Raw genomic sequence first — 54,690 nt, 5'->3', positions numbered from 1 at the left:
GCCGCCGCCGCCGAAGCTCGCCGCCAGCCTGGGATAGCCCGAGTCGTCGGTCAGCCCGGTTTCGCGGATGCGCTTCAGCCGCTCGGCGATCGTGTCGAGCGCCTCGTCCCAGCTGATCGGCACGAAGCCGGGGTCCTCGTCGCGGCCCTTCTTCGGGTTCGTGCGGCGCATCGGGCTGAGCACCCGGTTCGGGTTGTAGGTCTTCTGGACGAGCCCGAAGGCCTTGACGCAGACCTTGCCGCCGCCGGGGTGGATCGCCTCGGCGCAGAAGTTCGGCTCGACCTCGGTGGCCACGCCGTCGACGACCTTGACGGTCAGCAGGTCCGGACCGGCCACGCACTGGTAGCAGTAGGTGGGCACCTTCCGCTCGCCGGCGAGCGCGGCGGCCGCTCCGGCACCCGCAGCCCCGCCGACCGCGGCGGCTTCCTTCACGGCCGGACCTGGCGCGTTCATAGCCCGGCCTTCCTGGCCTTGGCCGCGAGCCGCTCGGCGGTCTTGGCCACGTCCACCACGAAGCGGTGGTGACGGCCTCGGCAGATCGTGTCGATGCCGTCGCTGCCGGTGAACTCGAACGCCACCGACCGGCCATCGATCGAGGCGATCGTCACCGTCAGCTCGACCGTCATGCCGAGCAGCGTGGCCGCCAGGTGATCGAGCTCGACGCGGGTGCCCACCGAGTCCTCGCCCGCGTCGAGGTGCTCGAGGAGCAGTTCGCGGCAGGCCACCTCGAGGTCGAGCACGAGCATCGGCGTGGCGTACACGCGGGCCGCCTCGCCCATGAAGTCGATCGTGCGGCCGCGGTCGACGGTGAGCTTCACCGTGCGGGCTGCGCCTTTCGCCAGCGAGGGTTTCATCGTTCTCTCCTCCGTGGGTCGGTGGGGTGTCCTGGTCGCTCAGAGCCCGAGATAGGCCTGGCGGACCGCGTCGTCGTCGAGCAGCTCGCTGCCGCGGCCGGCCAGCGCCACCCGCCCGACCTCGAGCACGTAGGCGCGGTCGGCGATCGACAGGGCGGCGCGGGCGTTCTGGTCGACCAGCAGGATGGTCGTGGCGGCCTCGCGCAGCGCGCGGATCGTCGCGAAGATCTCGGCGACCAGCCGCGGGGCGAGGCCCATGCTCGGCTCGTCCAGCAGCAGCAGGCGGGGGCGGGCCATCAGCGCGCGGCCGATCGCGAGCATCTGCTGCTGGCCGCCCGACAGCGTGCCGGCCGCCTCGCGCCGCTTCCCGGCCAGGATCGGGAACAGCCCGTAGACCCGCGCCAGGCTCTCCTCGGCCTCGCCCGGCGGGCGCACGAAGGCGCCCAGGCGCAGGTTGTCTTCCACGCTGAGCGGCGTGAACACCTGGCGACCTTCCGGCACCTGCACGATGCCCATCTGCACCCGGGAGCGCGGTGAACGCCGGGTGACGTCGCTGCCCTCGAAGCGGATGCTGCCGCCCGAGACCGGCTGGACCCCGGAGAGTGCGCGCAGCAGCGTGGACTTGCCGGCCCCGTTGGCGCCGACCAGCGCCACCAGCTCGCCGCCGTCCACGCGAAGGCTGACCTCGTGAAGGGCGGTGATCCGCCCGTAGCGGCTGCTCAGGGCCTCAACCTCGAGCATGGGGCGCCTCCGTCGCTTCGACTGAGCCGAGATAGGCCTCGATGACGCGCGGATCGCGCGACACCCGGTCGGCGTCGCCCTCGCTGAGCACGCGGCCATGGTCGAGCACCAGGATGCGGTCGGACACGCCCATCACCAGCTTCATGTTGTGCTCGACGAGGACGATCGTCGTCCCGTTGCGGCACAGGCGGCGTATCAGCCCGGCGATCTCGGCGGACTCGGTCGGATTCAGGCCGGCCGCCGGCTCGTCGAGCAGCAGGATGCGCGGCTCGCCGGCCAGCGCGCGCGCGATCTCGAGCCGCTTCAGCGCGCCGTAGGGCATCGCATCGGCGTTGGCGTCGGCATAGGCCGCGAGCCCGACGAACTCGAGCAGTTCGCGCGCGAGGGCGCGGCACGCCTGCTCGTCGCGGCGCCGGGCGGGCGTGCGCACGAGATTGCCCAGCAGGCCGCAACGTTCGTGCAGGTGGCGCCCGGTCATGACATTCTCGAGCGCGCTCATGTTGAAGAAGACCTGGAGGTTCTGGAAGGTGCGGCCGATGCCCGCCGCCGCGAAGCGATGCGTCGGAAGGCCGGACAGCGTCCGGCCGTCGAGCGCGATCGCGCCGGAACTCGGCCGGTAGATGCCGGTCAGCAGATTGAGCAGGGTGGTCTTGCCGGCCCCGTTCGGACCGATGATCGACTGCACGATCCCGTGAGGGACCGCGAAGCTCAGGTCCTGCACCGCGTGGATGCCGCCGAACACGCGCGACAGCCCGCTCGCCTGCAGCCCGCTCATGGACGCCTCCGTCGAAGCCAGGCCTCGATGGTGGGGACCGCGCCGCGCGGGAAGAAGATCATCGTGGCCATCATCACCGCGCCCAGCACGACCATCTCGTATTCCTTGACCACGGTGAGCGCCTGCGGAAGGATGGTCAGCACCGCGGCGCCCACCACCGCGCCGAAGGTCGACGCCATGCCGCCGAAGACGACCATGGTGACCAGCTCGACCGAGTGCAGGAACGAGGCCTTGGCCGGCGTGACGAAGCCGCTGTAGAAGGCCGTCAGGCCGCCGGCCAGCGCTGCGAACACTGCCGAGAGCACGAAGACCTCGAGCTTGCGCCGCGCGCTGTCGATCCCGACCACCTCGGCCGCGACCTCGGAGCCGTGCAGCGCGCGCAGGGCGCGGCCCGCAGGCGAATCGATCAGGTTCAGGGCGAGCCACACGACGACGATCAGGCATGCGCCGACCAGCCAGTACCAGGCCTGCTCGCCCTGCAGCGCGTGGCCGAACACGGTGAGCGGGGGCACCGGCATGCCGTCGGGCCCACCGGTGACGCGGTCCTCGTTGGCCAGGACGATCGACACGATGACGCCCATCCCCAGCGTGGCCATCGCGAGGTAGTGGCCCTTGAGCCGCAGGATCGGGCGCCCGACCGCGAAGGCGAGCAGGCTGACGGCGGCCGTGGCGAGCGCCAGCGCGGCGAGCGGCGGAACGCCGTAGTGCGCGCACAGCAGGGCGGACCCGTAGGCGCCGAGGCCGAAGAAGCCCGCGTGGCCGAGGCTGATCTGGCCGGCATAGCCGATCAGCAGGTTCAGTCCCACGCAGACGATCGCGTTCAGGCCGACCAGGATCGCGATGTCGTAGAGGTAGTCGTTGACCAACCCCAGCGGCGCCAGCGCGACGACCAGTGCGAGCGCGGCGAGCCCGCGGCTGCGGGGCGACGCCCAGAGGCGCGCGCCGGAGCGCCGGCGATCAGACGCGCTCGCTGCGGATTGCACCAAGGATCCCATCGGGTCTGACGAAGAGGACTGCGAGGATGATCACGAAGGCGATCACGTCCTTGTAGGCCGAGGACAGGTAGCCGGCGCCCAGGCTCTCGAGAAGGCCGAGCAGCAGACCGCCGGCGATCGCCCCGGGAAAGCTGCCCAGCCCGCCCAGGATCGCCGCGGCGAAGCCCTTCAGGCCGAGCATGATCCCGGCGTCGTAGGACGTGAAGGTGATCGGCGCGATGAGGACGCCGGCGATCGCGCCGAGTCCAGCGGCCAGACCGAAGCTGGCGAACAGGACGGCGCGCACGTCGATGCCCACCAGCTGCGCTGCGGTGCGGTTGTGTGCGGTGGCCAGCATCGCCTTGCCGAGCAGGGTCCGGCGGAAGAACCACGAGAGCAGGGCGACGATCGCCACGGTGACGCCGATCACCCAGAGGCCCTGCGGCAGGATCGTGGCGCCGAAGAAGGAGATCGGGACATCGCCGGACAGCGGCGCCAGTGCGTGGATCCGCTTGTCCCAGACCAGCTGGGCCAGGCCGCGAAGGAAGATCGACGCACCGATCGTGATGATGATGAGCGTGACCACGTCGGCATTGCGGGCGCGCCCGACCGCGAGTCGTTCGAGCAGCAGGCCGATGACGGCGGCGACCAGCACCGCCCCGCCGAGGGCGACCGGCATCGGCGCGCCGGCCGCGACCAGCGACACGGCGCTCATGCCGCCGATCATGACGAACTCGCCCTGGGCGAAGTTGATCACCCGGCTCGCGTTGAAGATGATCGAGAAGCCGAGCGCGACCAGGGCGTAGATCGCGCCGGCGGTCAGGCCGCCGGCGACGAACTGGAGCCATTGTCCTCCCACGACCAGCTCCTGCGCGCCCAGCCGTCTCGCGCCTACTGAACCAGCACCCAGTCGCCGTTGCGGATCTCGAGCATCCTGAACGCGGTGAGGTCGAGGCCCATGTGGTCGGTCGGCGACATGTTGACCACCCCGCCGGTGCCGACGTAGCCCTTCGTCTTCTCGATCTCGTCGCGCACCTTGGCGCGGTCGCTGCTGCCGGCGCGCTTGATCGCCTCGATCGCGATCATCAGCCCGTCGTAGGCATGGCCGCCGAAGGTCGAGACGTCGGACTTGAAGCGCTCCTCGTAATCGCGCTTGTAGTCGACCACGACGGACTTCTGCGGATCGTTGTCGGCCAGCAGGTGGCCGACCAGCAGCGCGGCCGCCGGCAGCCGAACGGCCTCGGCGGCGCCGCCGGAGAGCTTCACGTACTCCTTGGACGCCACGCCGTGCGACTGGTAGAGCGGCAGCGTGAGGCCGATCTGGCGGTAGTTCCTGGTGACGATCGCAGGCCCCTGGCCGAACCCGCAGTTCATGACCGCCTGCACGCCGGGCACGCTCTTGATCTTCGTGAGCTGGGCCGTCATGTCGGTGTCCGCGGCGCCGTAGCTCTCGTCGGCGACGATCTCGATGCCGAACTTCGGCGCGACGGCCAGGCACTGCGCGCGCAGCGAGCGGTCGAAGCCGCCCGCGCCGGAGATCAGTGCGAGCTTGCTCAGCTTGCGCGCGTTCATGTCGGTGAAGATCTTCTCGCAGGCCATCCGGTCGGTGTGCGGTGTCTTGAAGACCCACTTCTTGACCGGCTCGATGATGACCACCGCGCCCGCCAGCGAGATGAACGGCACCTGCGCCTGCTCGACCAGCGGCACCGCGGCCATCGTCTCGCCGGTGGTCGAGCCGCCCACGATCACGTCGACCTTGTCCTGCTCGATCAGGCGTTTCGTGAAGGTGCGCGCCTTCTCGGCATCGCCGCCGCTGTCGTAGGCGAACAGCTGAAGCTTGCGTCCCAGCACGCCGCCCGCGGCGTTGAGTCGTTCGACGTACATCTCGAGTGTCTTCTGCTCGGGATCGCCGAGGAACGAGGCGGGGCCGGTCGCGGCCAGGAAGGCGCCGACTCGTATCGGCTCCTGGGCGACGACGGACGCGGGGGCGAGCAGGGTGGCGGACAGGGCGGCGCCCGCGATGCGCAAGGCGATACGGAAGTTCCCAGACGAACGCATGTGTTGTCTCCTGATCGTTCTCGGCGGCTCCGGGTGCGGGGCCGCCGCTGTGGCACAGCTTCGATCCGAATCCAGTCACCGGCCCCGCCGGCCTTCGCGCGCAAGCTCATTCGCATGCGTGTCCGGACGGGGTGGTTCCGGTATCCTCCGCGTCGGTGATCGCCTCCAGGTGGGTCACCGATCGTCCAGTGTCTTTTGGCGCATTCTGGTACGATAATACGATTATTGATTTGATCCTGATCAAGGTCCACGGTGGCGATGTCGGCAGGGGGAACGGATCGAAGGGCCCGCGGGAAGACGGGGGAAGTGTCGGTGCGCAAGGCGCGCCGCACCGATCTCGAGCGGGTGATCGGGATCGATGCGACGGTGACCGGCATCGAGAAGGACGACTACTGGCATTCTGTCTTCCACCGCTACGGCGCCGGCAGCCGCCCGGAGCGGCAGTTCCTGGTGGCCGAGTGCGACGGGCAGGTGGTGGGCTTCGTCATCGGCGAGGTCCGAGACTGGGAGTTCGGCGCGCCGCCCTGCGGATGGGTGTTCGCGATCGACGTGCAGCCCGAGTACCGCCAGCGCGGCGTCGCGTCCCGCATGCTGGACGTGCTTTGCGAGGGCCTGCGTGCCTCGGGCGTGCGCAAGCTGCGCACGATGCTCTCCCGGGACAACGTGCTGATCCTTTCCTTCTTCCGCAGCCAGGGCATGCGGACCGGACCGTTCATCCCGCTCGAGATGGACCTCGATGACTGAGCGCCGGACCGCACGATGAGGCTGCAGAAGAACACCTCGCTGGCGCTCTACAGCGTCATCGAGTTCGCGGCGGCTCCTGATCGCCACATTCCCGCGGCCGAGATCGCCGAGAAGTACGGGGTCTCGCCGCACCACCTGGCCAAGGTGCTGTCCGAACTCGCCCGCTCGGGAATCGTGGAGTCGGTAAGGGGCGTGGGCGGCGGCTACCGCTTCACCGGCAACGCGCGGCGGCTCACCCTGCTCGACGTGATCCAGTTGTTCGAGGACTTCGCGGCGCCGTCCGCCGAGCGTCGCGAGCAGGGCGACCTGACCCCCGTCGGCGCGGCCCTGGGCGGCGTGCTGGCCGAGATCGACGAGCACGCGAAGGCGATCCTGGGATCGATCTCCATCTCGACGATGCTCAGGCTGTCCGCCGCCGCGGCCGCCTCAGACGCCCAGGTGCCGGTTCAGCGTCTCCAGGTCGGCGGCCAGTGAGGCCGATTCGCCGGCGAGCACGACCTGCCCCTTTTCCATGACGAAGGCGCGATCCGTGTTCGCCAGCACCGCGCGGTAATTGCGGTCGACGATCAGCGACGCGATGCCGGTCGAGCGGATCTCGGCGATCGTGCGCCAGATCTCGGCGACGATCTGCGGCGCGAGGCCCTCGGTGGCCTCGTCGAGGATGACCAGGTCGGGATTGGTCATCAGCGCGCGGCCGATGGCCAGCATCTGCTGCTCGCCGCCCGAGAGCTGGCTGCCCAGGTGGGACAGCCGCTCGGCCAACCGGGGGAAGGTCGCCAGCACCCGTTCGAAGGTCCAGTCGTTCTGGCCGCGCACGCCGGGCCGCGCGCCCATGACGAGGTTCTCGCGCACCGACAGATTGGGGAACACGCCGCGGCCCTCGGGAACGTATCCGATCCCGAGGCGCACGATCTGCTCGGTGCGCGCGCCGGTCATGTCGCGACCGTCGACCAGGACGCTGCCGCCGCTGGCCCGCACCAGGCCCAGAAGCGTTCGGATCAGCGTCGTCTTGCCCATGCCGTTGCGCCCGAGCAGGCCGACGGCGGCGCCGCGCGCGATCGACAGCGACAGGCCCTGCAGGATGTGGCTCTGTCCATAGTGCGCGTGCAGCGCGCGCGCCTCGATCAGCATGTCGCTCATTCGTGTCCGAGATAGGCGAGTTGAACCTCCGGATTGGCGCGCACCGCATCCGGCGCGTCGCTGGCGATCACCCGGCCGTTGACCATCACGGTGATCCGGTCGGCGACCCGGAACACCGCATCCATGTCGTGCTCCACGAGCATGATCGCGTGGCCCGGCACGAGCTCGCGCAGGAGCGTGAGCATCCGCTCGGTCTCCTCGGCGCCCATGCCGGCGAGCGGCTCGTCGAGCAGCAGGACCTGCGGGTCGGTGGCCAGGCACATCGCGATCTCGAGCTGCCGTTTCTGGCCGTGCGACAGCGTGCCGGCCGGTCGCCCGGCGACCTCGTCGAGCCCGGCCATGCCGATCGCTCGGGTGGCTGCGCCGCCCGCGAACGGGCAGCTCGCGGCGGGCGTGAGCCAGTCCCACGGACGGGGCCGGCGCGCCTGCGCGCTGAGCCGGCAGTTCTCGAAGACCGTGAACTCCGGGAAGATCGTGTTGCGCTGGTAACTGCGGCCCAGGCCGGCCCGGGCGCGCCGGGGCTGGCTCCAGGCAGTCACGTCCTGGCCGCGCAGGCTCACCCGGCCCGCGCTCGCGCGCAGCTCGCCCGAGAGCAGGTTGATCAGCGTGGACTTGCCCGCGCCGTTCGTGCCGATCACCGCGTGCAGCATGCCGCGCTCGAGCGCGAGCGACACCTCGTCGACCGCGCGCAGGCCCCCGAAGCTGAGCGACACGCGGTCGGCCTCGAGCAGGACCTCGCCGCTCACTGCCGTGCTCCGCGCAAGGTGGCGCCGATCAAGCCGCGCGGCAGCAACGCGACGAAGGCGATGATCGTGAGGCCCAGCGGCAGCTGCCAGTGGCGCGCGAAGTCGCCGAGCAGGGCGTCCGACTGGAAGGCCTCCTGCAGCATCGTGAAGGCCAGCGCGCCGAGCATCGCGCCGCGCAAGTGACCCAGCCCGCCGAGGATGATCATCAGCAGCACCGCGCCGCTGTGGTGCCAGCTGAGCAGTTCGGGGTTCACGTAGCCGTCCTTCAGCGCGTGCAGGAATCCGGCCAGCCCGGCGAGCGTGGCCGACAGCACGAAGGCCGCCAGCTTGTAGCCGTAGGTCGGGAACCCGGTTGCGCGCATCCGCTGCTCGTTCACGCGGATCCCGGCGAGCGCGCGGCCGAAGCGGCTGCGCAGCACGGTGGCGAGCAGGCCGAAGACGCCGACCAGCGATGCCAGCGTCGCGTAGTACAGCGTGTGGCCGGAACCCAGGTCGAAGGGCCGCCAGCCGCCGATCGAGGCATCGGGCGGGAAGTCCAGGTAGATGCCATCGCTGCCGCCGCCGAGCGGCGTGTCGTGGAAGACGAAGTAGGCCATCTGCGCGAAGGCCAGCGTGATCATGATGAAGTAGACCCCGCGGGTGCGCAGCGAGAGCGCGCCTACGGCGAGCGCATACAGCGCCGCCGCGGCCAGCGACGCCGGGGCGACGAGCCACAGCGAGGCCGGGCCGCTGGCCGGCGTGAGCAGGGTCACCGTGTAGGCGCCGATGCCGAAGAAGGCGGCATGGCCGAAGCAGACCAGGCCGGCCTGGCCGACGAGCAGCTCGAGGCTCATCGCGAAGATCGCGAGGATCATGATCTTCATGGCGAGGTCGGTCTCGTACCCGCCGCCGAAAGCCGGGAACAGGGCGAGCAGCAGGAACGCCAGGGCCACGGGCAGGGCCCGCAGGATCGGGAAGGGCGCGTGGGTCACGTTCGGGATCGCGTCATCCGGCCCGCAGGAGCCCCTCGGGCCGCCAGAGCAGTATTGCCGCCATCAGCAGGTATACCGAGATGCCGGCCAGCGACGGAAAGAGGACCTTGCCGAAGGTGTCGACGAAGCCCACGAGCAGCGCGGCCAGCAGGGCGCCCTTGATCGATCCGATGCCGCCGATCACGACGACCACGAAGCAGATGATCAGCACCTGCGCGCCCATGTTCGGGTACACCGAGCTCACCGGGGCCGCGATCATGCCGGCCAGCGCGGCCAGCGCTACGCCGATCGCGAACACGACCCGGTAGAGCAGGCGGATGTCGATGCCCATCGCGCGGACCATCTCGCGGTTGGTCGCGCCGGCTCGTATCCGCATGCCCAGCCGGGTGCGCGTCAGGACCGCCCACATCCCCAGCGCCACGACCACGCAAACCGCAGAGATGAACAGACGGTAGACCGGATAGGTCATCACGTCGCCCAGGGGCACGCTTCCCGAGAGCCACTCCGGCATGGCGACGCCGTGCACGTCGTTGCCCACGATCAGGCTGCGCAACTCCTCGAAGACCAGGATCAGCCCGTAGGTCATCAGCACCTGCTGCAGGTGCTCGCGGGTGTACAGGTAGCTGAAGAAGAGCCATTCGAGCAGGTAGCCGAGCACGATCGACAGCGCGAGCCCCACGGCCAGCGTCGCGAAGAACCCGCCGCCGAGGTGCTGCTCGACGGCGGGGGCCAGCGCATAGGCCATGTAGGCGCCGATCATGTAGAAGCTGCCGTGCGCCAGGTTGATCACCCCCATGATCCCGAAGATCAGGGTGAGGCCCGAAGCGACCAGGAACAGGAGAAGCCCGTACTGGACGGCATTCAGGCACTGGATCAGGAGGGTGGCCAGGTCCATCGATCACATCTTGCAGCCGAGGCCCGGGTCGGCCAGGGCCTTGATCGCGACGCCCTCGAGCCGGTTCTCGTTGCCGACGACCTTGCGCAGGTAGATGTCCTGCACCGGGTTGTGCGAACTCGACACGGTGAACTTGCCGCGCGGGCTGTCGATCGTGGCCTTGCGGATCGCCGCGGCGATCTCGGCCTTCTTCTTCACGTCGCCGTTGACCGCCTTCAGGCCCACGCCGAGCATCTGCGCCGCGTCGTAGCCCTGCACTGCGTAGACGTCGGGCTGCAGCTTGAAGGCCTTCGCGTAGGCGAGGCGGAAGGCGTTGTCGCGCGGGGTGTTCAGGCCGTCGGCGTAGTGCAGCGTCGTGAGCAGCCCCTGGGCGGCCTCGCCCTGCGCCTCGAGGGTGCCGTCGGTGAGGAAGCCCGCGCCGTAGAGCGGGATCGTCTTGTTCAGCCCCGCAGCAGCGTAGTCCTTGACGAACTTCACCGCGCCGCCGCCCGCGAAGAAGGTGTAGACGGCATCGGGCTTGGCCGCGGCGATCTCGGTCAGCAGCGCCTGGAATTCCAGGTTCGGGAAGGGCACCGTCAGGTCCTTGAGCACCTTGCCGCCGTTCTTCTCGAAGGCCTCCTTGAAGCCGTTGACCGACTCCTCGCCGGCCGCGTACTTCCAGGTGATCGTCATCGCGGTCTTGTGGCCGCGCTTGGCCGCGACCTCGCCCATCGCGTAGGCCGGCTGCCAGTTCGAGAACGAGCTGCGGAACACGTTGGGCGCGCACAGCGCGCCGGTGATCGCGCCTGCGCCGCCGTTGGGGTTGATCATCAGCGTGTTGCTCTGCCGCGCGGCGCGCGCCATCGCGACGGCCACGCCCGAGTGCACGGTGCCGATCAGCACGTCGACCTCGTCGCGCTTGATCAGCTTGTTCACGTTGTCGGTGGCCTTGGAGGGGTCGGATTCGTCGTCGACCTTCACGTACTCGATCTCGCGGCCGCCGAGCTTGCCGCCCTGCTCGTCGACGTAGAGCCGGAAGCCGTTCTCGATCGCGATGCCCAGCGCCGCATAGGTGCCGGTGTACGGGAGCATCAAGCCCACCTTCAGCTTCTGCCCCTGGGCCTGGGCCGGCGCGGCGGCCAGCAGCGCGGCCGAGGCCAGCGATGCCACGCAATACCTGATCTTCATCTTGTCGTCTCCTCCTGGTTCACAGCGAACGGGCCGGGGCCCGGTTTGCCACGATGGGTCGAACGAAGCCCTCGCAGGCCTCGACGACCGCATCCGGCCTGTCGCGATGCGGCGAGTGGCCGCAGCGATCGAGTTTCAGCAGCATGGTACCGGGCAATGCCGCGGCGATGGCGTCGATCTGGCGCATCGTCCCGTATTCGTCGTCCACGCCCTGGATCGCCAGCACCGGGGCGGCGATGCGGGCGATCAGCGGCTCGATGCTCCAGTCGCGGAAGGCCGGGTCGAGCCAGGCGTCGTTCCAGCCCCAGAAGGCGGAGTCGGGGTCGGCGTGATGTCGGGCCAGGCGAGCGCGCAGGTCCGTCGCGAGGTAGGCCTGGCGGGTCTTCTCGATGCTCGTCACCGAGACGTCCTCGACGAACAGGTGGGGCGCGAGCACGATCAGCCCGGCCACGCGGGCAGGGTGCAGGGCGGCGTGGATCAGCGCGATCGAGCCGCCGTCGCTGTGGCCGAACAGCAGGTAGGGGGCGCCGACCCCGAGCGCGTCGAGCAGCGCGGGCAAGTCCTCGCGCGCCTGCCGGTGCATGAAGTCGGGGTCCCAGCGCTCGTCCGGGTCGCGGGGCGTCGAGCGACCGTAGCCGGCGCGGGACCACACGAGGCCGCGAAGCCCCAGTGCGGCGCACAGGCGTTGCGGGAAGTCGCGCCAGGCCGACAGCGAGCCGAGCCCTTCGTGCAGGAAGACGAGGACCGGCCGCTCCGGCGCGCCGGCGCCGACCCAGGCGTACTCGATGTCGACGCGCCGTCCGCCGCAGTCGATGCTGGCCAGTGCGCCGGCGCTCACCCGTGGCGCCTCGTGCGCTCGCGCTCGCGCAGCCTGAAGCGCTGGATCTTGCCGGTCGCCGTCTTGGGCAGCTCGGTCACGAACTCGACCTCCCGGGGGTACTTGTGCGGCGCGAGTCGTGCCTTGACGAAGGCCTGCAGGGTCTCGCCGAGCGCCGGTCCGGCGGCGGCCGGATCCTTCAGCACGACGAAGGCCTTGGCCCGGATCAGCCCGTCCTCGTTCTCGATTCCGATGACGGCCGCTTCGAGCACCGCGTCGTGCCGGACCAGCGTGGACTCCACCTCGAAGGGCGAGACATACTGGCCGCTGACCTTGAGCATGTCGTCGCTGCGGCCCGCGTAGACGTAGTAGCCGTCGGCGTCGCGATGATACTTGTCGCCGCTCTTCGTCCAGGCCCCCCGGAAGGTTTCCTCGCTGCGGGCTCGCTGGGTCCAGTACATCAGGGCCGCCGACGGCCCGGAGATGAAGAGGTCGCCGACCCGGTCCGGGCCTTCGAGCACGTGGCCGGTCTCGTCGCGCAACTCGACGCGGTAGCCGGCGACCGGCTTGCCGGTCGTGCCGTAGCGCACGTCGCCGGGACGGTTCGACAGGAAGATGTGGAGCATCTCGGTCGAGCCGATGCCGTCGATGATCTCGCAGCCGAAGTGCGCGGTGAAGCGCTCGCCGATTTCCCTGGGCAGCGCCTCGCCGGCCGACGAGCACAGGCGCAGCGAGACCGCGTTCCGGGCCGGCAGGTTCGGCGAGGCGAGCATCCCGGCGTAACCGGTCGGGGCACCGAAGAACACGGTCGGCTTCAGCCCGCCGACCTCGCCGGTCCAGCGGCGGAACACCGCGTCCGGGGTCGGACGCTCGGCCATCAGCAGCACGGTGGCGCCGACGCTGAGCGGGAAGCTGAGCGCGTTGCCGAGTCCGTAGGCGAAGAACAGCTTGGCGGCCGAGAAGCAGACGTCGTCCTCGCGCAAGCCCAGTACCGGCGCCGCGTACAGCTCGGCGGTCCAGTACAGGTTGCCGTGCGTGTGGACCGTGCCCTTGGGCCGGCCGGTCGAGCCGGACGAATACAGCCAGAAACCGATATCGTCGGCAAGCGTGTCGGCGCCGGCGGCCAGCGGAGGCTGGGCATCGAGCCAGGCGTCGAACGCGACGGCTCCGGCGGGAAGCCCGGATGCCGGGCGTGACACGACCAGCGCGCGCAACTCGTGAGGTCCGAGCGCCATGGCCTTGTCGAGGACCGGCAACAGGGCACCGGACACCAGGGCGGCCTGCGCGCGGCTATGTCCGAGCATGTAGGCGTAGTCGTCGGCGGTGAGCAGGGTGTTCACCGCCACGGGAACGACCCCGGCGTGCAGGCAGCCGAGAAAGGCGACCGGCCAGTCGTTGCAGTCGTGCATCAGCAGCAGCACCCGTTCCTCGCGGCGGATCCCCGATGCGAGCAGCGCGGCGGCGCATCGCCGCGCCCGCTCTTCCAGCGCCCCGTAGCTCAGCGCCCCGGCGTCGTCGACATAGGCGGGGCGCGCCGCGCGGCGTGCGTTGCGCTCGAACACGTGGCGGGCGAAGTTGAAGCGCTCCGGGGGCGGGACGGCCGCTGCTTCCGGGTCGGCGATGGGATCGCTCATGTCTGTCGTCTCCTCGAATAATAAGCAGTATAATGCATGAGATGGATCTGCAAGACCTCAGCGCAGCCGCACCGGCCTCCGAGACGACCGATCGCGATCCTTTTCTTCAGGCGCTCGGCGAGCGGGTCCGCTCGCTGCGCGCGCGAAAGGGCATGACGCGAAAGGCGCTGGCGCGCGCGTCCGAGGTATCCGAGCGCCACCTCGCGAACCTGGAGCTCGGCGTCGGCAATGCCTCGATCCTGGTGCTCAGGCAGGTCGCTCGCGCGCTCGACTGCCCGCTGGCCGAGCTGCTCGGCGACGAGACCGCCGCGTCGCCGGAATGGCTCCTGATCCGCGACCTGCTGCGCGGCCGCAACGACGAGTCGCTGCGGCGTGCGCGGCTGGCGCTGGCCGAGCTCTACGGCGAGGCCGGCCGGCCCGATGCACGGGCCTGCCGGATCGCCCTGGTCGGACTGCGCGGGGCCGGTAAATCCACCCTGGGCCGGACCCTGGCCGACGCGCTCGACATCCCCTTCGTGGAGCTGAACAACGAGATCGAACGGGTGGCTGGTTGCGGCATCGCCGAGATCCACAACCTGCTCGGGCCGGCCGCCTACCGCCGCTACGAGCGGCGGGCGCTCGAGGAAACCATCCAGCTCTACCCGGACGCGGTGATCGCAACGCCGGGCGGCATCGTTTCGGACCCGACCACCTTCAATCTGCTGCTGTCGCACTGCTACACGATCTGGCTCAAGGCCAGTCCCGAGGCGCACATGCAGCGGGTGATCGCGCAGGGCGACCTGCGGCCGATGGCGGGAAACCAGGAAGCGATGGAAGACCTCAAGCGGATCCTGGCCGGCCGGTCCGCCTTCTATGGGAAAGCGGACCTCCAGTTCGAAACGGGAGGACAATCTCCCGACGAGGCGGCGGCCCGCTTGCGCGGGGCCTTGCGCGCGGTTGCCGGCCGCTGAGGGGCCGACCCCGGCGCGCCGCCGGGGAATTCGCTTGACAATGCACAATAGTGCATTAGTATTCAGGCCTCGAAGAAGTATGCACAATGATGCATGTTTTCTGAATCGATGGCCGCAGCACCGCGAGGAGAGCCGATGAACGCGCCCGACATCCAGGCAACGCACGCAGCGACAGGCGTCGACTACCGCACCGACCCGTCCCGCTATCGCCACCTGTCGCTCGCCTTCGACGGCCCGGTGGCCACGCTGGCCCTGAACATCGACGAGGACGCCGGCCTGCGTCCGGGCTACAAGCTCAAGCTGAACAGCTACGACCTGGGCGTCGACATCGAGCTGCACGATGCGCTGAACCGCATCCGCTTCGAGCATCCCGAGGTCCGCTGCGTGGTCGTGACCAGCCTGCGCGACCGGATCTTCTGCTCCGGCGCCAACATCTTCATGCTCGGCATGTCCAGCCACGCCTGGAAGGTGAACTTCTGCAAGTTCACCAACGAGACCCGCAACGGCATCGAGGATTCCAGCGCCCATTCGGGCTTGAAATTCCTCGCCGCGGTCAATGGCGCCTGCGCCGGTGGCGGCTACGAGCTTGCGCTGGCCTGCGACGAGATCTGGCTGGTCGACGACCGCTCCTCCTCGGTCAGCCTGCCCGAAGTCCCTCTGCTCGGTGTGCTGCCCGGCACCGGCGGCCTGACACGGGTCACCGACAAGCGCAAGGTCCGCCACGACCTGGCCGACATGTTCTGCACGACCACCGAGGGCGTGCGCGGCCAGCGGGCCAAGGACTGGCGGCTGGTCGACGAGATCGCGAAGCCGGCGGTCTTCGCCGAGAAGGTCCGCGAGCGGGCGCTGCAGCTCGCCGCGCAGAGCGACCGCCCGGCCGGCGCGACGGGCGTCGCGCTGCCCGCCCTGGAGCGGACCGAGGAGGCGGACGCCTTGCGCTATGCCCACGTCACCGTCGAGATCGACCGCGCGAAGCGCCTTGCCACCTTCACCGTGAAGGCGCCTCAGGGCGCGCAGCCCCAGGGCATCGCGGCGATCCTTGCCGCCGGCGCCGCGTGGTGGCCGCTCGCGATGGCTCGCGAGCTCGACGATGCCATCCTCACGATGCGCAGCAACGAGCTCGAGATCGGCACCTGGCTGCTGAAGACGGAAGGCGACACCGCGGCGGTGCTGGTCGTCGATGCCGAACTTGCCGCGCACCGCGACCACTGGCTCGTGCGCGAGACCATCGGGATGCTGCGCCGCACGCTGTCGCGTCTGGACGTGTCCGCGCGCAGCCTGTTCGCACTGATCGAGCCGGGCTCCTGCTTCGCCGGCACGCTGCTCGAGCTGGCGCTTGCCTGCGACCGCAGCTACCACGCCGCGCTGCCCGACGAGCCCGAGCGCGAGCCGGCCATCGCCGTGAGCGACGCGAACTTCGGTTTCTACCCCATGGCCACCGGCCAGTCGCGGCTGCAGCGCCGCTTCTACGAGGAGGACGAGCCGATCGCCGCGGTCCGCGCGAGGATCGGCCGGCCGCTGAAGGCCGGGGAGGCGCTCGCGCTGGGCCTGGTCACCGCGGCCCCGGACGACATCGACTGGGCCGACGAGGTCCGGATCGCGCTCGAGGAGCGCGCGGCGATGTCGCCCGATGCGCTCACCGGCATGGAGGCCAACCTGCGCTTCAACGGCAAGGAAACCATGTTTACCCGGATCTTCGGGCGGCTCACCGCCTGGCAGAACTGGATCTTCCAGCGTCCCAATGCCGTCGGCGAGAAGGGCGCGCTGAAGCTTTACGGCAAGGGCGAGAAGGCCCAGTTCGACATGAACCGCGTTTGAATCCACACGGAGCCAACAGATGTCGTCGATCGACTACACCGACAAGATCCCGAACAACGTCGACCTTTCGCAGGACAAGGCCCTGCAGCGCGCGCTCGAACACTGGCAGCCGAACTACCTGCAGTGGTGGCGCGACCTGGGGCCCGAGGGCTCGCAGAGCTTCGACGTGTACCTGCGCACGGCGGTCAGTGTCGATCCGCAGGGCTGGGCGCAGTTCGGCTACGTGAAGATGCCCGAGTATCGCTGGGGCATCTTCCTGAATCCTCGCGAGGAAGGCAGGCAGGTCAACTTCGGCGAGCACAAGGGCGAGGCCGCCTGGCAGGACGTGCCGGGGGAGCACCGCGCCAACCTGCGCCGGATCATCGTGACCCAGGGCGACACCGAGCCCGCCTCGGTCGAGCAGCAGCGCCATCTGGGCCTGACTGCGCCCAGCCAGTACGACCTTCGCAACCTGTTCCAGGTGAATGTCGAGGAAGGCCGCCACCTGTGGGCCATGGTCTACCTGCTACACAAGCACTTCGGCCGCGACGGCCGCGAAGAGGCCGATGCGATGCTGCAACGCCACTCCGGCGATGCCGACCACCCGCGTATCCTGGGCGCCTTCAACGAGAAGACGCCCGACTGGCTGTCCTTCTACATGTTCACCTACTTCACCGATCGCGACGGCAAGTTCCAGCTCTGCGCCCTGGCCGAGAGCGGCTTCGACCCGCTGGCCCGCACGACCAAGTTCATGCTGACCGAGGAGGCCCACCACATGTTCGTGGGCGAGAGCGGCGTGTCGCGCGTGATCGCCCGCACCTGCGAGGTGATGAACCAGCTCAGGACCGACGACCCGGCGAAGGTCCGCGCGGCCGGCGTGATCGACCTGGGCACCATCCAGCGCTACCTGAACTTCCACTTCAGCGTCACCATCGACCTGTTCGGCGCCGACGAGTCGAGCAACGCGGCGATCTTCTACAACGCCGGCCTGAAGGGCCGCTTCGAGGAGACCAAGCGCGACGACGACCACCGGCTGCAGGGGCGCACCTACAAGGTGCTGGCGGTGCAGGACGGGCAGCTGGTCGAGCGCGAGGTGTCGATGCTCAACGCGCTCAACGAGGTGCTGCGCGACGACTTCATCAAGGACTCGATCGCCGGCGTGAACCGCTGGAACAAGGTCATCGAGAAGGCCGGGCTCCCGTTCCGGCTGGTCGCGCCGCACAAGGCCTTCAACCGCAAGATCGGCACGCTGGCTGGCGTGCGGGTGAGCCCCGACGGGCGCGTGGTCAGCGAGGCCGAGTGGGCCGCGCACGAGCGCCAATGGCTGCCTGGCGCCGAGGACCGCGCCTTCGTGGCCTCGCTGATGGGCCGGGTGGTCGAGCCGGGCAAGTTCGCGAACTGGATCGCGCCGCCGGTCATGGGCATCAACCGCCAGCCGGTGGACTTCGAGTACGTTCGCTTCAACTGAACCGGGTGCATCGGGGAAGACCGCCACGAGCCTTCCCCGGCGCATCGCGAAAACGAATGGGACACGAGATGAACGCGCCGGACGCGGGGCTGCTCAAGCAGCACCTGATCGACCCCGAGATCTGCATCCGTTGCAACACCTGCGAGGCGACCTGCCCGGTCGGCGCGATCACCCACAACGACGACAACTACGTCGTCGATGCGGAGAAGTGCAACTTCTGCATGGACTGCATCTCGCCGTGCCCGACCGGGTCGATCGACAACTGGCGGCTGGTGCCGCGTGCGAAGGCCTACACGGTCGAGGAGCAGTTCGGCTGGGAGGCACTGCCGGCCGAGCTCACCGCGGAGCAGCTCGCCGAGGCTGGGGTGCCGCCTGGCGCGGAGGCCGAGGCCGCGACATCGGTCGGCGCCGAGACGGGGACCTTGGCGACGCCGGGCGAGACCGTCTTCGATTCGGCGGCGTTCAACGCCACGCTGCCGCCCTGGTCGGCCGCTCACGCGTACACCAACCTCTACGGCCCCAGGGGCCCGACCACCGCGACCGTGGTCGGCAACGTGAAGGTCAACGAGGCGGGCACCGAGAACGAGACCCACCACATCGTGCTGGACTTCGGGCGCATGCCGTTCCCGGTGCTCGAGGGGCAGTCGATCGGGATCGTGCCGCCGGGCGCCGACGCCTCGGGCAAGCCGCATCACGCCCGCCAGTATTCGATCGCCAGCGCCCGCAACGGCGAGCGCCCCGGCTACAACAACCTGTCGCTCACGGTGAAGCGGGTGACTGCCGACCACCAGGGCCGGCCGGTGCGCGGTGTCTGCTCCAACTACCTGTGCGACCTGAAGACCGGCGACACGGTGCAGGTGATCGGGCCGTTCGGGGCGAGCTTCCTGATGCCGAACCATCCGCGCTCGAACATCGTGATGATCTGCACCGGCACGGGAAGCGCCCCGATGCGCGCGATGACCGAGTGGCGGCGCAGGCTGCGCAAGTCGGGCAAGTTCGAGGGCGGCCGGCTGATGCTCTTCTTCGGCGCGCGCACCCGCGAGGAGCTGCCTTACTTCGGTCCGCTGATGAGCCTGCCCAAGGACTTCATCGACATCAACCTGGCGTTCTCGCGCACGCCCGGCGCGCAGAAGCGCTATGTGCAGGACCTGATGCGCGAGCGCGCGGCCGACCTGGCCGAGCTGCTGAAGGACGACGACACCTTCTTTTACGTGTGCGGCCTGAAGAGCATGGAAGAGGGCGTGGTGCTGGCGCTGCGCGACATCGCGCAGCAGGCCGGGCTGAAGTGGGAAACGCTTGGGGCCGCGCTCAAGCGCGAGGGGCGCCTTCACCTGGAGACGTACTGAGCGCATCCGCGAGCGCCAGCGCCACCCGGAATGTGGCGCCTTCGCCATCGGTCCGCTCGAGCGTCAGTGATCCGCCGAGCCGGCGCATGATCTGCCTGCTGATGGCGAGGCCGAGGCCGGCGCCCGGCGTAGGGCGCCGGGCCTGGGCGGCACCGCGCAGGAACTCCGAGAAGATGCGCTCCCGCTCCTCGGCGGGGATGCCCGGGCCGTTGTCCTGCACGAAGATCTCGTAGCGATCGCCGGCGATGCGGCTGTCGATCCGCACGATGCCGTCTGCCTTGTCGTTGTACTTGATCGCGTTCGAGATGAGGTTGATCAGGACCTGACTCAGCCTGTCGCCGTCGGCCTCGACCTGCGCGCCGCGGACGCGATCGCCGCGCAGGACGCGGATCCCGCTGCGCGCGGCCAAGCCCTCGCAGGCGCGGATCGCGCTCTCCAGCGACAGCTCCGGATCGAAGCGCGAGATGTGCCAGGGAGGATCGCCGCGCTCGAGCACGCTCAGGTCCAGCATGCTGTCGACCAGCCGGGTCAGGCGGATGCTCTCGTCGTGGATGATGCGAACGAATCTCTCGGCCCGCGACGGAGGCAGATCGCGCGAATCGAGCAGGATCTCCGCGAAGGAGCGGATCGAGGCCATCGGCGTGCGTACCTCGTGGCTGACCTGGCTGAGAAAATCGTCCTTCTGCCGGTCGAGCCTGGTGAGTCGCTCGTTGGCCTCCTCGAGCTGGCGCGCGGCGGTCTCGAGCTGCCGCGATTTCTCCTCGATCCGGTGGCTGTAGTCGCGGATCTGCTGCGCCTCGTCGGCGATCCGGATCAACTCGTCGAGGCTGATGGTCTCGCCGGTCACGACCCGCGAGACCATCGCCCGGGCGGTCGCGGCGCCCACGCTTCCGGCAAGCCTGCGCTCGACCCGGGTGATGAAGGCATCGTTGACCGATGCGGCCCGTGCGCCAGGGCCCGAGGCGTCGGCGGGCGCCTCCTCGAAGAGGCGCCGGGCCTCGTCGGCGCCGAGGATCCGGTGAGCGAGCAGGCTCAGTTCGTAGGTCGGGGCGGAACGGCGGATGAGCGCCGAAGTCGACTCGGCAGGGGTGCGGAACACGTCCACGAACAGCGCGCTTTGCAGCCGCTCGAGCGGACTGGGCTCGCGTGCGAGCGAAACCAGGACGAAGAGCAGCGTGTTGACCGACAGGCTCCAGAACAGCGAGTGGATGAGCGGATCGAGCCCTTCGAGGCCGAAGAGGGCGTGCGGCCGGAGCGCCGCGATCGCGAAGGGCCCCTCGTGGATCGTGTCCGCCGACATCGGGAACCCCCCCCTGAAGCTCGGCAGGAACAGGGTGTACGCCCACAGCACGGCGCCGGACAGAAGACCTGCGAAGGCGCCGCGGGCGGTCGCCTGCCGCCAGAACAGGCCGCCGAGCAGACTGGGCAGCACCTGTGCGACGCCGGCGAACGCGATCAGGCCGATCGACGCGAGCGCAGCCGAGTTGCCGCTCAGGCGGAAGTACAGGAACCCCAGCAGCAGCGTGGCGCAGATGCAGATCCGACGGCTCGTCAGCAGGAAGCGGCGCAGCTCGCCGCCCGGACCGACCGATACCCACTTCATCCGCAACGCGATCGGCATGATGATGTGGTTCGAGAGCATCGTGGACAGCGCGATGCAGGCGATGATCACCATCGACGTCGCCGACGAGAAGCCGCCCAGGAAGGCGAGCAGGGCAATGGACTCGTGGCCGGTCGCCATCGGCAGCGTCAGCACGAACATGTCCGGGTCCGAGCCTGCCGGCAGCAGGTGCAGGCCGCCGATCGCGATCGGCAGCACGAACAGGCTCAGCAGGAACAGGTAGAGCGGGAACAGCCACGACGCGGTGCGCAGGTGGGTCTCGTCGACGTTCTCGACCACGGTCACCTGGAACTCCCGCGGCAGGCACACGATCGCCGCGGCCGACAGGAGGGTCAACGAGATCCATCGCGGCCCGAACACGTCCGCGGAGTGCAGCATCTCCGGCGAGGCCCGTGCGAAGACCTCGGCGGGCCCGTCGGAAAGGCCGAACATCACCAGGGCGCCGACGGCGACCAGCGCCAGCAGCTTGACGATCGCCTCCAGCGCGATGGCCGCCACCACGCCGTGGTGCCGCTCCTTCGCGTCGATGTTCCGGGTCCCGAACAGGATGGTGAACAGGGCCATGCCGGCGGCGATCCAGAACGCCATCCGGAAGTCGGGGGCGGCATCGGGCAGGCCAGGCAGGCCCTCGCTCACGGGATTGCCGATCACCTGGAAGCTGGTGGTGACCGCCTGCAGTTGAAGCGCGATGTAGGGGGTGGTGCCGACCAGCGCGATGATCGTTACGAGCGCGGCAAGGCTCGCGCTCTTGCCGTAGCGCGAGGAGACCATGTCGGCGATGGAAGTGATCCCGTTGATCCGGCCGATCCGCACGAGCTTCCGAAGCAGCAGCCACCAGCCCACGAACACGAGCGTCGGGCCGATATAGATCGTCGCGAACTCGAGGCCGTTGCGGGCCGCCGAGCCCACCGCGCCATAGAAGGTCCACGAGGTGCAATAGACCGAGATCGACAAGGTGTAGACCAGCGGCGACTGGAGCCATCCGAGCCGGCCGGCGCGCGCGCGGCGGTCGCCGACGAAGGCGACCGCGAACAGCAGCGTCACGTAGAGCAGTCCGATCCCGAGGACCAGGTTCTGCGAAAGGCTCACTGGAACGTCAGGCTCGGCGGCGCTCGATCCGGCGCGCGAGCAGCGCTGCGCACACGATCAGCGCCAGCCAGACCCCGAACAGGTAGACGACGATCAGCGGGACGCCACCCACCAGGACCGGCGCCGCGAACAGCACGATCACCGGCGGCATCAGCAGGAACACGCCCAGGAGCGGGAGCACCGAGGCCGCGTCGCGCAGGCGCGGCGGCACGTCGTCTTCAGGCGTCATGGTGCGACCTGCCGCTCGGCGATGAGCCTGCGCACTTCGTCGACCACTTCGCGGTTGGAGAAGGGCTTGGTCATGAATCCGTCGACGCCGATCTCTTCGGCCATCCGCCGATCCTGCACCTGCCCCTTGGCGGTGAGCACGATGACCGGCAGCGCGCGCAGGGCGGGATCGGCCTTGACCCGCTTGAGGACCTCGAAGCCGTTGAGCCGGGGCAGCATCACGTCGAGGATCAGCAGATCCGGCAGCTGCCTGCGAAGTCGGTCGATCGCTGCCTCTCCGTCGAGTGCCGCTTCGACCTCGAAACCTTCGCGCGCGAGCACGAAGCTCAGGGACTCGACGATGTTGGGCTCGTCTTCGGCGATCAGGACTCGGTGCGGCATGCGGTGGTGTCTCCTCTTCTCCCGGCGCGCGCCCGGGCGCGGCGCACGGCCAGTGTATTCCGACCGGCTTCAGGCGTCGATGATCGGGTCTTCCTCGCGGTACGGGCAGGTGCTGCGAGGGCAGAGGCGGCAACTGGCGCCGACCGGCGTGGCCCCCGCCTGCGAGGCGGGATCGAGGCCGTCGGCGTAGGTCGTGCGGTCGGCGTGCAGCGCATCGCACACGAGCGCGACCGACATCAGGCGGCGCGGCATCGTGAACGCCGGCCGGGGTTTCTCGACGGTTCTCGCCACGATCAGGAAACGCTCGCCAGCCGGGAAGTCGGCGAACTGCCTGACGACGGTCCCCGGTGCCTGGAAGGCCTGGTAAACCGCCCACAGCGGGCATGCGGTGCCGTGCCGCGGCATCACGAAACGCGGAAGCGGGAGGCGCTTGCTGACGTGGCCCGCAGGATCGATGCGCATGAAGCCGAAAGGAACGCCGCCTACGCCGGGGCGGCGCAGGGTGGTCAGCCGATGCGCGACTTGCTCGAAGCTTGCCTCGAAGCGCTCGGACAACGCCTCGACGTCGTAGCGCAAGCGGATCGCCGCTTCCAGGAAGGGTCCGTACGGCAGCAGCGCCGCCGCCGCCAGGTACGCGCCCAGGGCCCCTTGCGCGCGCCTGCGGGCCGCTTCGCTCGACAGGTTCTCCGCGCTCTCGATCTCGCTCGACACCGCCCGGCCCTGGTGAAACAGCCCGGTGGCGAGACGCGCGAGCTCGAAGCGGCGCGTGGACCGGGGCGCCTCGTCGGCGAGCGTCAGGACGCGCGAGACCGGATCGAAGACCGCCATGCGCGGGGCGCTGCCGGCGATCGTCGCGGCGGAGCCGCTGGCCAGTGTCACCGAGTGCGTCCGCTGGAGATACTCCACCAGCGTGCTCTCGCGGCAATCACCGGTGATGCCCGCGGCGGCCCGGAAGTCGGCTGCGGCCTGCTCGAGCGCCGGGAAGTGGTTGTCGCGCTCGAGGAGGAAATCGTCGACTTCCTCGACCGGCGTGATCGAGCGCGTCTCGGTATGCGCGCGGTCGAAGTAGGCGGCCAGGGCCTGGGCGAGACCGGAAAGGCGGGCGCTGTCTGCGGCGATGATCGACACGAAGCGGCTGCGCTCGTCGTCCGAAAGGTCCGCCACCGCATCGAGAATCTCGGACGCCGACCGGATCGAGGCGACCCGGGTCAGCATGCCGTGCACGGCGGTTCCGAGGAAGGGATCCTGGTTGAGTCGGTCCGACAGGGCTGCCACGGCAGCGCCGCGGTCGAGGCAGGACCGATGCAGTCTGACGAGGGCCTCTGCCCAGCCGGGGAAGCGTGCCGCGATTTCCCGGGTGGCGGATGCCGCGAGCCGAAGGTCGCTCAATAGCGGATCGCCGGCGACGTCGTCGAGTGCGCCAGCCAGCCGTCGCTCGCGTGCGCCGTCCAGTTCGGCGACGTCCAGCCCCAGCGCGTCGGCGAGGCGCTTGAGGAGCGCGCCGCCGATGCTGCGCCGGTTGCCTTCGATGAGGTTCAGGTACGAGGGCGAGATCCCGACCTGCGCAGCGAGGCCGGACTGCGTGAGGCGCAGTCGCTTTCGCTGATCGCGCAGCCTGGCGCCGATCAATGGGGAGCGTCCCGCCGCGCCCGGCGGCCGGTCCTGGGGATGTTGCGGTGCAAGGTCAATCATCGACGGTATTTGACAAGTTGACATTCAAGTTTTGACAAAGATGTCTTGTGAAGTCAATTGATTGTTGATGCATTGACAGGATTCGACGAGTCTGGTCGCCACGATCGCTTCGACAGGCGGTGGCCCGGGGGCCGCAATCTCGCGGAGCGCACTCGGCTCGAATCAACAGGAGGAGACGACATGGGTGATTCCGTTCACGACGACAAGCGCCGTTCGGTGCTCAAGAGCGGCGCGGTGCTGGGGGCGGCGGGGGTGGCGGCCCCGTCGCTGGTGTTCACGCGCAATGCATGGGCGGCGAACTTCCGCAACGATCCCTCCAAGGCGAAGTCCTGCGTGCTGGGCTTCAACGTGCCGCTGACCGGCCCGTACGCCGACGAGGGCGCCGACGAACTGCGCGCGTTCAAGCTCGCGGCGAAGCACCTGAACGGCGAGGGCGACGGCGGCATGGTCAAGACCTTCAAGCCGTCGCAGTTGAAGGGCAACGGCATCCTGGGCAAGAAGGTCGAGTTCGTGACCGGCGACACCCAGACGAAGGCGGACGCCGCACGGGCGTCGGCCAAGCGGATGATCGAGAAGGACGGCGTGATCATGTTCTCGGGCTGCTCGTCCTCGGCGGTGGCGGTGGCGGTTCAGTCGCTGGCCCAGGAAATGGGCGTCATCTACATGGTCGGCCTGAGTCACTCGAACGACACGACGATGAAGGACCGCCGTCGCTACGGGTTCCGGCACTTCTTCAACGCCTACATGTCGGGCCAGGCGCTGGCGCCGGTGCTGGCCGCGGAATACGGCAAGGACCGCAAGGCCTATCACCTCACCGCCGACTACACCTGGGGCTGGACCCAGGAGGAGTCGCTCAAGAACGCCACCGAGAGTCTCGGCTGGAAGACGGTGGCCGCCGTCCGCACGCCGCTCGGGGCCGGGGACTTCTCGCAGTACATCACGCCGGCGGTCAACTCCGGCGCGGACGTGCTGATCCTCAACCATTACGGCAAGGACATGGTGAACTCGCTGCGCCAGGCGGTGCAGTTCGGCCTGCGCGAGAAGATGGTGAACGGTCGAAAGTTCGAGATCGTGGTGCCGCTGTACTCCGAGCTGATGGTGCAAGGCGCCGGCGAGGCCGCCCGGGGCATCCTGGGCACCGCGAACTGGCACTGGAACCTGCCTGACGAGGGCACCAAGGCCTTCACCAAGTCCTTCGCCAAGGAGTACGGGTTTCCGCCGTCACAGGCCGCGCAGACCTGCTATGCGCAGACGCTCCTGTACGCCAATGCCTGCGAGGTGGCCGGGACCTTCTATCCGCCCGAGGTCATCAAGGCACTCGAGGGCTTCAAGTTCGACGGGCTGGGCAACGGGCCGACCGAGTACCGCGCCGGCGATCACCAGTGCATGAAGGACGTGCTGGTCGTGCGCGGCAAGGAGAAACCCACCGGCCAGTACGACCTGCTCGAGGTCGTCAAGGTCGTGCCCCGCAGCGCCGTCGAGTATCCCGCGTCGATGGGCGGCGGGGAACTGGGGCCCTACGAAGTCTGAGCCACCCGATCCCGTCGGTCCGGCGCCCGTGCCGGACCGACGGGCGCTTCGCACCCGGACTCCGAATGGACGCGATATTCCTGCAACTCCTCAACGGGCTGGACAAGGGCGGCGCCTATGCGCTGATCGCCCTCGGCCTGACCCTGATCTTCGGCACCCTCGGAGTGGTGAACTTCGCGCACGGCGCCCTGTTCATGATGGGCGCGTTCTGCGCGGTTTCGTTGAACCGGCTGATGACGATCTCCAGGTCGGTGAAGGACGAGACGGTCACCTTCTTCGACGCTTACAAGGAAGTGCCCTACCTGAAGCTCTGGCTGGGCGACCTCGGCGAGCGGCTGATCGACCTCTCGGTGCCGCTCTCGATCCTGCTGGCGATACCGGTCATGCTGCTCGTCGGGGTTGCGCTGGAGCGCGGCCTGATCCGGCACTTCTACAGGCGCCCGCATGCAGACCAGATCCTCGTCACCTTCGGACTGGCGATCGTGCTGCAGGAGATCGTCAAGGTCGCGTTCGGCGCGAACCCGATCCCGATGCCCGCGCCCGACGCGGTGTCGGGCACGGCGCAGATCGGCGCCTGGCTCGGCCTTGGCGACGCGATCGCCTACCCGTGGTGGCGGCTGGTCTACTTCCTGTTCTCGCTGGTGGTGATCGCGCTGGTGTTCGCGTTCCTGCGCTTCACGACCTTCGGCCTGGTGGTGCGCGCGGGCATGCGCGACCGGGAGACCGTCGGGCTGTTCGGCATCGACATCGAGCGCCGGTTCACGATCGTGTTCGGGATCGCCGCGGTGGTCGCCGGCCTGGCCGGGCTGATGTACACCCCGATCCTGTCTCCGGACTACCACATGGGCATGGAGTTCCTCGTGCTGTCCTTCGTCGTGGTGGTGGTCGGTGGCATGGGGTCGCTCGAAGGCGCGGTGCTGGCGGGATTCCTGCTCGGCATCCTGCAGTCCTTCGCATCGATGAACGAGGTCAAGGCGCTGATCCCGGGTATCGACCAGATCGTCGTCTACCTGGTGGCGGTGGCGATCCTGCTGGTCAGGCCGCGCGGACTGCTCGGCCGCAGCGGCGTGATGGAGACATGAGGCTCGCGATGAACCCTGCCCGCAAGGACCTGTTGTTGCTCGCCGGCTTCGCGGCAGCAGTGCTCGCCATGCCGGTGTGGCTGACGCCGTTCGGCGCGGCCTACCCCGACCTGCTGCAGAAGTTCGCCATCTACGGCATCTTCGCGATCGGCTTCAACATCCTGTTCGGTCTGACCGGTTACCTCTCCTTCGGTCACGCCGCCTTCCTGGGGGTCGGCTCGTACACCGCGGTGTGGTGCTTCAAGCTGCTGACGATGAACGTGCTTCCTGCGGTGCTGTGCGGGATGGCGGTGTCGGGCGTCTTCGCCCTGGCGATCGGGTACGTGAGCCTGCGCCGCTCCGGCATCTATTTCTCGATCCTCACGCTCGCCTTCGCGCAGATGTCCTACAACCTCGCCTACTCGGTGCTCACGCCGATCACGAACGGCGAGACCGGGCTGCAGATCACCCGGACCGACGCGCGTCTGATCGACACCTGGCTCTCGGGTCCGAGCGACGCGATCCCCTCGACCACGCTGTTCGGCATTCCCATGAGCGGCTACCCCGGCTTCTACTTCTGCGCCGTCATGCTGATCGTGGCCTTCTACGTGGCGATGCGCATCGCGCGCTCGCCGTTCGGGACGATGCTCAGGGCGGTCAAGTCCAACCAGAACCGGCTCAACTACACCGGCGTGAGCTCGCGGCCCTATGCGCTCGCCGCCTTCGTGATCTCGGGCCTGTTCGCCGGCCTGGCGGGCTCGCTGCTGGCGGTGACCGATCCGCTGGCGGGGGCAGAGCGGATGCAGTGGACCGCCTCGGGCGAGGTCGTCCTGATGACCATACTGGGCGGGGTCGGGACCCTGCTGGGACCGGTGCTGGGGGCGGTGATCATCAAGTACTTCGAGAACATCTTCTCGTCGTTCAACGCGCAGACCTTGCACGACTTCTTTGGCTTCCTGCCCGATCCGCTGGAAGACGTGGCGGTCGCCGTCGCGGGCCTGTTCGTCGGCGATGGCTGGCAGCTTACGCTTGGCCTGATGTTCATGCTGCTCGTGATCTACCTTCCCGGCGGGGTCATGGAAGGCATCCGGCGGACGGGGCGCGCGCTGCGTCGCCGGCGCCCCGGCACGAGTTCCGGGCAGGCCAGGGGCAGTCCGGCCCAGCAGGACCGGACGCAGGCAGGGGGCGGCGGCACGCGGCGCGCGTCGACCGCCGCTGCCGCGAGCGACTGACCCGAGGAGGCGAACGAAGATGGCGATCCTCCGGGTCAATACCGTGAACAAGAGCTTTCGCGGCTTGCGGGCGCTCGACGACGTCAACCTCGAGGTCGAGGAGGGGACGGTGCACGCGATCATCGGGCCGAACGGGGCCGGCAAGTCGACCTTGCTGAACTGCTTCGTCGGCCGCCTGACGCCGGACACCGGCAGCGTGGTCTTCGGCGGCCAGTCGCTGGTGGGGCTGTCGCCGCACGAGATCAACCAGGCCGGCGTGGCGAGGGTGTTCCAGACGCCGGAGATCTTCGGCGACCTGAGCCTGATCGAGAACGTGATGATCCCGACCTTCGCGCGTCGCGACGGCGCGTTCCGGGTCAACGCCTGGTCGCGTGCCGACGCCCAGGCCGAGGTGCGGGAGAAAGCGGAGCACGTCCTTGCCGAGATGGGACTGGCCGACCAGCGCGACGCCGTGGCTGCCACGCTGTCGCGCGGCGACAAGCGCCGGCTCGAGCTGGCGATGTGCCTGGTGCAGGATCCCAGGCTGCTGCTGCTCGACGAGCCGACGGCCGGCATGTCGCGCGCCGACACCAACCGCACGATCGAATTGCTGCAGCGGATCGGCGAGCGCGGCATCACCAAGATCATCATCGAGCACGACATGCACGTAGTCTTCTCGCTGGCCGACCGCATCAGCGTCATGGCCCAGGGCAGCGTGATCGCGGAGGGCGAGCCGGATGCGATCAAGAACGACCCCAGGGTCCGCGAGGCCTATCTCGGAGGGGCGCACCTGTGAACGCCTTCGCCAGTCCCCGCGCGGCGATCGCCGCCGTCGGCGAAGCCGGCCGCTCGCCGCGGGCCTACTTCTCCTGCAGCGGACTGCATGCCTATTACGGCGAGAGCTACATCGTCCAGGGCGTCGGCTTCGAGATGCAGGAGGGCGAGATCCTCGCCCTGCTGGGACGCAACGGCGCTGGAAAGACTTCGACGCTTCGCACGATCGCCCGTCTGGCCGATCCGCAGTTGCGCCAGGGCGAGATCTGGCTCGACGGCCAGCCGCTGCACCGGATGAGCGCCTGGCAGGCCGCGCGCAACGGCGTGGGGCTCGTCCCCGAGGACAGGCGGATCATCGCCGGGCTGACCGTCGAAGAGAACCTGAAGCTGGCGCAGATCGAGGGCCCCCGCGGCTGGAGCATCGAGAAACTGTACGACCATTTCCCGCGGCTGGCCGAGCGCCGGTTGCAGGAGGCGGTGACCATGTCCGGCGGCGAGCAGCAGATGCTGGCGGTCGCCCGGGCGCTGGCGCGCGACATCAAGCTGCTGCTGCTCGACGAGCCCTACGAGGGCCTGGCCCCGGTGATCGTGCAGGAGATCGAGAAGATGCTGCAGGAGGTCAGGCGAGCCGGCTACACCACCATCATCGTCGAGCAGAACGCGATCGCAGCGCTGCACCTGTCCGATCGCGCGATCATCCTGGACATGGGCGAGGTGGTCTTCCAGGGCGCGGCGAAGGAGGTCATCGACAACGCCGACCTTCGGCACGAGTACCTCGCCATCTGAGGGACGGCTGCCGCTCGCGGCGGCGCCGGCGACCGGCACCGGGTCGCGGGGCTCACCTGCGGCTCAGCAGCGTCAGGAACTCCTTGCGCAGGTCGGGGTTCGTCAGGAAGGCGCCGCGCATCACGCTGTTGGTCATGCTCGAGTCGGCGTCCTTCACGCCGCGCCAGCGCATGCAGAAGTGATCGGCCTCGATGACGATCGCCAGCCCCTCGGGGTTCACCTTCTCCTCCAGCTTGTTCGCGAGCTGGATCACCGCCTCTTCCTGGATCTGCGGCCGGTTCATGATCCATTCGGTGAGCCTGGCGTACTTCGACAGGCCGATCAGCTTGGAGTCCTCGCGCGGCAGGATGCCGATCCACACCTTGCCCAGGATCGGGCACAAGTGGTGCGAACACGCGCTGCGCATCGTGATCGGTCCCACGATCAGCAACTCGTTCAGGCGCTCGACGTTCGGAAACTCGGTGACCGCCGGCATCTTCAGATAACGGCCCGAGAACACCTCGCGCACGAACATCTTGGCGACCCGCTTCGCGGTGTCGGCGGTGTTGTGGTCGCCGTCCACGTCGATCACCAGGCTCTTCAGCACCGCCTGCATGTGGCCCGCGACCTCTGCCTGGATGGCCTCGAGCTCGCCGGGCTCGATGAAGCCGCTGATGTTGTCGTTTGCATGGAAGCGCTGGCGGGCGGCGAGCAGGCGCTTGCGGATCCGTTCTGATGCGAGGTATTCGTCCTGGGCCATGTCGTGGTTTCCGGAAGTGTTCGTTGTCGTTCTCACCAGGGCAGGGCCTGGCCTCGGTAGTCGAAGAATCCGCCGGATTGCGCCGGCTGCAGGGTCTCGAGCACGCCGACGAGCAGCCGGGCAGCTTCGGCTGCCGGGCGGACCTCCAGCCCGGCCTTGCCGAAGGGGGCCGAGAGCGGAGTGTCGACCGTGCCCGGGTGAAGCGCCACGCAGACCGCCTCGGGGCAGCGCCTGCGAAGCTCGATCGAGGCGGTTCGCACCAGCTGGTTCAGCGCCGCCTTCGACGCCCGGTACGCGTACCAGCCGCCCAGCCGATTGTCGCCGATGCTGCCGACCTTTGCAGAGAGCGTGGCGAAGACCGAGCGGCCGTCGCGCAGCAGCAGCGGCAGGAGATGCTTCATCGGCGGTGCGGGCCTTCGGGAGAGGCCGACCACCCTCCGAAGTGGCGAGGAGCGCGACAACTCGGCGGCCAGCGCGGCGCCGATCCCGCCGCTCGCTCCGATCACCACGGTGAGTGTTTCGTTTTCGGGCATGGGGGCGCGAGTATGCCTGCCCGGCAGCGGCGGGCCGGGCATCGGCCGGATGCCGGTGCGGTTATCCTCGTCGGCAGGAATCCAACCGAACCCGTGAACCGGAGCTCCGCCATGAAGGAAGCCGTCATCGTCTCGACCGCCCGCACGCCGATCGGCAAGGCCTACAAGGGGGCGTTCAATCTCACCCACGGCGCCACGATGGGCGGCCACGTGGTCAGGCACGCAGTCGAGCGCTCCGGTCTGGACCCCGCGGAGATCGAGGACTGCATCATGGGCACGGCGCGGCCCGAAGGGCCGGTGGGCGGCAACATCGCCCGCCAGATCGCGCTGCGCGCGGGCCTGCCGGTCACGACCGGCGGTGTCACCGTCAACCGGTTCTGCAGCTCGGGCCTGCAGACGATCGCGATGGCGGCCAGCCGGGTCGTCATGGAAGGGGCGCCCGCGGTCGTGGCGGGCGGCCTGGACTCGGTGAGCCTGACGATGAACGAGCACGCGAACCGTTTCATGCTGCGCGAGCCCTGGCTCGAGGCGAATGTCCCGGGCGTGTATCACACGATGATCCAGACCGCCGAGACGGTGGCGAAACGCTACGGCATCTCGCGCGAGCGGATGGACGAGTACGGCGTGCAGAGCCAGCAGCGGGTCGCGGCGGCGCAGGCAGCCGGACGATTCGGCCGCGAGATCGTGCCGATGACCACGACGAGGGAGGTGACGCTCGAATCGGGCGAGAAGACCACCGAGGAGGTCACGCTGACCCGCGACGAAGGCATCCGCCCGACCACGCTCGAGGGGGTTGCCAAGCTCAAGCCGGTGATGGAGGGCGGCACGATCACCGCGGGCAACGCCAGCCAGCTGTCCGACGGGGCCTCGGCCTGCGTGGTGATGGACGCGAAGCTTGCCGAGCGGCGCAACGTCGAGCCACTGGGCATCTTCCGCGGTTTCGCGGTGGCCGGCTGCGAGCCCGATGAAATGGGCATCGGCCCCGTGTTCGCGGTGCCGCGCCTGCTGGAGCGCACCGGCGTCAGGATGGACGACATCGGCCTGTGGGAGCTGAACGAGGCCTTCGCGGTCCAGGTGCTCTACTGTCGCGACCGGCTCGGCATCCCGAACGAGATCCTGAACGTCGACGGCGGCGCGATCGCGGTCGGCCATCCCTTCGGCATGTCCGGTGCGCGGCTGGCCGGCCACGCGTTGATCGAGGGCAAGCGGCGCGGCGTCAAGTACGTGGTGGTGACGATGTGCATCGGTGGCGGCATGGGGGCGGCGGGGCTGTTCGAGGTGGCGTAGTCGGAGGAGCGCCGGCATGAGCATCGTCCTGATCCGTCACGGTGAAACCTCGCTGAACGCGGCGCGCGTGATCCAGCCGGCCGACACGCCGCTGAGCGAACGGGGCAGGGCGCAGGCCGAGGCGGTCGCGCGCCGGCTGGCGGCGCGCGCGGGGCCTGCCGCCGTCCTGAGCAGCGACCTGCCGCGCGCCTTCGAGACCGCCACCGCGATCGCGGCTGCCACCGGGCTGGATCTGCGCACGACCGCTCTGCTGCAGGAGCGCAATTTCGGCGCCCTGCGTGGCCGCGCCTACGACGATCTCGGCTACGACCCGCTGGCCACGCCCGACGCCCCGCCCCTGGGGGAGTCGGTGGCCGAGTTCGAGGCTCGGGTGGCCCGCGCCTTCGGGGAGATCCTCGCGCTGCGGGCCGCGCTTGCTGGCGACCTGGTCGTGGTGACCCACGGGCTGGTCATCCGGACGCTGCTCGCGCGGCATGCGCGCCTGGCCGCGGGCGTCGATGCGCCCGCCAGCCTGGCGAACACCTCGGTCACCGTGCTGGCGCCGGCCGCGCCGCACGAGGCGCTGCTGGTCAACTGCACGGTCCACCTGCAGGGTTCGGCGCGCGATGGCGGCAAGGGCCTGTCGGGCTTCTGAGGTCCGCGGCGGCCGGTATCATTGGTCGGCCAGCGCGCGGATGACGAAATCGGTAGCCGTAGCGGACTTAAAATCCGCGGCCGCAAGGCGTCCGGGTTCGAGTCCCGGTCCGCGCACCACTTTGAACACCGAAGATCACCGAAAAGCCCCGATAAGGGGTTTTTCTGTTTCAAGATCCCATTGTGAATCAATCCTTTACAGGATAGGATTCTGCCGAGGAATCACGAGAAGTCGCAGGGACAGCCGGACTTAACCTACGGTATCAGACCTCGGTATCTCGCCGATAAAGTGCCCTCCTACGGTATCTCGGGCACAGAATATGAGTGGACGGACAGGCACGGTGAAGCTCACGGACAAGGCGGTACGGGCCCTGGCCTCCAGGGACAAGCCCTACAAGGCCAGCGATGGCGCCGGGCTCTACCTTCTGGTCAACCCGAACGGGTCGCGGCTCTGGCGCTTTGACTACCAGCTTGACGGCAAGCGCGGTACCGTGGCCTTAGGCGTGTACCAGCATGCCGGCGGTACTCGCGGGACGATGTCGCTGGCGGGCGCTCGCCTCGAGCGCGACCGCTGTCGCGAGCTGCTCCGACAGGGCATCCGGCCGGCTGACGCTAAGGCGCTCGAGGCCGCCCGCGTCCGGGAAGGAGCCGCCGCCGTTCGCGCGAAGGCGCGGGCCGAGCGGGCAGCGCGCAAGGCTGCGGCGGAGGTGAAGCGCGCGGAGCGCCTGGCGGATCACTGGACGGTGGAGCGTGTCGGGAATACTTGGGCGGACATCCACTGCCGCGGCCGTGCCGCCCGGACCGTCCAGCAGTTGCATCAGTCGCTGGTCGATCACGTCTACCCGTACATAGGGAGCAGGGGTATCGCGAGCGTCACGAGCGCCGATATCGTCGACGTGATCGACCGCCTTGCCGTTGCTGGGAAACACGAAACTGCCAACAAAGTGCGTCGGCGGCTCGCCGGTATCTGGCACTACGCGGTGCTGCAGGGCTACGCACCCGCAGATGTCGTGATGCCGACCTACCGCGAGACTACGAAGCGGATCGCCGCGGCGAAGAAGGTCAATCCGCCGAGAAACCTGCCGCACGTTCGGCCCGCCGAGGCGCCGGGCTTGATGCGTGCCATCCGAGGCTACCAGGGGTCGCCAGTGACCCGGGCGGCACTGCTGGTGATGGCCTACACGTTCGTGCGGACTGGCGAGTTGCGGTTCTCGCGCTGGGAGGAGTTCGACCTCGAGGGCGTCGCGCCGACCTGGACCGTCCCGGCAGCCAGGATGAAGGTGAAGCAACGCGGTGATCGCCCCGCCGAGGATCACGTCGTCCCGCTCTCCCGCCAAGTGGTCGAGGTGCTGCGTGAGCTCAAGGCTCTGCGCCTAGATGACGAGCGGGTGTTCCCGCACAGCCGGAAGCTGGGCGCATTCATGAGCGAGAACACGATGCTGTACGCCCTCGACGACCTGGGTTACAAAGGGCGCCAGACTGGCCATGGGTTTCGGCACCTGGCCATGACCATCCTGCGCGAAGCTGGCTTCCCCGGGGATGTCGTCCACGCGCAGCTGGCCCACGAGAAATCGGACGAGCAGCAGGAGCGGGCGTACAACAAGGCCGAGTACCTGCCGCAGCGCCGGATCATGCTGCAGGCATACGCGGACATCCTCGACGGATCCCAGGCGGGCAAGGTGGTGCCGCTGGTGCGGACAGTATGAGCAGCCCGCCGAAGACGCCGACGGCGGCCGGAGGAATTCATGTTTCGCGTGGAGTCCGACTTCGCATTCCCGCGGGCGGCTTGGTGCTCTCTCTCGGTCCGAAGGGTCCGCAGGCAATGGAAGTCCGGAGTGTCGAGCTGCAGCTCGACACTTGCATCCATTGGCTTGAGATTGCGGTTGATCGCCTCGACGAGGCGCATACCGCTTCGGTTGGATCCGGAAATCGGGAGTTCGGCGAGGCTCTCGATCGGGAGTTCAAGGCGGCGATGCAGGCGACCGTCGCCGCCGCGACCTTCTTCGAGGCACTCTATGCCGCGACTATCGATCGAGACCCTCCGCCGCGTCCGAAGCCGACAGGAAACCCGAAGAAGCGGCGCACTCGGTACATGGTGGTCGCCGAGCAGCTGCGGCGATCCTTTGGGCTCAGGAAGCAGGGGACGACGAACCTGCGTTCGGTACTGAAGGAGGTCTACCGATTTCGCGACCAGGCGGTGCACCCGGGAGCATCGTTCTCCGAGCCCATCATGCATCCGCAGTTTCATGTCGGCGTTGAGAATCGATTCGTCATGTTTTCCGCGCCGAACGCGCATCTACTTGTCCGTGCTGCGCTCGCGTTCTCGCGCATTCTTCCGTCGCGCGACCTCAGTCGGAGGCCGAAAGGGATCCAGGAGTTCGGCGCTTACCTGCTCGAGGTCTCCAAGCCGCTCTGCGCACGGTGGGAGCAGGAGTACGGCCCGTTGCTAGAGGAGCCGGCTGTGCAGCCGTCGGAGGCGGTTTCTCCCGCAGATGACGGAGGATCTTCGATGCTCAGTGAACCGGAGGAAACCTGAGGCGCGCTGCACCTGTGCTGCACTTAGCGCGATAGACTGGACTGCCCCCGGCTAGGCCGGCCAGCTGAACACGAGTCACCTTCACTCGCTGCCGGGGGTTCTCCTTGAAGGGCACCGAGAAGGGGTGCGCATGCAGGATCAGCGAGGCGGCGGCGGGCCGCCGAAGGCGCGAGTACCAGTCGATGGCTTCGTGTCCGTTCTGGACGCCATCGACTTCTACGCCGCGCATAGACGGGCCGTGATGCAGCTGCCCGAGCCAGCGAATTCTGTTCCACCTGACAGCGGCCCATTGAAGGCGGATCCTCCCAGGGTTTCGGTGGAACAGGTGCTGGCCGAGCGAGACGCCGGAAAAGCGATCAGGCTGGCCGTTCGGCGGGGTGATTTGAAGCTATACAACCCGCGCACGGGCGTAGCACTTCCTTCGCACCTTTCATCTCTTAACGATGTCGAGCTCCTCGGCGCGCTCGTTCGCTTAGACGACGTGGTTACGCTCGCCGATCCCTGGGGCATCGCGACTGCGGTGAGCCCTCCTGAGCGCGCGTCGACAGAAAAGCAGCCTGTGGCCGAGCAGTGCGTGGAGCCTGCCGAGGTGGCGGAGCAGCCAGACGCTGAGGGGGCCGGGCAAGACGATCTGCCAGCGATTCCCAACAAGCCGCGGAGCCGCGCAGAGTCGCAAGATGCGGCCATCCTCGCTGCGATCCGGGCGCTGGAGCACGACCCGCTTCGACTTCCCCCCAGTCGTGGCGGCCGAGGCGGAGGTGTTCGTGCTCAGGTGAAGCGCTTCGTCGAGGAGCACCACGCATCCCTCTTTCCGTCAGCCGGCAAGGTGTTCCAGCACGCCTGGGATCGCCTGCGTCGTGACCGTCTGATCATGGATCGCTCGCCCGAGTAGGCGTTTCGACTTCAGAGCGCGCACTCCCCTCAAAACCACCCCAAGAAACCACCCCAAGAAACCACCCCAAAACTTGGGGGGGTTGGGTGGGTTGCGCTTGGGTGGGTTTCGCATGGTCTCCTTTCGTCAGGCAAGGACTGCCGAGAGAGATGGAAGCCATGCGGATACTTCGGAAGCCAGAAGCGGCAAAGATCTTAGGGTTGGCCGTGTCGAGCCTGGATGACCTTCGGCGTAGCAGCAGGACGTTCCCGAAGGCGATCCAGCTCAGCGCGAGGTCGGTCGGGTTCCTTGAGAGCGAGCTTCACGAGTGGATCGCGTCTAGGCCGCGCGTGACCGTGGCCTCTGCGGGTGCGGCCGCCACTGACCCCAAGCGTGCGGCCGAGCAGCACATCGAGGACACCGGGGGCGCAGAGGCGGCGCCCGTCGCAGCTCGCGGCCGCAAGCGTTCCAATGCCGCCGCCGCGGTGTCCGCATGACTGGCCTAGTGACCGGGGCTGCCCGCAATAGCGTCGCGCTCGCCGGCCTGCTCTTGGGCTTCGCCCGCCGCGCGATCCGCTGGCGGTCGGTGTCGCTGGCGTGGTGGGCGCTTCAGTACGAGCGCGCGTCGCGGAGGTGCCCGTGACGGCGCAGCAGCTCAAGATCGCCGCGATCCGCATCGACGGCGGTACGCAGCCCCGAGCCGCGTTCAACCAGGCCACGGTCGACGAGTACGCGGAGGTGCTCACTGCCGGCGGCGAGCTGCCCCCGGTGACCGTCTTTCACGACGGATCCGACCATTGGCTTGTCGACGGGTTTCACCGGCTTTTCGCCCACCGAAAAATCGGCGCCCTCACGCTGATGGCCGATGTCCGGCAGGGCACGCTGCGTGACGCCGTGCTCTGGTCGGTCGGCGCGAACGCGGCCCACGGGCTGCGCCGAACTAATGAGGACAAGCGCAAAGCAGTCCTGACGCTGCTGGCGGACGCCGAGTGGTCTAAGTGGTCCGATCGCCAGATTGCCGAAGCCTGTGCCGTCGGTCATCCGATGGTCGCAGCACTGCGCCGGCCGGAGGTTGCCCAGCGCCAGCAGGAGGCCAGGAACAGGTCGGCCGCCAACAAGGTGGAATCGGATTCCACCCCGTCACTGGAGTCCGACTCCACCCCGTCACTGGAATCGGATTCCACTGCAGCGACCCCGCCCGAGGAATCGAGCGCCGGCCAGGCAGGGGGCCCGGATTCCACCGGCGATCACGCCGAGCCCGGCAGCAAGCCGCAGGAGGCGTCCGCCTCCGCCCCTGAACTGGCGGAGCTGCGCGAGGTCCTGGCCGAGCAGACGGTGATGTTGGAAGAAGCCCAGGACAAGATCGAGAGCCTTTCGAAGCTCGTCGACGCAAGCGACCAAATGGCCGAGGCGCGCCGCCAGATTCACCAGCTGCAGGCCGAGGTTCGCGTGCTGCGTGAGCGCCAGGCGGGCCTGATGAACGAGGCCGCCGAGGCCAAGCGCCTGGCGCGCTCGTGGCGCCTGAAGCTCGAGCGCATCGAGAAGGCGAGGGTGTGATGCAGGCCGATCTTCTCGACCGCCCGACGTACGAGAGCTCGACCTTTCCCGAGCCCCGGCCCTTCCAGGCGGCCGCTCACGAGAAGCTGCGCCAGGGCGCCCGCGATGGGCACCGCTGTCAGCTGGTCATGGCTCCCACTGGTGCGGGAAAGACCTACCTTGGGTTGCGGGTGATCCACGAAGCGCTGCGCCGGGGCAAGCGTGCTGTGTTCGTCTGCGACCGCACGACTTTGATCGACCAGACCTCGGCTGCCGCTGACCGCTACGGCCTTTCGGCGCATGGCGTCATCCAGGCGAATCACTGGCGATACAGCCCGGACATGCCGTTCCAGATTGCCAGCGCGCAGACCTTGGCCCGGCGCACCTGGCCGGAGGCGGACGTTGTCGTGATCGATGAGGTGCACACGCAGCTCGCGGCGTGGACGGAGCACATTCCGCACTGCCGTGCGGCGGTCATTGGGCTCTCGGCCACGCCGTTCAGCAAAGGCCTCGGGCGCCTGTTCACCCGCATCGTCAACGCGGTGACGATGGCCGAGCTCACCGAATCCGGCGTGCTGGTCCCGATGCGCGTATTCAGCTGCACCCGCCCCGACATGGCCGGCGCGGAGACCGCAAACGGTGAATGGACTGAGAAGGCCGCCGAGCAGCGCGGTATGGAGATCATCGGTGACGTCGTGACCGAATGGGTCAGGTTCGGCGAGGGTAGGAAGACGATCATCTTCGGCGCGACGATCGCGCACTGTGAAGCGCTTTGCCGTCAGTTCAACGATGCCGGCGTGATGGCTGGAGTGTTCACGGCCGAGACCACGCCAGCCGAACGCGAGCAGCTGCTGTCCGAGTACCGCAAGCCGGACTCCCTCTTGCGCGTGCTGATCTCTGTCGAGGCCCTGGCCAAGGGGTTCGACGTCCAGGACGTCGGTTGCGTCGTCGACTGTCGGCCCCTGCGCAAGAGCCTGAGCACAGCCATCCAGATGTGGGGGCGCGGCCTGCGCTCGTCGCCCGAGACGGGAAAGCGCGACTGCATCCTGCTAGACCACAGCGGGAACATCCTTCGCTTCGCGGAGGACTTCGAACGCATTTTTCATGAGGGCCTCAACGCCCTGGATGCCGGGGAGAAGCTCGACAAGGCGATCCGCCGCGACGAGGACGCCGACGAGGCGCCTAAGGGCTGCCCGAAGTGCGGCTTCACGCCGTTCCGACGGCGGTGCATGGCCTGCGGCTACGAGCGCGGCCGCCTGTCGCTGGTCGATCATGAGCCCGGCGAGATGCGCGAGGTCACCATCGGCAAGAAGAAGCTAGCCGATGACCGCCGGCACCTGTGGGAGCAGGTCGCCACCTACGCGCGTGCCCATTCGGCTCCCGATCGGCAGAAGGGCCGGGCGTCGAATCTCTACCGCGACATCGTCGGCACCTGGCCACCGCAGGCTTGGTCCTTCGAAGGCACCCCGAACGTCCCGATCACCCGCAATGTCCTCAACCTGATCCGCTCCAGGAACATCGCCTACAACAAGGCACGTCAGAAGGACCGGGCGGCATGAGCTTCGAGAACTTTGCCCGTGCGCACGGCGTCGACATTCGGCGCCTAAATCCCGATGGCCGGATCCACCGCTGCCCGACGTTGGCGCACCCGAGATCCGACAACGGTGCTTATCTCTGGGACGGTCAGCGGGGATGGGTGCAGGCCTGGGACGGTGATGGTGAAGTTCACTGGTACGACGATCCACATGCGAGGCCTCCGTCTGGTCAGGCGTTGCGCGAACGGGCACGTCAGCGCGCGGAGGAAGCCGAGCGCACCCGGCGCAGGCAGGAGCGTGCGGCGGCCACCGCTGCCGAACTGCTGAAGCGCTGCGAGGCCGACTTCCACGGCTACTTCCGCCTGAAGGGCTTCCCGAGGGAGCGAGGCCTCGTGCTCCGGCAGTACACGCGCACGAAGCGCCTCGTGACCGGCTTCGCGGAGTTGACCAGTGAGGACGTTCTCTTCGTTCCCATGCGAGGGCTCGAGCGGAACGCGTTGCTCGGCGCTCAGCTGATTTGGTGGGACTCGGCGGAGCGGCGATGGGTAAAGGAAATGATCGCTGGCATGCGTGCCAAGGGCGCTGTCTTTCGGCTCGGCCCGTCAGCGGCTGACGAGACCTGGCTGGTCGAGGGCTATGCGACCGGTCTGTCGGTATTGGCCGCACTTCGCCAGATGCACATCAATGCGGCCGTGCTCGTGACTTTCAGTGCGGCCAATCTCATTCACGTTGCCGAGATGATCCGGGGGCGCGTCTTCGTTTTTGCCGACAACGACGCGTCCGGCACGGGCGAGGCGGCGGCCAAGCGGACAGGACGCCCCTACTGCTTTGCGCCCACCGTCGGCTGGGATGCGAATGACTGGCACGCCGCGGCCGGGTTGATCCCCTTGTGTGCTGCGATCGCGCGCGTGAGGCGCGAGGAGGTCGTCGACCAGACCTAGACACGGCACTCCGCGCCGCAAGCAGTGGGCCTGCATGGGCCGCTCGGAGCAGAACACAGCCGATCCCGAGGCGTCGTATCGGAACCGGACCCGCAGGTGCAATTCCAGGGATTCCGGCGCCGTTGGCTGGCCGACAGGAGTCGGTGCCGCTCGGGCGGGGATACCTGGCGTGGGAGCTGCCGGGGAAGCGAGCGGAAAAGCGACCGAAGCCTCCGCCCCGCGTGGGGTAGGGGGGCTTTTTGCTCCCGAAGACTGGAGAACGAAGCATATGGAAGAAGCACACCCGGGCGCCCGCGAGCGCCGCATCGCCGAAATCGGCCGCCGAGCGAATGTCCTGCGCCGCGCGGGCTTCTACAACGAGGCCGAGGTTCGCTGGCTTGCCGAGTACGTGCGTGGCGAGTCGGCACTTCTGGTCGAGGTCGAGCTGCTGTTGACCGACGCCGAACGTCGGGTCGAGGCCAAACAACTGGCGGCGGCTGCCGCCTGATTCACCGCGCGCCAATGCCCGCAACAGGGAGATCGTGATGGGGAAACTTCTCAAGATGAGCGCCGTTCCGGCGGGCATTCGGGAGGCGGCGTTAAGGATCGGCGACGCGGCCGTGGCGGATCACCCGGACGTCGTAGCCTCACGCGCCAGGCTCGCCGCGGCCTCGGCTCGATATGCTGACGAGCTGGAGCCGCGCCAGTCCACGCTCGCCGCGGTGCATGCCCTGCAGGCCGAGCGCGAGCAGGCTGAACGGCAGATCGAGGCCGCGCTAGCCCAACGCGAGGCGCTGGCGGTCGCGATCGCGGACGCCGAATCGCCCCCGCAGGCCTACGACGAGCTGCTTGCGAGGGTCAACGCCGGGCGGCGTTGCATCGAGCGTACGCCACTGGCCCTGCCCACGATCGAGCAGCGCGCCCGCGCTGTGGCGGATCTCCTCGGGCGAGCCGCTGAGCTCGAGAGCGATGCCCAGCGAGCTGCAAGCCATCATTCGCTCGGCGAAGATCCAACTCGCTCTGGCCGCCGACGCATGGTGGCGCCGGTCACAACGTCGGTGGTGGCCAGCAGGAAACAACGGCCACCATTCGATCATCGAACTTTTCGCGAGGCGATTGTGGCGGGCGGAAGATGGACGCCGGAACTCCGTGCGAAGCAGGCTGCAGCAATTCACCGCTGGCGGCCGTGGTCGAGGTCGACCGGGCCGCGCACGGCTGATGGCAAGGCTGTGGCCGCAGCGAATGGGCCGCGTCATCCGATGCGTGTCCGTCAAGGCACCGAATCAGAGGGTGGACGATGACGCTCGCCAGCATGCAACGGCTGACGGCTCGGCAGCAGCGGTTCGTCGACGAGTATCTGATCGATCTCAACGCGACCCGGGCGGCAATCCGGGCTGGATACAGTGCGCGGACCGCCGACAGGATCGGGCCGGAGCTACTTGGGAAAACTTGTGTTTCTGCTGCAATCTCGGCGGCCAAGGTAGCCCGTGCCGAGAATGTGCGGATGGATTCGGAGCGGGTGTTGCAGCGCCTGGTCGAGATGGCCGAGGCGGATCTCGCCGACCTGTACGACGACCAGGGCGACCTGCTGCATCCGAATCAGTGGCCGGAGGTCTGGCGACAGGGGCTGGTCGCGGGCGTCGAGACATTCATGGTGCCCAAGGGGCAGGACGCGGATGGCAAGGTGATCTATGCCGAGGTCCGAAAGGTCAAGCTCGCCGACCGAACGAAGCTCATCGAACTGATCGGCAAGCACGTCCAGGTATCGGCATTCCGCGAGCAGGTGGGCTTGTCCGATCCGCAGGGCGGCCCGGTTCAGGTGGCCGTCGCGGTCGAACTGCCGGCCCTCAAGAAGGCGCTTGAACGTGTCCGGGCCCGACAGAAGGAGTGATCTGCTCGCGGCCCTGATCGACGGCGCGGTGGAGAAATTGCACCGGGCCACACGATTCGCTACTGGGCGCCATCCAGGGCCTGCAGGCAGCGAGATCCGCACTGACCGGCGCGCTCAAAAAGACGGGGGCCCAGCATGAATGATCCGACCAGACGCACCTCGACGGGAACGCCCCTGAGTGGGTCCGGTGCGATGCGTTCGCCCGGCCTGTCGGCGCCCGCGAGTCCGTCGATGCCATCGATGAGATCGGCCCCAGGTGTTGGCAAGCCTCCAGGGCCTTCAGCTGCCATGCGGGCGAGCAACATGGCGCCTTCGGTCACATCGGCCGCGCCCAAGACCCCGCCGGCGCCGACAGGTACCGCACCAGTCGGGGCACCGCGCGTCCCGAGCGCAGCGAGAGTAGCGCAAGGGCGCGCCGCGACCGAGCTTGGCGGAGTCGCCGGGGCTGCGGTCGCCGTGGACGGCTTCAAGCAGCTGAAGAATGCCGACAACGTTGGCCAGCGGCTTGCCGGTGAAGCGCCCTCCGCGGCGCCGGGGACACCTCCACCGTCGGCCCTGGCGCCGATGAGTCGGGTTGCGGCATCGACTGCCTCGACCATGGACGCCGCGAACGCACCAACACCGTTCACGCGGCCCCGCGCGTCTGGTCAACCGGGGCGTATTGAGAGCGCTGCGATGCAAGCGGGACTGGGCGTCGTCGGCATGGCTTACGGTGGCGATCCGGATGTGATCGGCGGCGGCGGTGCGCGGCCGATCTACGGTGTCACGTTACCGGCAGGCCCGGACCTTGCGTTGTCAGAAGCAATTGGCCCGACTTCGCACGCTGGCTACGGCGCAGCGGGAACCCCGCAACCACTGGGGCCAATCGCCAGGGCCGCCCGGCACCACTTGGGTACGGCGTCCGCGGGATCGCGGGGCGCGCTGAGTATCACGGGGGCGGGAGAAACAGGCCCTGTCGGAGCCGCGGTGGTGGACATCACGCCCGAGCAGATGGTCGCCGGATTGCCGGCGTCCGAGCAGCTCGACATGCGGCAGATCTTGGGTCTGCTTGCGGAGGAGGAGGTCATCGATGAGAGGCGCAGGTCGAAGGAGCAGGGACAAGTGCAAAAGCTTTTGAGCCAAAGCCAGGCTCGGAGCCGCGCTCGACTCCTGGAGATGCTCAGCTCGAGCTACGCCAGTCTCACCTCGCCGGACGCCGGATGAAAACGGATTGTCGATGTTCCCGCGTGCAGATTTGTTACAGGGATTCTCATGTCGGTAATGGCCTGGATTGCGCAACAGGTGCCGGTGTCGACTGCAACACTGGTGGCGATCTTCGGGCGTGGCCTGCAGGAAGCGGTCTGGCGAAACCTAGCCGAGGACGGCCCGGCGACGGTGCATGATCTGGCTGCCAGGTTGGATGAGGACCACCAGCGGGTGCGCAACGCCCTGTATCGGCTGGCGTCGCTGGGTGCAGTGCGCTGCGCCATGCGCGTGCCGTCACCGGTGAGCGCGTCGACGCCGCGAGTCGTCTGGGTTGCGCTGGATGATGAGGGCCGGCCACAGAGACTCTTGCGCTCGAACTGGGGTGGGCTCGCCGGCTGGGCAGCCTGCAAGAGTGTCGGGTGATCTCGTCAGATGAACAGCGGCCGATTGACGAAGGCTCCCGCACGGGGACCGGCCGGGAAACAGGGGACATCTTTGCCACCATGAAAAAACAGCACACCCCCCCGGCGGCTGAGCAGAAGCGCGCCGCAACGAAGTCGGTCCCAAGGAAGACGGGCCGCCCGCCGATCTATGGCCAGGCGCACAAGGACCGCATCTGCGCCGAGATTGCCGCCGGCCGGACGCTGACAGCGATCATGCGGGACGAGGGGATGCCGCAGGTCTATTGGGTGTTCACGGAGCTCGGGAGGGACGAGGCGTTCGCGAAGGCCTACGCGCGTGCGCGCGAGATTCGGGCCGAGCTATTGGTCGAGGAGTTGGTCACGATCGCCGACGACGGTAGCAACGACACCTACGTCGATGAGAACGGCAACAGGCGCATCGATCACGACGTCATTGCGCGCTCCCGCCTGCGGGTAGAAGCCCGCAAGCGGCTGGTAAGCAAGCTGCTGCCCAAGGTCTACGGGGACAGGGTGACGACCGAGGTTACGGGTGCCGAGGGCGGGCCGGTGCAGGTCGAGGATGGATCGACCGCGAAGCTCGCCGCGCTGCTGGCCAAGGTGAAGGGCAATGTCGGACCGGGGAAATAACCCCGACCTGCTGGCCGCACTGCTCGAGCAGGCGGTCGAGCGTGTCCGCAGCGGAAATTGACGAGCGCTCGCCGAGCTTACGCAGCGAGTAGAACGAAAATGCCCGGCCCAGGTGGTCGGTCAGCCACTCGGGGCCCGCCGGCACCGCGCGATCGCCCACCACACGCGCCATGCCGGCGGTCGGTCGCGCCGAAGTCGAAGAGCTCGCCCTGCAAGCGTGTCACTTCCAGCACGGCGTCCAGTACCCGGGGCTGTTGCCCTCGGGCCAACTGCAGGCGGGACCGCGCGCGCTCCAGCCGGAAGGTGCGCCCGCCGTGGGCGTGGCTGTAGATCGTGGATGGACCACCACCGCGCAGCCGTGTCACGGCGATGACCATCGCGAGCCCGCCGGCGTCCGTAGGGGAGCAGAGAGTCACCCGGCGGGCCGCGCCAGTACTAGATTTCCTGGAAATCCATTGTGGCGATTCCCCCGCGTCGTTCCCCCGTTTTCCGGTCTACTCTGAGCGGACGCCTGGGCAGACCGACGCGGCCCGCGAGCGCCTCCCTGACCGTTCGCCTGGGACGCCCCAGACGCCGGGGCAGTAGTTCCCTGCCCGCCGCCGCCCGACGCGATCTCGCCGGCCGGGTCCAGGCTCGTGCAGAGAGGCCAAAGCGTTCCGTTTGCGGAACGCTCGATGCAATACCCTGGCGGTCAGCCCCCCACGTCAAGCAGGATCTATCCATGACGACCGATCCCCTTCAGCCCGCCGGCTTCGATGCGCTGCAACGCGCCTTGCCGGAGTACGACGTCCGCATCGAGCTACGGAATTTCGACCGCGCGTTCGCGCTTCTCATCCTCGACCGAGACGGGCGCGAAGTCGCCAGCATCGACGGCCAATCGATGCGCTGCCTATCCAGGCTCTCCTGGCGACAGGAATTCGTAGACGCCGTGCGCCGATCCGCACGGCGTCGGAACCCGTAGCCGCGGATCGACCGCGCACCGAGATGGGCCAAGCGCAGATCGCGGCCCTACGCCGCCTTCTTGTTAATGGTTTTCCGTGCGCTCTCCCCGGTGGCGCGCGCATTGAGCGGCGCCGATAGCTTCTGATGGAGTCGAGGAGCGAAGCCGGGCTTGAACAAGAACACCTGGCTACTTTCTCAAGTGAGGTTTAAGGAAAGACTCGATCGCCGCAATTGCCGTCGAAAGGTCACGCGAGAATTCGTCCTCCTCGCCAGGCGTGGAGGAGTCGTACATCACATTGCGTCGCTTCTCCAACACTCGCTCTTTGGCCTCGCGCATCCCAGGACGCGTCCTAGGATTTTCGCTTTCGAGACAAGTGTAGATGTAGACGTAGAGTTCCCGCTGTAGTTCAAAGGCGGTGCTAAAGATGTCGAGAACCTGCTTGCCCCACAGAACCTCGGCCTCGAGCAGCTCGGTTTGAAGTGCATCCCGCGCGTCGACGACCTTATCCCACCTTCGCTGATACGCCATGGCGTAGCCGTAGTGCTGAATTTCAGCTTCAGACATAGATTTTCTGTCTTCGTCCGAAGGCGCCGGCATTTCCTGGGCCCAAACCATCGGGCTCCGAACCGCTTTGACCGACTCGCGCCAGCGATACGTCGTCCGTAGCAGACGGCGGGTCAGTTCGTACTCGACGCTGCCCCTGAGCTGGCGCTTCCATGTGCTCAGTCCTTGCACGGCGACCCACGCTCCGATCAAAGCGGCGAAGGTAATCACAAGATCCTTCACGCCTATGGGGACAATGGTGACGTCGGCGAATGACATTTGAATCCAATCTTGCTTGTAGCGGGCAAAGCACACCAACTGTTCGTCCGCCATGGATTGAAGTCGGACGGTCGACGCGGCACCTTGAGGCAAGCGGTTCTCCGGGTCGGCGACCGGTCACGATAGGTTATCAGCGGGGCGCGACTGCAACTAGGAGTCTGGGCGGCAGAGCGCCGCCCGGGTGATTGTCGAGGCTGCGCGTGGTCGAGTGCGTTCAGTACGAGCTGCGCGCTGACCTCAAGGTCGGGCAGCCAGGTCTGGATGGCGACCTGCTGGCGGATCAGGTCTTCCCGAAGCGCGTCGAGCTCGGTGTGGTCGTTGTGGTGATTGTTCACAGCAGCCTCCCGCGGCCCGAAGCCTTCAACGTCAACGCGTGGCGATCGTCCTGTCGCCCGCAGACGACGGCGATGTTGGCCAAGGTCTCCTGTGCACCGGAGGCATCCCCGCCGCGCAGCTTCGTGGTGGCGATCTGTGCCCGGAACAGGCACTCGTCACGGACGGTGTCAAGGCGCACCAGCAGGGCCTCGATGCCGGCAGCCAGGTGAGCGTGCTCCGGGCTGGTCGCACCCATGCGAGCCAGCGCGTCGCGGGCCTCGCGCACGGTGACCTCGAGCTGCGCGCGCAGCGGCATGCCCGGATGGGGCTGCGGGCGATTGTCGGTCAGTGCGATGGGCTGGAAGGTGGCGGGCAGGTTCATCGTGCACCTCCCCGATTCTGGCGGCCGACCTGCAGCACGTAGAAGCCGATGGCCTTCGGATCCGTCTCGCAGGCGGCGCGTGCCGCGGCCCAGGCCGCAGGGCTCTCAGCTACCGAGAATTCCTGCTTGAGCGCACGCCAGCCGTTGGGGCAGTGGGCGTTGTCGTAGAGCACGACAGGAAGCAGGCGCAGCTGGTCATCGGCAGACACCGGGGTGGCGTTGGTGACGTCGCTCATTGCGCACCTCCATCGGCCAGGTCGGACGGCACCGATCCGCCGGAGACGAGCAGAGCGCGGCCGGGGACGGCGCTCCAGGTGCGGGCGCCCAGTGCGAAGGCGAGCTTGCGGGCTTCGCGCATCGCCTCGGTGATCGTGTCGCAGCCGGCGAAGCGCACCGGGCCTCGGTCGAGATATACGACGGGATGCCAGCGACGCGGGCGATTGCCGGGCAGTCGGAACGCGGGGGAAGGGTGCAGCGGCGCGGCCTCTCCGGCGCGCGCGAAGACGGGTTTCGAGCCCATGATGGGTGCTCCTCTTCAGCGGTTTGAGTACCGCACACCACGCCGCCAAGCGTGGTGGGCAGACCGGCAGGGTTGGCGGACCGGGAAGAGGCCGGCAGACCCTTGCGGGTCTCCCCACCGGCCCGCCCATAGGAGCGAAGCCAGTGCTGCGGACGTGAAAAAACCGCCATGTCGGCGGTTGTCCGCCTCTTCCGCAGGCCGCCAAGCCTGCACGCCCGAAAGCTCGGACGCGGGGAGATTGTGCGCTGGTGTGGCGGGGGGGTCAAGGGGATGGATGCCCGCTATACTCCCCCGAAATGGACGGAAATCTCTTCGACATCGGCCTATACACCATCGCGGACGCTGCGCGCCTGGTTCGGATACCGACGCGGGAAGTCGCGCGGTGGATGTTCGGGTACGAGTACACGCGCGGGGAGGAGCGCCGTCGTGTTCTTCCCGTCGCGGGCGAGCAGCACATGGTCGACGATCAGCGCGCACTGAGCTTCTTCGAGCTTCTGGAACTGCGGCTGATTCGCGAGCTTCGTCAGCATGGCGTCAGCCTGCAGGCCATCAGGCTGGCAGTGCAGCGTGCAAAGGAGGAACACGACCACCCGCACCCATTCGTGATCAGGAGCATCGCGACGGACGGTCGGAGTATCTTCGCCGAGGCCGCGCATGCGACCGACGATCAGCCGCTGCTCGACTTGCTCAAGAAGCAGTACGCGATGAGCCAGGTGATCAAGGATTCGCTCGTCGCAGGGGTCGTATTCGGGGACGATGGAGTGGCTCGTGCCTGGCACCCCGTGCCCAAGGATCGGGTGATCATCCTGGATCCGCGCAGAAGTTTCGGCAAGCCGATCATCGACGCGGCGGGGGTGCCGACTTGGACTCTCTTCGATGCCTATGTTGCCGAAGGTCGTGACGTTGCTCGGGTGGCGCGGATCTACGAAGTGTCCCGCGAGGCCGTCACGAAGGCGGTCGCGTTCGAGTCGAACCTACTGCATTGAAGTTCCTGATCGACAACAACCTGCCGCCGGTGTGGGCGGTCGCGCTGACCGAGTTGTCGAAGAACGAAGTGCCGTGTCCTGAGGTCGTTGCCCTCAGGTCGAAATTTGCGGCCAACACCCCGGATCACGAATGGATCGACGCGCTCGGACGCGAACGGGGCTGGTGCATCCTGTCTCAGGATCGGTTCGGCAAGGGTGACCTCGAGCGCGCTGCGCTTCGGTTGTCAGGGTTGAACGTGTTCCGGCTGAACAAGGCGTGGAATAGCCACGACTACTGGACCAAGACTCACTGCATTGTGCGCTGGTGGCCGCGAATCCTGCAGCAGGCCGATATGGTGTCCGCGAGCTTGATCGAGGTGCCGTGGAAGTACGGTGCTCACGGCAGGTTTAACCTTCAGCCGCACCGATAGCGTGCGGGCTCCTGACTTCGGAGACCGCCGTCGTGCTGACCCCCGATGACCTGGTAGCCCTGACCGCGAAAGTGCGCTGCTCCGCTCAGCGACGTGTGCTGGAGGCCCTTGGCATTCCGCACAAGGTGCGCCCCGACGGCTCGCTGGTGGTGCTGCGCGTCGCGGTCGAGGTCGCCCTCGGCCACGTCGGATCCCTTGCGCCTGCCCGACGGCCGCAGCTCCGCCTACCGGAGGTTCTGCCGAGGAAGAAGGCCCTCTGAGTTCCTGTTGCAGGGCTTCGGTCGCCGGTCGGTCGCGAACGAATGTGGCGCCGGCGGGGCGGGGGCAACGGGTGACGGGGGCGGCGCTGTGGTGTCGTGCACGGAGTAGATGGACCCGGGTGCGCGATGCAGGACAGTACGGTATGCTTGCTCGTTCGATGTAAAAAGCGTGGTCAAAAAGTGGTTCATGCGTGGTTCAATAGGCGCGCCCACGACCGAAACCATGCAGACAGAAAGGAGAGGCGCCATGTCTCCGGGTATCGGGCTATTCGAATCGGTGGCCGACGACTACATGGATTTCGGACGCGGATCCGCCTTCAATCCCAGGCGAGTTCCCGAAGTTCTGGATCTCAAGAAGGCGGACGTGTCGCGTCTTGCCTCGGTTTCGGCCAGCTCGGTGAGGTACGACGACGCAATTCCCGCCCAGGTACGGGAGAGGCTCGAAGAGATCGCCAACACCATCAACCTGGTGGCGAGGGCGTTCGACGGCGACACCGAGAAGACGCTCGCGTGGTTTCGGACCCGCAATCCGTTGCTGGGCGATATCTCGCCAAAGGACATGATCAGGCTCGGAAGGTATGAGCGCCTTCGCAAATTCATCATCAATGCGATGACGGAGCGCGCAGCGGCGTCCCGGCACGAGCAGTCGTCCCCGCATGCCCCGGGCGTGGAGAGTGCCGCGGGTGGCTAGGCGGAAGCCGATCATCCCGCAGCGCGGTCCGGGCGGCCTACGTGGGCCGATCGGGGTCATCGAGCTCGAGCGATTTAGCGAGGCGACGCTTTCGCGGTGGACGGAGGTCTCGCAGGACCTGGATGAACTGAACGCGTCGCTCTTCTTCGGGACGCAGCCAGAGCAGCGCCGACTCCGTCCGCAGTTGATCGGCGCGATAGAGAAGGCCGAGCCGATCTGCCTAGACGAGTCGAATTGGGTCCGGTTCGTTACCTACCAGTACAGCTTCAGTCCGCTGTCGGCGGCGGGCAGCCTGCTTGCCTATGGCGGCCGCTTCAACGCCGGCGCAGACCTCGATCTCGGCACCCTCGACGCATGGCCATGCCTCTACCTCGCCGAGGACGACGAGACAGCGTTTCGCGAGAAGTTCCAGGTCGCGTCTGCGACCCTGGCGAACGGATTGAGGCCTGAGGACCTTGCCCTGGCACGCCCGGAGAGCTACGCCAAGGTGGTGGTGACCGTCTGCCTGCATCGCGTCTTCGACATGACGAGTCCTGAGTCGCTCAGAGATCTGGCTGGCGTCCTGGGGCGCATCAAGATGCCAACGCGTGCCAGGGAGTTGAAGAAGAAGCTCAGGATTCCGGATGGAGCGCTGAAGATGGTCAACACGGGGCAGATGCTCTACAACGCCGTCTTCGCCAACTGGAGAACGCTGCCGGTCCAATTCGGCTTGCCAGCCCCCAGCCATGTGGTCGCCGAGCTCGTTCGTGCGGCAGGCTATGAGGCAATTCTCTTTCGTTCGACCAAGGGGGGAGGGCGGTGCGTAGCAGTCTTCCCCGACCTCATCGATTCCGGATCCTTCATCGAACTCGCCAACCCGGCTCCGTCAGAAGTCCGGCACACAAGGTTGGATGCAGGTTCGGCTGACGCCCTTTCCGGATGGGAGGAACTTCCGATTCGGAGGAGGGGTGAGGCGCGATCGACCTGACCAGGTGAAGCCGCCCGCGTGCCTCGATGCCCACGGTGCGACCGGCGTCGCTCGCGCCGCGCTCGACGTCGAGATCGAGTCGGACTTCCTCACGGCGGTCGGTGGCCGCACAGACGGCGGATTCGGTCTCACGGCGCCATTGGGCGGGGAAAGGAGACGCTTGCTGTTGGTCGATGAGATTCGCGCAGCGATTGCCGCGGCCAACATGGAGCGGTTCGTGCCCTTGCTGGAGCCCTATGTATGGGTGCCGGTCCCTGACGGCGTCTGCGTCGTCGTCCCGCCTTCGGAGGTGAAGCCGCCGGCCCGGAACCCGAGAGTCAGGGGCATCGACCCGGAGCGTGCGGCAAGCATCCTGACCGCCATCCAACGTGGCGAGCCGCTCCCGCCCATCGAGGTGCATGTTCCGAACGGCATCGCGGCACCCTACCGCTACGAGGTGCACGACGGGTTTCGCCGATTCCACCTTTCGGTCGCGCGCTCGGTTTCTCGCAGGTGCCAGTCGTCGTCAAGCGGCCCTTCAGCTGGGCGGACCTAGACTAGTCGTCACCCACGGATCGACCGAAGGGCATGTCGTAGTTGTACCCAGTGATTCCCTCGCGTAACAGCTGCAGCCGCTTCGGTGTCGGGTCTACAGCCTTCGCAAGCTCTTCAGCCAGCTCGATCCACTCGAGGCAGGCAGGCGGGAGCGCGTCGGCCGAGCCCAGGTGCTGCCGCAGGTGATCGACGTACTTCTGGATCTCGCGGTGCGTGCTCCACGAGTTCGCCTCTGCGTGCAGATTGTCCAGGAAGTGCTGGCGACGGCGTTGCCGTTCGCGGGCGAGTTCCGCAATCCTCGCTTCCTCTTGCCACTGTCGGCGCTGCTCCTCGCGCTCCCGTCGGAGTTCGACGATCCCCGTTGAGGCGACCAGCAGGCCCGTGACGATGCTGTCGATCTTTTCCTCGAGGCGGGCCTGCTTGCCATCGCCCCAAGACTTCCGGCCGTTGAATTCGGCGGCGATCGTCAGGCGCAGTGCGCCGGTGAAGTGGTAGCTGTACTCGCGCTGCTTCAGCCAGGCGATCTTGGGATCCTGCAGGACCGTTTCGGTGCGTCGGTAGTCTTCCGCAATGCTGATGCCGATCCACTCGTCGCCGACCAGGATGCCGATGCAGGGGGTCTTGTCGGATTTCTTCAGCCGGCCGCCGATGGCCGGAAGGGCGTGTTCGATGGCGCCGAGGATCCGGCTTGCGCGCTCGATTGTCGCCGTGCTGAGCTCACAGGTGAAGACTCGCGGCGATTCGCACCGAACGAACCCATCCGTGGAGGGCTTCGTCTTGCGCAGGCGTTCGAGGGTCGCGCTTGCGACGGGCGGCAAGGCGTCGTCCGGCAAGAGCACTGGGATCGGTTCGGCAGGCCGCGCAACAGCGTCGGTAGTGGTCATCCGCGCACGATGCTGTTCCGGATTGAATTGGACGATTTCCGAGCGCGAAGGCGGTAGAGACGGACGAGGCGGAACCTTCCCTGCGGCTGCTCTGGCCCAGTATCCTCGCGGCGGTCGCGGAATGCCGTAGCTCGCGCAGACCTTGGCAAGTCCGACGTCCGAGATGTCGAATTCGCGTGCCAGCTTGCTCATGGGCGTGGACCAGATACGATCGTATAGCTCGGCGCGGGTGATTTCCATGTTGCAATGACCGCTGGAGTGGTTTCGTCAGCCTAGCACCGGGAGTCTTCGGATTGGGGGCTGTTGGAGGCTGTGGCCCACTCAGGCGGTCCTAGCTAGCCGTCATCTACGGTATGACTCACGGTATCTAGACAGAAAAATTTGCGAAACCCTTGAAGTCCCCATAAACAGTAATCTGTGGTTCCCGGTCCGCGCACCATTCAAGATCTAGAATGAAACCCGAAGTCCAGGAACTCCTCTCGCTGCTGCAGGTCGAGCGGCTCGAATACAACCTCTTCCGCGGCGTCAGCGGCGAGATCGGCAGCCCACAGGTGTTCGGCGGGCAGGTGCTCGGCCAGGCGCTGATGGCGGCCGCCACCACGGTCGAGGCCTCGCGCAGCGTGCATTCGCTGCATGCCTACTTCCTGCGCCCCGGCGACAAGAACGCGCGCATCGTCTACGACGTGGAGCGGATCCGCGACGGCGGCAGCTTCACCACGCGGCGGGTCGTGGCGATCCAGCACGGGCGGCCGATCTTCAATCTGGCCGCCTCGTTCCACGTGCCGGAAGACGGCGTCTCGCACCAGGACCCGATGCCGCAGGCGAGGGGGCCGGAGGGACTGGAGAGCGATCGGGAGTTGCGCCGCCGGATCCTGGGGCTGCTGCCCGAGCGCCAGCGCGCCGCGGCCAAGACCGAGGGCGCGCTCGATTTCCGGCCGGTGGAGCCCTACGATCCGCTCGACCCGAAGCCGGGGCCCTCGCTGCGACACACCTGGCTGCGCCTGGCCGATCGCGCGCCCGACGATCCGCTGCTGCATCAGGCCTTGCTCGCCTACGCGTCGGACTTCGGGCTGTTGCAGAGCGCGATGATCCCGCACGGCCTGAGCTTCGTTCAGCCCACGCTCCAGGTCGCCAGTCTGGACCACGCGATGTGGTTCCACGACGGTTTCCGCATGGACGAATGGCTGCTGTACTCGATGGAGTCGCCGGCGGCCGGCGGCGCGCGCGGCTTCTGCCGCGGCAGCCTCTACACGCAGGACGGGCGCCGGGTCGCCTCGGTGGCCCAGGAGGGCCTGATCCGGGTACGCAAACCGCAGCCCGAATAGGGCTGCAGTTTCAGCTGGGCGGCCCGGTCAGAACGCGTCGCCGGGAACCCGAACCCAGCCTTCCATCAGCACCCGCGCGCTGCGGCTCATGATGGCCTTCCTGACGACCCACTCGCCGTTCTCCTGGTTGGCCTCGGCGCCCACGCGCAGCGTGCCCGAAGGGTGGCCAAAGCGGACCGCGTTGCGGGCGCCACCGCCGGCGGCGAGGTTGACCAGGGTGCCGGGGATCGCCGCCGCGGTGCCGATCGCCACCGCGGCCGTGCCCATCATCGCGTGGTGCAGCTTGCCCATCGAGAGCGCGCGCACCAGCAGGTCGATGTCCTTCGCGGCGACCGCCTTGCCGCTCGAGGCCAGATAGTCCTTCGAGGGCGCCACGAATGCCAGCTTCGGCGTGTGCTGGCGCTTCGCGGCCTCGGACACGTCCTTGATGAGGCCCATGCGCACCGCGCCTTGGGCACGGATGGTTTCGAACTTCGCCAGCGCCTTCTCGTCGCCGTTGATCGCGTCCTGCAGTTCGGTGCCGCTGTAGCCGATCGAGTCGGCGTTCACGAAGATCGTGGGGATGCCGGCGTTGATCATCGTGGCCTTCAGCGTGCCCACGCCGGGCACCTCGAGCTCGTCGACCAGATTCCCGGTCGGGAACATCGCGCCGCCGGCGCCCTCCTCTTCGGCGGCCGGGTCCATGAATTCGAGCTGCACCTCGGCGGCCGGGAAGGTCACGCCGTCGAGCTCGAAGTCGCCGGTCTCCTGCACCGCGCCCTCGCTGATCGGCACATGCGCCACGATGGTCTTGCCGATGTTGGCCTGCCAGATCCGCAAGGTGGCCGTGCCGTTCCTGGGCACGCGTGCCGGGTCGACCAGGCCGTTGGCGATCGCGAACGGACCCACGGCTGCCGACAGGTTGCCGCAGTTGCCGCTCCAGTCGACGAAGGCCGAGTCGATCGAGACCTGGCCGAACAGGTAGTCGACGTCGTGATCGGGCCGCTCGCTTCTCGACAGGATCACCGTCTTGCTGGTGCTGGACGTGGCGCCGCCCATGCCGTCGATCTGCTTGCCGTAGGGATCGGGGCTCCCGATCACGCGCATCAGCAGCGCGTCGCGCGCCTTGCCCGGCGCCTGGGCGGCATCGGGGAGGTCCTGCAGGCGGAAGAACACGCCCTTGCTGGTGCCCCCGCGCATGTAGGTGGCGGGGATGCGGATCTGCGGAACGTGGGCCATGGTCGTGGTGGGAGCGATGTCGGATGCCGGGGCGACGGTCGCCGTTCAGGCGACCTTCTTCGAGCTTTCGAGGAAGTCCTGCGCGAAGCGCTGCAGCACGCCGCCGGCCTCGTAGATCGAGACTTCCTCGGCGGTGTCGAGCCGGCAGGTGACCGGTACCTCGAGCTTCTCGCCGTTCCTGCGGTGGACGACCAGCGTGAGCGTTGCGCGCGGCGTGCGCTCGCCGACCACGTCGTAGGTCTCGGTGCCGTCGATGCCCAGGGTCTTG

At 67.9% G+C, this 54,690-nt stretch carries 61 protein-coding genes and 1 tRNA gene (2 of these 62 only partly in view); 35 read left to right on the top strand and 27 right to left on the bottom strand.

Translation table 11 applies throughout. The features are described from left to right. The 7 genes in view from FHP08_RS06790 to FHP08_RS06760 are tightly spaced (at most 39 nt apart) and all read right to left on the bottom strand, a layout consistent with a single transcriptional unit that may run on beyond the window. Positions 1-453, bottom strand: the beginning of a protein-coding gene (locus tag FHP08_RS06790) for a molybdopterin-dependent oxidoreductase (RefSeq protein WP_147703554.1). Its footprint begins 2,337 nt before the window's first position; the window shows 453 of its 2,790 coding nt (coding positions 1-453); the start codon lies at positions 451-453; the stop codon falls past the left edge of the window. Continuing rightward, positions 450-854 carry a thioesterase family protein gene (locus FHP08_RS06785; RefSeq protein WP_147703553.1) on the bottom strand — a complete coding sequence of 135 codons (405 nt, stop codon included), beginning with the start codon at positions 852-854 and terminating at the stop codon, positions 450-452. The genes FHP08_RS06790 and FHP08_RS06785 overlap by 4 nt, the downstream gene beginning before the upstream one ends. Positions 855-893: 39 nt before the next feature. Then, positions 894-1,595 carry an ABC transporter ATP-binding protein gene (locus tag FHP08_RS06780; protein ID WP_147703552.1) on the bottom strand — a complete coding sequence of 234 codons (702 nt, stop codon included), beginning with the start codon at positions 1,593-1,595 and terminating at the stop codon, positions 894-896. Then, positions 1,582-2,370 (bottom strand): ABC transporter ATP-binding protein, encoded by a 789-nt coding sequence (locus tag FHP08_RS06775; protein WP_147703551.1) that lies wholly within the window; start codon positions 2,368-2,370, stop codon positions 1,582-1,584. Before FHP08_RS06775 ends, FHP08_RS06780 begins: the two co-directional genes overlap by 14 nt. Further along, positions 2,367-3,353: a branched-chain amino acid ABC transporter permease gene (locus tag FHP08_RS06770; RefSeq protein WP_225879055.1), complete on the bottom strand. Its 987-nt coding sequence runs from the start codon at positions 3,351-3,353 to the stop codon at positions 2,367-2,369. Before FHP08_RS06770 ends, FHP08_RS06775 begins: the two co-directional genes overlap by 4 nt. Next, positions 3,328-4,203, bottom strand: a complete 876-nt coding sequence (locus FHP08_RS06765) for a branched-chain amino acid ABC transporter permease (RefSeq protein ID WP_147703549.1) — start codon at positions 4,201-4,203, stop codon at positions 3,328-3,330. Before FHP08_RS06765 ends, FHP08_RS06770 begins: the two co-directional genes overlap by 26 nt. A 32-nt stretch (positions 4,204-4,235) precedes the next feature. Further along, positions 4,236-5,402 (bottom strand): ABC transporter substrate-binding protein, encoded by a 1,167-nt coding sequence (locus FHP08_RS06760; RefSeq protein WP_147703548.1) that lies wholly within the window; start codon positions 5,400-5,402, stop codon positions 4,236-4,238. A 312-nt stretch (positions 5,403-5,714) separates the two neighbouring features. On the opposite strand from FHP08_RS06760, the gene FHP08_RS06755 reads away from it, so the two are divergent. Beyond that, positions 5,715-6,146 (top strand): GNAT family N-acetyltransferase, encoded by a 432-nt coding sequence (locus tag FHP08_RS06755; protein ID WP_222707829.1) that lies wholly within the window; start codon positions 5,715-5,717, stop codon positions 6,144-6,146. 15 nt (positions 6,147-6,161) lie between these two features. Then, on the top strand, positions 6,162-6,620 hold the full coding sequence (locus FHP08_RS06750; protein ID WP_147703546.1) for an Rrf2 family transcriptional regulator: 459 nt from the start codon (positions 6,162-6,164) through the stop codon (positions 6,618-6,620). Here FHP08_RS06750 and FHP08_RS06745 read toward each other — a convergent pair. From FHP08_RS06745 to FHP08_RS06715, 7 genes are read right to left on the bottom strand one after another with little or no spacing between them, the layout of a single operon-like run. Continuing rightward, complete coding sequence (locus FHP08_RS06745; RefSeq protein ID WP_407703991.1) at positions 6,573-7,286, bottom strand: ABC transporter ATP-binding protein; 714 nt, start codon at positions 7,284-7,286, stop codon at positions 6,573-6,575. The two genes, FHP08_RS06750 and FHP08_RS06745, sit on opposite strands and share 48 nt — an antisense overlap. Further along, positions 7,283-8,032: an ABC transporter ATP-binding protein gene (locus tag FHP08_RS06740; RefSeq protein WP_147703545.1), complete on the bottom strand. Its 750-nt coding sequence runs from the start codon at positions 8,030-8,032 to the stop codon at positions 7,283-7,285. The genes FHP08_RS06745 and FHP08_RS06740 overlap by 4 nt, the downstream gene beginning before the upstream one ends. Further along, positions 8,029-9,003: a branched-chain amino acid ABC transporter permease gene (locus FHP08_RS06735; protein ID WP_225879054.1), complete on the bottom strand. Its 975-nt coding sequence runs from the start codon at positions 9,001-9,003 to the stop codon at positions 8,029-8,031. The genes FHP08_RS06740 and FHP08_RS06735 overlap by 4 nt, the downstream gene beginning before the upstream one ends. Before the next feature lie 13 nt (positions 9,004-9,016). Then, positions 9,017-9,898 (bottom strand): branched-chain amino acid ABC transporter permease, encoded by an 882-nt coding sequence (locus FHP08_RS06730; RefSeq protein ID WP_147703544.1) that lies wholly within the window; start codon positions 9,896-9,898, stop codon positions 9,017-9,019. Between the two features lie 3 nt (positions 9,899-9,901). Next, positions 9,902-11,065 carry an ABC transporter substrate-binding protein gene (locus FHP08_RS06725; RefSeq protein ID WP_147703543.1) on the bottom strand — a complete coding sequence of 388 codons (1,164 nt, stop codon included), beginning with the start codon at positions 11,063-11,065 and terminating at the stop codon, positions 9,902-9,904. A gap of 19 nt (positions 11,066-11,084) precedes the next feature. Further along, positions 11,085-11,903: an alpha/beta fold hydrolase gene (locus FHP08_RS06720; RefSeq protein WP_147703542.1), complete on the bottom strand. Its 819-nt coding sequence runs from the start codon at positions 11,901-11,903 to the stop codon at positions 11,085-11,087. Beyond that, positions 11,900-13,516 carry a benzoate-CoA ligase family protein gene (locus tag FHP08_RS06715; protein WP_147703541.1) on the bottom strand — a complete coding sequence of 539 codons (1,617 nt, stop codon included), beginning with the start codon at positions 13,514-13,516 and terminating at the stop codon, positions 11,900-11,902. Before FHP08_RS06715 ends, FHP08_RS06720 begins: the two co-directional genes overlap by 4 nt. 32 nt (positions 13,517-13,548) lie before the next feature. Here FHP08_RS06715 and FHP08_RS06710 point away from each other — a divergent pair, with 32 nt between their 5' ends. The 4 genes from FHP08_RS06710 to boxA all read left to right on the top strand — a co-directional run bounded on the left by FHP08_RS06710 (position 13,549) and on the right by boxA (position 19,077). After that, positions 13,549-14,466 (top strand): helix-turn-helix transcriptional regulator, encoded by a 918-nt coding sequence (locus FHP08_RS06710; RefSeq protein WP_147703540.1) that lies wholly within the window; start codon positions 13,549-13,551, stop codon positions 14,464-14,466. A gap of 135 nt (positions 14,467-14,601) precedes the next feature. After that, on the top strand, positions 14,602-16,284 hold the full coding sequence (gene boxC, locus FHP08_RS06705) for a 2,3-epoxybenzoyl-CoA dihydrolase (RefSeq protein WP_147703539.1): 1,683 nt from the start codon (positions 14,602-14,604) through the stop codon (positions 16,282-16,284). A 19-nt stretch (positions 16,285-16,303) separates the two neighbouring features. Beyond that, entirely contained in the window at positions 16,304-17,731 is a 1,428-nt protein-coding gene (boxB, locus tag FHP08_RS06700; RefSeq protein WP_147703538.1) for a benzoyl-CoA 2,3-epoxidase subunit BoxB, read from the top strand. A 68-nt stretch (positions 17,732-17,799) separates the two neighbouring features. Beyond that, positions 17,800-19,077 (top strand): benzoyl-CoA 2,3-epoxidase subunit BoxA, encoded by a 1,278-nt coding sequence (gene boxA / locus FHP08_RS06695; RefSeq protein WP_147703537.1) that lies wholly within the window; start codon positions 17,800-17,802, stop codon positions 19,075-19,077. Here boxA and FHP08_RS06690 read toward each other — a convergent pair. The 4 genes from FHP08_RS06690 to FHP08_RS06675 all read right to left on the bottom strand — a co-directional run bounded on the left by FHP08_RS06690 (position 19,040) and on the right by FHP08_RS06675 (position 24,088). Beyond that, complete coding sequence (locus FHP08_RS06690; RefSeq protein ID WP_147703536.1) at positions 19,040-21,787, bottom strand: sensor histidine kinase; 2,748 nt, start codon at positions 21,785-21,787, stop codon at positions 19,040-19,042. The two genes, boxA and FHP08_RS06690, sit on opposite strands and share 38 nt — an antisense overlap. Positions 21,788-21,794: 7 nt before the next feature. Then, positions 21,795-22,016, bottom strand: coding sequence for a hypothetical protein (locus tag FHP08_RS06685; RefSeq protein ID WP_147703535.1), 222 nt, complete (start codon positions 22,014-22,016; stop codon positions 21,795-21,797). Continuing rightward, entirely contained in the window at positions 22,013-22,396 is a 384-nt protein-coding gene (locus tag FHP08_RS06680; RefSeq protein WP_147703534.1) for a response regulator transcription factor, read from the bottom strand. The genes FHP08_RS06685 and FHP08_RS06680 overlap by 4 nt, the downstream gene beginning before the upstream one ends. 69 nt (positions 22,397-22,465) lie before the next feature. Next, positions 22,466-24,088: a helix-turn-helix domain-containing protein gene (locus FHP08_RS06675; protein ID WP_187272193.1), complete on the bottom strand. Its 1,623-nt coding sequence runs from the start codon at positions 24,086-24,088 to the stop codon at positions 22,466-22,468. A 180-nt stretch (positions 24,089-24,268) separates the two neighbouring features. On the opposite strand from FHP08_RS06675, the gene FHP08_RS06670 reads away from it, so the two are divergent. The 5 genes from FHP08_RS06670 (at position 24,269) to FHP08_RS06650 (ending at position 29,450) form a co-directional block, all read left to right on the top strand. Further along, complete coding sequence (locus FHP08_RS06670; protein WP_147703532.1) at positions 24,269-25,618, top strand: substrate-binding protein; 1,350 nt, start codon at positions 24,269-24,271, stop codon at positions 25,616-25,618. 65 nt (positions 25,619-25,683) lie between these two features. After that, positions 25,684-26,700 carry a branched-chain amino acid ABC transporter permease gene (locus FHP08_RS06665; protein WP_147703531.1) on the top strand — a complete coding sequence of 339 codons (1,017 nt, stop codon included), beginning with the start codon at positions 25,684-25,686 and terminating at the stop codon, positions 26,698-26,700. 8 nt (positions 26,701-26,708) lie between these two features. After that, positions 26,709-27,911, top strand: a complete 1,203-nt coding sequence (locus FHP08_RS06660) for a branched-chain amino acid ABC transporter permease (protein ID WP_222707828.1) — start codon at positions 26,709-26,711, stop codon at positions 27,909-27,911. 19 nt (positions 27,912-27,930) lie between these two features. Next, positions 27,931-28,686 (top strand): ABC transporter ATP-binding protein, encoded by a 756-nt coding sequence (locus tag FHP08_RS06655; protein WP_147703529.1) that lies wholly within the window; start codon positions 27,931-27,933, stop codon positions 28,684-28,686. After that, complete coding sequence (locus tag FHP08_RS06650) at positions 28,683-29,450, top strand: ABC transporter ATP-binding protein (protein ID WP_225879052.1); 768 nt, start codon at positions 28,683-28,685, stop codon at positions 29,448-29,450. The genes FHP08_RS06655 and FHP08_RS06650 overlap by 4 nt, the downstream gene beginning before the upstream one ends. A 52-nt stretch (positions 29,451-29,502) precedes the next feature. Here FHP08_RS06650 and folE read toward each other — a convergent pair whose 3' ends face one another. After that, complete coding sequence (gene folE, locus FHP08_RS06645) at positions 29,503-30,189, bottom strand: GTP cyclohydrolase I (RefSeq protein ID WP_147703528.1); 687 nt, start codon at positions 30,187-30,189, stop codon at positions 29,503-29,505. Positions 30,190-30,221: 32 nt separating this feature from the next. After that, complete coding sequence (locus FHP08_RS06640; protein ID WP_147703527.1) at positions 30,222-30,722, bottom strand: Rossmann-fold NAD(P)-binding domain-containing protein; 501 nt, start codon at positions 30,720-30,722, stop codon at positions 30,222-30,224. Between the two features lie 111 nt (positions 30,723-30,833). Here FHP08_RS06640 and FHP08_RS06635 point away from each other — a divergent pair, with 111 nt between their 5' ends. The 17 genes from FHP08_RS06635 (at position 30,834) to FHP08_RS06555 (ending at position 45,126) form a co-directional block, all read left to right on the top strand. Then, positions 30,834-32,009: an acetyl-CoA C-acyltransferase gene (locus tag FHP08_RS06635; protein ID WP_147703526.1), complete on the top strand. Its 1,176-nt coding sequence runs from the start codon at positions 30,834-30,836 to the stop codon at positions 32,007-32,009. A gap of 16 nt (positions 32,010-32,025) precedes the next feature. Continuing rightward, positions 32,026-32,643, top strand: coding sequence for a histidine phosphatase family protein (locus FHP08_RS06630; protein WP_147703525.1), 618 nt, complete (start codon positions 32,026-32,028; stop codon positions 32,641-32,643). A 34-nt stretch (positions 32,644-32,677) separates the two neighbouring features. Further along, positions 32,678-32,762, top strand: a tRNA-Leu gene (locus tag FHP08_RS06625). 221 nt (positions 32,763-32,983) lie between these two features. Beyond that, on the top strand, positions 32,984-34,348 hold the full coding sequence (locus FHP08_RS06620; protein WP_187272192.1) for a tyrosine-type recombinase/integrase: 1,365 nt from the start codon (positions 32,984-32,986) through the stop codon (positions 34,346-34,348). A 116-nt stretch (positions 34,349-34,464) separates the two neighbouring features. After that, complete coding sequence (locus FHP08_RS06615) at positions 34,465-35,178, top strand: hypothetical protein (RefSeq protein WP_147703523.1); 714 nt, start codon at positions 34,465-34,467, stop codon at positions 35,176-35,178. Positions 35,179-35,308: 130 nt separating this feature from the next. Next, entirely contained in the window at positions 35,309-36,070 is a 762-nt protein-coding gene (locus tag FHP08_RS06610) for a hypothetical protein (RefSeq protein ID WP_147703522.1), read from the top strand. Positions 36,071-36,219: 149 nt separating this feature from the next. Then, on the top strand, positions 36,220-36,546 hold the full coding sequence (locus FHP08_RS18805; RefSeq protein ID WP_147703521.1) for a helix-turn-helix transcriptional regulator: 327 nt from the start codon (positions 36,220-36,222) through the stop codon (positions 36,544-36,546). A 142-nt stretch (positions 36,547-36,688) separates the two neighbouring features. Continuing rightward, positions 36,689-37,606 carry a ParB/RepB/Spo0J family partition protein gene (locus FHP08_RS06600; protein WP_222707827.1) on the top strand — a complete coding sequence of 306 codons (918 nt, stop codon included), beginning with the start codon at positions 36,689-36,691 and terminating at the stop codon, positions 37,604-37,606. Then, on the top strand, positions 37,606-39,144 hold the full coding sequence (locus FHP08_RS06595) for a DEAD/DEAH box helicase (RefSeq protein ID WP_147703520.1): 1,539 nt from the start codon (positions 37,606-37,608) through the stop codon (positions 39,142-39,144). The genes FHP08_RS06600 and FHP08_RS06595 overlap by 1 nt, the downstream gene beginning before the upstream one ends. Then, a complete protein-coding gene (locus FHP08_RS06590; protein WP_147703519.1) occupies positions 39,141-40,061 on the top strand; it encodes a toprim domain-containing protein in 921 nt (306 codons plus the stop codon). Before FHP08_RS06595 ends, FHP08_RS06590 begins: the two co-directional genes overlap by 4 nt. Positions 40,062-40,329: 268 nt before the next feature. Beyond that, positions 40,330-40,548 (top strand): hypothetical protein, encoded by a 219-nt coding sequence (locus FHP08_RS06585; RefSeq protein ID WP_147703518.1) that lies wholly within the window; start codon positions 40,330-40,332, stop codon positions 40,546-40,548. A gap of 37 nt (positions 40,549-40,585) precedes the next feature. Next, positions 40,586-41,341, top strand: a complete 756-nt coding sequence (locus FHP08_RS06580) for a hypothetical protein (RefSeq protein ID WP_147703517.1) — start codon at positions 40,586-40,588, stop codon at positions 41,339-41,341. Continuing rightward, positions 41,338-41,931: a terminase small subunit gene (locus tag FHP08_RS06575; protein ID WP_147703516.1), complete on the top strand. Its 594-nt coding sequence runs from the start codon at positions 41,338-41,340 to the stop codon at positions 41,929-41,931. Before FHP08_RS06580 ends, FHP08_RS06575 begins: the two co-directional genes overlap by 4 nt. A gap of 969 nt (positions 41,932-42,900) precedes the next feature. Then, positions 42,901-43,134, top strand: a complete 234-nt coding sequence (locus tag FHP08_RS18415; protein ID WP_187272191.1) for a hypothetical protein — start codon at positions 42,901-42,903, stop codon at positions 43,132-43,134. A gap of 48 nt (positions 43,135-43,182) precedes the next feature. Beyond that, entirely contained in the window at positions 43,183-43,539 is a 357-nt protein-coding gene (locus tag FHP08_RS06565; protein WP_147703514.1) for a helix-turn-helix domain-containing protein, read from the top strand. After that, positions 43,536-44,165, top strand: coding sequence for a terminase small subunit-like protein (locus FHP08_RS06560; RefSeq protein WP_147703513.1), 630 nt, complete (start codon positions 43,536-43,538; stop codon positions 44,163-44,165). Before FHP08_RS06565 ends, FHP08_RS06560 begins: the two co-directional genes overlap by 4 nt. 721 nt (positions 44,166-44,886) lie before the next feature. After that, on the top strand, positions 44,887-45,126 hold the full coding sequence (locus FHP08_RS06555; protein WP_147703512.1) for a hypothetical protein: 240 nt from the start codon (positions 44,887-44,889) through the stop codon (positions 45,124-45,126). Between the two features lie 168 nt (positions 45,127-45,294). On the opposite strand, the gene FHP08_RS06550 is transcribed toward FHP08_RS06555, so the two are convergent. The 4 genes from FHP08_RS06550 to FHP08_RS06535 form a co-directional block, all read right to left on the bottom strand. Next, entirely contained in the window at positions 45,295-45,984 is a 690-nt protein-coding gene (locus FHP08_RS06550; RefSeq protein ID WP_147703511.1) for a hypothetical protein, read from the bottom strand. 277 nt (positions 45,985-46,261) lie between these two features. Further along, entirely contained in the window at positions 46,262-46,627 is a 366-nt protein-coding gene (locus FHP08_RS06545; RefSeq protein ID WP_147703510.1) for a hypothetical protein, read from the bottom strand. Then, positions 46,624-46,863 carry a hypothetical protein gene (locus FHP08_RS06540; RefSeq protein ID WP_147703509.1) on the bottom strand — a complete coding sequence of 80 codons (240 nt, stop codon included), beginning with the start codon at positions 46,861-46,863 and terminating at the stop codon, positions 46,624-46,626. The genes FHP08_RS06545 and FHP08_RS06540 overlap by 4 nt, the downstream gene beginning before the upstream one ends. Then, positions 46,860-47,147, bottom strand: coding sequence for a hypothetical protein (locus FHP08_RS06535; RefSeq protein WP_147703508.1), 288 nt, complete (start codon positions 47,145-47,147; stop codon positions 46,860-46,862). Before FHP08_RS06535 ends, FHP08_RS06540 begins: the two co-directional genes overlap by 4 nt. Positions 47,148-47,443: 296 nt before the next feature. Between FHP08_RS06535 and FHP08_RS06530 the strand changes: the two genes are divergently transcribed. From FHP08_RS06530 to FHP08_RS06505, 6 genes are all read left to right on the top strand, one after another. Further along, positions 47,444-48,133 carry a DUF433 domain-containing protein gene (locus FHP08_RS06530; protein ID WP_147703507.1) on the top strand — a complete coding sequence of 230 codons (690 nt, stop codon included), beginning with the start codon at positions 47,444-47,446 and terminating at the stop codon, positions 48,131-48,133. Then, the gene (locus FHP08_RS06525; RefSeq protein ID WP_147703506.1) at positions 48,130-48,543 is read left to right on the top strand and encodes a PIN-like domain-containing protein; all 414 of its coding nucleotides are present in this window, start codon (positions 48,130-48,132) and stop codon (positions 48,541-48,543) included. The genes FHP08_RS06530 and FHP08_RS06525 overlap by 4 nt, the downstream gene beginning before the upstream one ends. A 32-nt stretch (positions 48,544-48,575) precedes the next feature. Next, positions 48,576-48,803: a DUF4224 domain-containing protein gene (locus FHP08_RS06520; protein WP_187272190.1), complete on the top strand. Its 228-nt coding sequence runs from the start codon at positions 48,576-48,578 to the stop codon at positions 48,801-48,803. A 247-nt stretch (positions 48,804-49,050) separates the two neighbouring features. Next, positions 49,051-49,494 (top strand): hypothetical protein, encoded by a 444-nt coding sequence (locus tag FHP08_RS06515; RefSeq protein WP_187272189.1) that lies wholly within the window; start codon positions 49,051-49,053, stop codon positions 49,492-49,494. Beyond that, positions 49,487-50,461 (top strand): RES family NAD+ phosphorylase, encoded by a 975-nt coding sequence (locus FHP08_RS06510; RefSeq protein ID WP_187272188.1) that lies wholly within the window; start codon positions 49,487-49,489, stop codon positions 50,459-50,461. The genes FHP08_RS06515 and FHP08_RS06510 overlap by 8 nt, the downstream gene beginning before the upstream one ends. Before the next feature lie 4 nt (positions 50,462-50,465). Further along, positions 50,466-50,996 (top strand): hypothetical protein, encoded by a 531-nt coding sequence (locus FHP08_RS06505; RefSeq protein ID WP_147703503.1) that lies wholly within the window; start codon positions 50,466-50,468, stop codon positions 50,994-50,996. 1 nt (position 50,997) lies between these two features. Here FHP08_RS06505 and FHP08_RS06500 read toward each other — a convergent pair whose 3' ends face one another. Next, positions 50,998-52,119: a hypothetical protein gene (locus FHP08_RS06500; RefSeq protein ID WP_147703502.1), complete on the bottom strand. Its 1,122-nt coding sequence runs from the start codon at positions 52,117-52,119 to the stop codon at positions 50,998-51,000. A 212-nt stretch (positions 52,120-52,331) separates the two neighbouring features. On the opposite strand from FHP08_RS06500, the gene FHP08_RS06495 reads away from it, so the two are divergent. Next, the gene (locus FHP08_RS06495; RefSeq protein WP_147703501.1) at positions 52,332-53,204 is read left to right on the top strand and encodes an acyl-CoA thioesterase; all 873 of its coding nucleotides are present in this window, start codon (positions 52,332-52,334) and stop codon (positions 53,202-53,204) included. 27 nt (positions 53,205-53,231) lie between these two features. Here FHP08_RS06495 and prpF read toward each other — a convergent pair whose 3' ends face one another. Both prpF and acnD read right to left on the bottom strand, forming a co-directional pair. Next, a complete protein-coding gene (prpF, locus tag FHP08_RS06490) occupies positions 53,232-54,422 on the bottom strand; it encodes a 2-methylaconitate cis-trans isomerase PrpF (RefSeq protein ID WP_147703500.1) in 1,191 nt (396 codons plus the stop codon). A 45-nt stretch (positions 54,423-54,467) separates the two neighbouring features. Then, positions 54,468-54,690 carry the 3' end of a Fe/S-dependent 2-methylisocitrate dehydratase AcnD gene (gene acnD / locus FHP08_RS06485; RefSeq protein ID WP_222707826.1) on the bottom strand. It continues 2,372 nt past the right edge of the window, so 223 of the gene's 2,595 nt are visible here — the last part of the coding sequence; its start codon lies off the right edge, out of view — the gene reads right to left on this strand; it ends in the stop codon at positions 54,468-54,470.

The organism is Zeimonas arvi, assembly GCF_008039575.1.
In the GTDB taxonomy this organism is placed as follows: domain Bacteria; phylum Pseudomonadota; class Gammaproteobacteria; order Burkholderiales; family Burkholderiaceae_E; genus Zeimonas; species Zeimonas arvi.
This window is presented reverse-complemented; position numbering and strand designations above follow the sequence as displayed.

Bases quoted from the DNA above. Each gene is read 5' to 3' on its own strand.
- FHP08_RS06785 (WP_147703553.1), bottom strand. From the start codon at position 854: ATGAAACCCTCGCTGGCGAAAGGCGCAGCCCGCACGGTGAAGCTCACC.
- FHP08_RS06780 (WP_147703552.1), bottom strand. From the start codon at position 1,595: ATGCTCGAGGTTGAGGCCCTGAGCAGCCGCTACGGGCGGATCACCGCC.
- FHP08_RS06775 (WP_147703551.1), bottom strand. From the start codon at position 2,370: ATGAGCGGGCTGCAGGCGAGCGGGCTGTCGCGCGTGTTCGGCGGCATC.
- FHP08_RS06760 (WP_147703548.1), bottom strand. From the start codon at position 5,402: ATGCGTTCGTCTGGGAACTTCCGTATCGCCTTGCGCATCGCGGGCGCC.
- FHP08_RS06750 (WP_147703546.1), top strand. From the start codon at position 6,162: ATGAGGCTGCAGAAGAACACCTCGCTGGCGCTCTACAGCGTCATCGAG.
- FHP08_RS06745 (WP_407703991.1), bottom strand. From the start codon at position 7,286: ATGAGCGACATGCTGATCGAGGCGCGCGCGCTGCACGCGCACTATGGA.
- FHP08_RS06730 (WP_147703544.1), bottom strand. From the start codon at position 9,898: ATGGACCTGGCCACCCTCCTGATCCAGTGCCTGAATGCCGTCCAGTAC.
- FHP08_RS06725 (WP_147703543.1), bottom strand. From the start codon at position 11,065: ATGAAGATCAGGTATTGCGTGGCATCGCTGGCCTCGGCCGCGCTGCTG.
- FHP08_RS06715 (WP_147703541.1), bottom strand. From the start codon at position 13,516: ATGAGCGATCCCATCGCCGACCCGGAAGCAGCGGCCGTCCCGCCCCCG.
- FHP08_RS06710 (WP_147703540.1), top strand. From the start codon at position 13,549: ATGCATGAGATGGATCTGCAAGACCTCAGCGCAGCCGCACCGGCCTCC.
- boxC (WP_147703539.1), top strand. From the start codon at position 14,602: ATGAACGCGCCCGACATCCAGGCAACGCACGCAGCGACAGGCGTCGAC.
- boxB (WP_147703538.1), top strand. From the start codon at position 16,304: ATGTCGTCGATCGACTACACCGACAAGATCCCGAACAACGTCGACCTT.
- boxA (WP_147703537.1), top strand. From the start codon at position 17,800: ATGAACGCGCCGGACGCGGGGCTGCTCAAGCAGCACCTGATCGACCCC.
- FHP08_RS06685 (WP_147703535.1), bottom strand. From the start codon at position 22,016: ATGACGCCTGAAGACGACGTGCCGCCGCGCCTGCGCGACGCGGCCTCG.
- FHP08_RS06680 (WP_147703534.1), bottom strand. From the start codon at position 22,396: ATGCCGCACCGAGTCCTGATCGCCGAAGACGAGCCCAACATCGTCGAG.
- FHP08_RS06675 (WP_187272193.1), bottom strand. From the start codon at position 24,088: ATGATTGACCTTGCACCGCAACATCCCCAGGACCGGCCGCCGGGCGCG.
- FHP08_RS06670 (WP_147703532.1), top strand. From the start codon at position 24,269: ATGGGTGATTCCGTTCACGACGACAAGCGCCGTTCGGTGCTCAAGAGC.
- FHP08_RS06665 (WP_147703531.1), top strand. From the start codon at position 25,684: ATGGACGCGATATTCCTGCAACTCCTCAACGGGCTGGACAAGGGCGGC.
- FHP08_RS06660 (WP_222707828.1), top strand. From the start codon at position 26,709: ATGAACCCTGCCCGCAAGGACCTGTTGTTGCTCGCCGGCTTCGCGGCA.
- FHP08_RS06655 (WP_147703529.1), top strand. From the start codon at position 27,931: ATGGCGATCCTCCGGGTCAATACCGTGAACAAGAGCTTTCGCGGCTTG.
- folE (WP_147703528.1), bottom strand. From the start codon at position 30,189: ATGGCCCAGGACGAATACCTCGCATCAGAACGGATCCGCAAGCGCCTG.
- FHP08_RS06640 (WP_147703527.1), bottom strand. From the start codon at position 30,722: ATGCCCGAAAACGAAACACTCACCGTGGTGATCGGAGCGAGCGGCGGG.
- FHP08_RS06635 (WP_147703526.1), top strand. From the start codon at position 30,834: ATGAAGGAAGCCGTCATCGTCTCGACCGCCCGCACGCCGATCGGCAAG.
- FHP08_RS06630 (WP_147703525.1), top strand. From the start codon at position 32,026: ATGAGCATCGTCCTGATCCGTCACGGTGAAACCTCGCTGAACGCGGCG.
- FHP08_RS06615 (WP_147703523.1), top strand. From the start codon at position 34,465: ATGGAAGTCCGGAGTGTCGAGCTGCAGCTCGACACTTGCATCCATTGG.
- FHP08_RS06610 (WP_147703522.1), top strand. From the start codon at position 35,309: ATGCAGGATCAGCGAGGCGGCGGCGGGCCGCCGAAGGCGCGAGTACCA.
- FHP08_RS18805 (WP_147703521.1), top strand. From the start codon at position 36,220: ATGGAAGCCATGCGGATACTTCGGAAGCCAGAAGCGGCAAAGATCTTA.
- FHP08_RS06595 (WP_147703520.1), top strand. From the start codon at position 37,606: ATGCAGGCCGATCTTCTCGACCGCCCGACGTACGAGAGCTCGACCTTT.
- FHP08_RS06590 (WP_147703519.1), top strand. From the start codon at position 39,141: ATGAGCTTCGAGAACTTTGCCCGTGCGCACGGCGTCGACATTCGGCGC.
- FHP08_RS06585 (WP_147703518.1), top strand. From the start codon at position 40,330: ATGGAAGAAGCACACCCGGGCGCCCGCGAGCGCCGCATCGCCGAAATC.
- FHP08_RS06580 (WP_147703517.1), top strand. From the start codon at position 40,586: ATGGGGAAACTTCTCAAGATGAGCGCCGTTCCGGCGGGCATTCGGGAG.
- FHP08_RS06575 (WP_147703516.1), top strand. From the start codon at position 41,338: ATGACGCTCGCCAGCATGCAACGGCTGACGGCTCGGCAGCAGCGGTTC.
- FHP08_RS06565 (WP_147703514.1), top strand. From the start codon at position 43,183: ATGTCGGTAATGGCCTGGATTGCGCAACAGGTGCCGGTGTCGACTGCA.
- FHP08_RS06555 (WP_147703512.1), top strand. From the start codon at position 44,887: ATGACGACCGATCCCCTTCAGCCCGCCGGCTTCGATGCGCTGCAACGC.
- FHP08_RS06550 (WP_147703511.1), bottom strand. From the start codon at position 45,984: ATGGCGGACGAACAGTTGGTGTGCTTTGCCCGCTACAAGCAAGATTGG.
- FHP08_RS06545 (WP_147703510.1), bottom strand. From the start codon at position 46,627: ATGAACCTGCCCGCCACCTTCCAGCCCATCGCACTGACCGACAATCGC.
- FHP08_RS06540 (WP_147703509.1), bottom strand. From the start codon at position 46,863: ATGAGCGACGTCACCAACGCCACCCCGGTGTCTGCCGATGACCAGCTG.
- FHP08_RS06535 (WP_147703508.1), bottom strand. From the start codon at position 47,147: ATGGGCTCGAAACCCGTCTTCGCGCGCGCCGGAGAGGCCGCGCCGCTG.
- FHP08_RS06530 (WP_147703507.1), top strand. From the start codon at position 47,444: ATGGACGGAAATCTCTTCGACATCGGCCTATACACCATCGCGGACGCT.
- FHP08_RS06515 (WP_187272189.1), top strand. From the start codon at position 49,051: ATGTCTCCGGGTATCGGGCTATTCGAATCGGTGGCCGACGACTACATG.
- FHP08_RS06500 (WP_147703502.1), bottom strand. From the start codon at position 52,119: ATGGAAATCACCCGCGCCGAGCTATACGATCGTATCTGGTCCACGCCC.
- FHP08_RS06495 (WP_147703501.1), top strand. From the start codon at position 52,332: ATGAAACCCGAAGTCCAGGAACTCCTCTCGCTGCTGCAGGTCGAGCGG.
- prpF (WP_147703500.1), bottom strand. From the start codon at position 54,422: ATGGCCCACGTTCCGCAGATCCGCATCCCCGCCACCTACATGCGCGGG.